Origin of the sequence: Clostridium sp. 29_15 (genome assembly GCF_001916075.1) — a bacterium.
Lineage (GTDB): Bacteria > Bacillota > Clostridia > Clostridiales > Clostridiaceae > Clostridium > Clostridium lentum.
Window position 1 is genome coordinate 1 of record NZ_MNRT01000029.1, and the last position, 43,373, is coordinate 43,373.

The following is a 43,373-nucleotide window of genomic DNA, read 5'->3' on the forward strand; positions in this document are numbered from 1 at the left end:
GAACGTTGCCAGGTAATGTGGCTCGATAGCTCAGTCGGTAGAGCAGAGGACTGAAAATCCTCGTGTCCCTGGTTCGATTCCTGGTCGAGCCACCAGGTAAAAGCACTAACATATGTTAGTGCTTTTTTTAACGCTTAGGAAAGCATAAAAAAATAAGATAAAATACATTTTTTATCAAAAAAAGAAAAAAAGTATGATATAATATTGAAAACTATATCATATTAGGTTGAAAAGGAGAAAAAGAATGGATAATAAAGTTTTAGTAACTATAGCAGGAAGAGAAATTACAGAAAAAGATTTAGAGGCAATAATTTCAAGATATCCTCAAGATAAAAGAGCATATTTTGATTCAGAAATGGGAAGAAATCAATTATTAGAACAATTAGTTTCTTTTGAATTAATGAATAAATTAGGAACTGAAATGGAATTGGATAAGACTGAAGAGTATAAATCAGCATTAGAACAAATGGAAAGAGATTTATTAACTCAAATGACAATCAATAAAGTATTATCAGATGTTACTGTAACAGATGCTGATGCAGAAACTTTCTACAATGAACATGAAGAAGAATTTAAAACACCAGAAATGGTTTCTGCAAAACACATATTAGTAGATTCAGAAGAAAAAGCAAAAGAAATAAAAGAAAAGATTTCAAATGGAGAAATATCATTTGAAGAAGCTGCTGGACAATTCTCAACTTGCCCATCAGGGCAACAAGGTGGAGATCTTGGAGAGTTTGGTAGAGGAATGATGGTTCCAGAATTTGAAGAAGCTGCATTTACTTTAGAATTAAACACTGTAAGCGAACCAGTTAAGACTCAATTTGGATATCACTTAGTAAAAACAGAATCTAAGAATGAAGCAACAGTAGCTAAATTTGAAGATGTTAAAGAACAAATAATTGGAAACTTAATGCAACAAGCTCAACAAAGCAAATACGCTCAATTAATGAAAGAATTAGAAGCTAAATACCAAGTTAAAAGAGCTTAGTTAATCATTGATAATTAAAGAAGGAGTGCTTAGCACTCCTTTTTATAGTAGTTCTTTATAGCTATATATGTATTTGTCAGCTTTTTCTTTTAATATATTTAAATCTTTTTCAGATGCTTTATCATAAACAGCAGTAACATTCATGCCAGCTAGCTTGGCCCCACCTACAGCAGCTACGATATCTTCGTATACCATACAGTTGACAGGATTAACATTAAGTTTTTCAGCAGCTAGTAGGTATATGTCTGGATTATCTTTACCTTTTTTTACTTCATCTGTAACGGTAATAGAGTCAAATAAGTCATAAATTCCATTGTTTTTTAATGTAGCTTCTAATAATGGCTTTGAATTACTTGTAGCTAAAGCTATTTTAATGCCAGCTTTTTTTAAGCTATGTAAATATTCCATAGCACCTTCTTTTAGAAAAACATTATTAGAATACTCATTATAGGCCATTTCATGCCATTCATCCATTATAGCTTCTACTGAATCATCAATAGAAAATGTGGTTTTAAAATATTGGGCTACTTGTTTAAAGCTTAAATGAGTTATGTTATCTTTTAAATTTTCAGGAACAGTATATCCTCTTTTTTTCAAGAATTCCATATCTATTCTTTCCCATACCCACATAGAATCCACAAGTGTACCATCTAAATCAAATATTGCAGCTTTTATTGTATCCATATTAAATCTCCTTTATAAAATGCAAAAAAAAAGATAGGTTTTAGCCTATCTTGGTCGGGGTGACAGGGATCGAACCTGCGACCTCATGGTCCCAAACCACGCGCGCTCCCATCTGCGCCACACCCCGTAGTACATTTATTATTATAGTCCACAAAATTATAAGTGTCAACATGTAATTTAAAAATTGTTGAAGAAAATTTAAAAATAGCGTAATATGTTGTTTAAAAAGAGACAATATATAATAATATATGAAGATTTGGAGGAGAAATACTATGGGAATTGAAAGTATTATAATATTATTTGGAAGTATAGGATTTGTTTTAATGGGTTTTTTTGCCTTATATGTCAGCACTAAAGAAAATAGAACAACAAAAGAGCAAAAACAGTACATAAAAGTTAATGGGCTTCTAAATATAGCAATAGGGGCTATAGGTACTATTATTGGAACAGTATCAATATTTTATAAGGATAGTAGCAGGATAGCAATCATTATTTTCATAATTGCAATTTTTATAACAACAATAATTCAATTATTTATAAGTAAAAAGTATAAGATTAAGTAAAATCAATGAAAATATATGAATAGTAAAAATGAAAAATGACAGAAAAGTGATATTAAGGATGCTTTTATAATAGCTTTAATCCTTAAATATTAAAAATTACCATTGAATGGGGTTACCATAAATGATATAATAGTAATGAATCACTAAGTAGAGGGGGAAGGTCATAAGACCAGTGAAATATGAAGAAAAAAGTATTATCGGCACTATTGACGGCAACATTAATATTTGGTATGGGAATGCCAACTTTTGCAACACCTAATGAAGAAGTGATAGAAAATCAAGCAAGATATGATGAATTGACAGATAAAATAGATGAAACAACAGCGCAAGTATACGCATTAAATGCAGAAATAGAATCCTTAATGGAAACTATAGAAAATAATAAGTCTGAAGTTGAAGAAATTAAAATAGAGATTGAAAATACTGAAAAGGAAATAGAAACAACTAAAGCAGAAATAGAAAAAAATGAAGAAGTTTTAGGAAAGAGAATTAGAGAGTTTCAAAAGTCTGGTGGACAAGTTAACTATTTAATTCTTTTATTTAGTGCAAAAAGCTTTAATGAATTAATCAGTAAAATTGACTCTACAACAAGAATAGTTAATATTGATAAAGAACTTATATCTGAGTTAGAAGAAAAGAAAGCAAATTTAAATGAAAAAGTAACTGCATTAGAAGAAAGAAAAGCAGAAGTAATTAGGCTTACAGAAGAAAACGAAGCAGCACTAGCTGAGTTAAATACTAAGAAGGCAGAGCAAGAAAATGCTATTGAGCAATTAAATGCAGAACAAGAAGAATTTGAAAAGAACTATTTAGCAGTATCAGAAAGAAAATTAGTAGCTTATCAACAATCTGTATTAGAAACATCTAATGATAAGAATGAATTACAATCTGCTATAGATCAATTAACAAGCATAAGAGATAATCAAATAAAAAGTGAAATTGTAAAACAAGAAATATCAGATTCTATATACTATGGAACAATTAAATTAGAAGAAATAATAGAAGCAGAAGAAGCAGCTAAGGTAGCAGCACAACAACAAATTTCATCTCCAAATAGAGGGGAAATTACATTAGGAACTGCATCATCAGCTTATGGAAGTTCTATAGTGAGCTATGCATATAATTTCATAGGAGCTGAATATGTATATGGCGCAGCAGGTCCAGATATATTTGATTGTTCAGGATTTACAAGCTATGTATATGCAAATGCAGCAGGATTAAACATAACAAGAACTACTTATACTCAAATGGAAGTTGGGTCACCTGTATCTTATGATGAATTACAACCAGGTGATTTAGTGTTCACTTATGGTGGAGACCATGTTGGTATCTATGTAGGTGGAGGACAATATATTCACGCACCACAACCAGGTGATAGAGTTAAGGTAGGTAATATAACATCATTCTATTGTGCAAGAAGAGTATTATAATTAGTATTATGGACTAGGAAAGAGCTTTCTAGTCTTTTTATATTTAATTAAGTTTTCTAAAAAGCAGTTTTTGTGTATACTATATAGATATAATATAAGAAAGAATTAAAAGATATAGACACAATTTTGGAGGAACTATAATTTATGGATATAAGTATAAATAAGGATGAGAGAATTGATGATTTAGATTTAAAAGGTCTTAAGATTATACAGAAAGAAAAAGCTTTTAGATTTGGTATAGATGCTGTATTATTATCGGATTTTGCCAATGTTAAATCAAAGCATAGGGTAATAGATTTATGTACTGGTACAGGTATAGTACCTTTCCTTCTTTATGGAAAATATAATCCCAAGGAAGTTTGGGGAATTGAAATTCAAGAAGAAATGGAAGAGATGGCAAGAAGAAGTTCAAAATTAAATGGAACAGAAGATATAGTTAAATTTAAATGTGCTGATTTAAAGGATAAAAACCTTGTAAAAGAGTTAGGAAGGTTTGATGTATTGACGGTAAATCCTCCATATAAGTTAAATAATTCAGGTATAGTAAATCCAAACGATAAGTTAGCAATTGCTAGACATGAAATTCTTTGTAATTTAGAAGATGTAATTGTTGCAGCTAGAAGGTTACTTAAAGATAATGGAAGAATGTTTATTGTACATAGACCAGAAAGATTGGCAGATATATTTAGCTTAATGAGAAAATATAATATTGAGCCAAAGAGAGTAAAAATGGTACAGCCTAATGTAAATAAGGAACCTAATATTGTATTAGTGGAAGGTCAGAGAGACGGAGGAGCATTTTTAAAATGGGAAAAGCCTTTATATGTTTATGATGAAGAAGGAAATTTCAGTAGAGAGATAGATGAAATATATGGAAGGGTGAAATAATATGAGTAAAGGTAAATTATATTTAGTACCAACACCAATAGGAAACCTAAAGGACATTACTTTAAGAGCTTTAGAGGTTTTAAAAAGTGTAGATGAAATTGCAGCAGAAGATACAAGGCAAAGTTTAAAGCTTTTAAATCACTTTGAAATTAAAAAGCCACTTTTTAGTTACCATCAGCATAATGAACAAGGAAAAAGTGAGCAAATAATAAATAAATTAGAAGATGGAATAAGTATAGCATTAGTTACTGATGCTGGTACTCCAGGAATATCAGATCCAGGGAGTGTAATAGTAAGTAAATGCATTGAAAACAATATAAATTTTGAGGTTCTTCCAGGAGCAACAGCAATTACAACAGCTCTTGTATATTCAGGACTAGACACAACAAAGTTCGTTTTTAGAGGCTTTATTCCAAGAGAAACTAAAGATAGAAAAATTCTCATTGAGGAAATTAAAGATAAAAAAGAAACATTAATATTTTATGAATCACCACATAGGTTATTGGATACATTAAGTTTTTTAAAGGAGTCTTTAGGTAATAGAAATATTGCTGTATGTAGAGAACTTACAAAGTTACATGAAGATATATTTAGAGGAGCTTTAGAAGATGCATATAATAACTTTTTAGAGAATAAACCAAGAGGAGAATTTGTATTAGTACTGGCAGGAAAAAGCGAAAGTGAAATAAAGGCGGAGCTGGAAGAAGAATTTAGTGCTTTTACAGTGGAGGAGCATCTTAAGGATTTAATAAATAAAGGGATGGATAAGAAAGAAGCAATCAAGACTGTTGCTAAAATGAGAAACATTCCTAAAAAAGAAGTATATAAGATTGCCATAGATTTATAAAATTAAAAAGCTAGTGAAATTCACTAGCTTTTTTATGTATAATTATTTGTTATCTGTCTTTAATTCGTTTAAGCAATTTTTGCAGATATTTTTACCTTTGTAGTTAACTACATCTCTAGCATCTCCACAGAATATACAAGCTGGTTCATATTTCTTTAATATAATTTGTTCTCCGTCTACGTATATTTCTAATGCGTCTTTTTCTGCTATATCTAAAGTTCTTCTTAATTCTATTGGAATAACGATTCTTCCTAGTTCATCTACTCTTCTAACAACTCCAGTTGATTTCATTTATAAATTCCTCCTAAAACAAGTTTCGACATTTTGTAGATTTATCTTACCAAATATGTAATATAAAGTCAATATAATTAATATAAAAAATATTAAATTATAGAAAATAATTGATATTTTTTACTTACTAATAAACTATACTACCATATATTTGAAAAGTCAAGTTTAATTTTCAAAATAAATAGTTAAATTTTTCGTGATTAAAATGACTTGTATACTGAAATAGTAAATGTGTTACATAAATGATTTAAAAATATTAAAAAATAGAATATAAAATAAGAAAATAATGTAAAAATAAATTTATTGCATCTGTATACATAAATTGTAAAAGTTTATTAGTAAAATATCAATAATAAATAAAAAAATCAATAATAAATTGGAAATAAAAAAGAATAATCAAAATATAGATATAAATATTAAAAAGAGTGAAAAAACTTATTAAATAGGTAAATAAACTTGTAATAAGTTTATATTTACTATATAATGAAGATAGTAATATAGAGAAAGATAGGTGAAGATGCGTGATGAAAAAGATGGATATGGATTATATACAGCAAGTAGCGGATCAAATAGAAGATAACATAATGATATCTTACGATGATTTACCTAAGTATGATCTTTTTTTATCTCAAGTTATTGATTTTTTGAATGATAAGTTTATAGATGATAAATATACTAATAACATAGTGCAGAACTATATAAAAAGTGAAGTAATAAGTAAGCCGGAAGATGGTAAAAAGAGGGGCTATACAAAGATACATTTAGTTCAGCTAGTATTATTAAGTTATATGAGACCAATACTTACTACTGAAGAGATTAAAAAGGTGTTTAGCTTAGCTTTCAATGAAATTAATGATAGGTCAGATGATATAATATCTTGGGAAACTGCTTATAAGATATTTTCAGAGACACAAAGTCAGAGTATAAAAGAAGGAATAGCAGAGGACATTGTAGATGAAGAAAATCTAAATAACATTATAAAAGGCCTTAATTTAAATGAAAAAGATGAAAATAGTATAAGGACTTTCGTAGTGGTTATTTCATTAATAGCTCAAGCTAGTGCTATAAAGAAACTAGTACAAAAGATAGTAAATGAGTACCATTCATAAAAGACTACATATATATTTATAGTAGTCTTTTTTTCTTAAAAAGGAGATACTAGAAAGAGATTATAAAAAATATAATGTTATTAATAGAATTAATTATTTTTAAGATTTAGGAAGGCAAAGGTTATGGCACAAAAAGTAGTGATAATGGAATCTGTAAGAGGCATAGTGGAATACGTGTTAAAAAGTGGTAGCCTAGATGATAGATTTATGTCCATAAGAAGGGCTATGGAAGGAACTATAGCTCATGGAAGACTTCAAAAAGATAATGAAAATATTTATGAAAATTATCAAAAGGAAGTAAAGCTTCAATGGGGATTCGTTAGAGATGATATTGAGCTTATAATTGAAGGACGCACTGATGGAATTATAAAGGAAAGAGATATTATTATAATAGAGGAAATAAAATCTACATATAAAAGCTTAATATATATAGAAGAAGATTATAATGAGCTACATTGGGCTCAAGGGAAATTTTATGGATACATATATTGCAAGGAAAATAATTTAGCGGAAATAAGAATACGTTTAAGCTATTATAATTTGAATACAGATGAAGTAAAGAGCTTTGAAAAGAAATTCAAACTTACAGAATTAGAAGCTTTTGTTTCAGAGTTAGTTGAGAGATATATGAAGGCTGCTTTTTTAAAAATAGCCTTAATAGAAGAAAGGAATGAAAGCATAGAGAAAATGGAATTTCCTTTTCCAACTTATCGAAAGGGTCAAAGGGAGCTAGCAGTAACTTGTTATAATACCATCAGGAATAACGGTATATTATTTGCTCAAGCACCTACAGGTATAGGTAAGACAATATCAACAATATTTCCAGCTATAAAGGGGCTAACAAACAATATGGGAGATAGGATAGTGTATTTGACTTCTAAGACTATTACTGGAGTAGTTGCAGAAGAAGCATATGCTATGCTCATAAAGAATGGATTAAAGATAAAGGTAGTAAGTATAACAGCAAAGGAAAAAGCTTGCTTAAATGATGAAGTAAAATGTAATGCTGATGATTGTAAGTTTGCAAGAGATTATTTTTCTAAAGTGGATGATGTTATTGAAGATATTATAAGCCATGAAAACATAATATCAAGAGAGGTAATAAGAAAATATAGTGAAAAATATCAAGTGTGTCCCTTTGAATTATCATTGGATCTTACAGAATGGTGCCATGCAATAATATGTGATTATAATTACGCTTTTGATAATAGAGTAAGGTTAAAAAGGATTTTTGAAGAAGATAATAAAAGTAATGTTATATTAGTTGATGAATGTCATAACTTAATTGATAGAGCTAGAGCAATGTATAGTGGAGAAATTCTTAAGAGTGATGTAGTGCAAATAAATAAGATTTTAAAGGGAAAGGTTCCAGCTCTTTATAAATCTTCAAATTTAATAAATAAGGAACTGATAGAGATACGAAGGGAACTTGAAGAAAACAGCCTAAGGGTAATATATAAAAATATTCAGTATAAAGAACTCATTAAGGCAATGCAGTTATTTATAAGTGTAGCAGATGAGTATTTGGTAAAAGGGAAAGGTACAGATGGATATGATGAAGTAATGGACTTTTATTTTAAATGTAGAAGTTTTGTTAATATAAATGAATTGTATTCAGATAAGTATAATACAATAATAGAGAAAGCCAAAAATGATTTGAAAGTTAAGATATTTTGTATTGATCCCTCTGATAATATTAAGAAGATAATAAGTTCTTCCTATGCAACAATATTATTTTCAGCTACTTTATGGCCTATGAAATATTATATAGATTTACTAGGTGGAGATGATAAAAGTTATAGATTAAGATTAGATTCACCTTTTAAAAAAGAAAACTTAAAAACATTTATTTCGCCCTTAAATATGAAGTATAGCATGAGGGAAAATAATATACCTAAATTATGTGAATTAATTTATAGATTTAATGAGGAAAGTCCCGGAAATAATATAGTTTTCTTGCCATCATTTGAGTATCTTAAGAAGGTAGCTGAAAGCTACGAAAAAATATATAGTAATAATGAAGATATATTAGTACAAAAAGAAAATATAAATGAAGTAGAAAAGGAAGAGTTTTTAGCAAACTTTAGAGAAAATTCTAAGGTGTTGGCATTTGCAGTTGTAGGTGGCATGTTTTCAGAAGGAGTAGACCTTCCAGGAAAAAGGCTGAGTGGAGCTGTTATAGTTGGCGTAGGATTTCCTAAAATATCTATAGAAAATGATATAATAGCAAGTTATTTTGATGAAAAAGGATTTGACTATGCATATACTTACCCAGGAATAAATAAAATTTTGCAATGTGCAGGAAGAGTTATTAGAACTGAAGAGGATAAAGGAAGTATCTTATTAGTAGATAATAGGTACCTAAGCAAAAAGTATAAAGATATGCTACCAACAGCTTGGCAAATTGAATCATGGTAAAATAATGAATTAAAGGATATAATAAATATTATTTATATTAAAGAGAAAAAAAGTAGTGGTGATGTAATGAAAAAAGAAGAAGTTAAAAAAAGGAGATCAGCCTTTGACTTTATAATATATTTTATTATTAAAGTAAATAATGATGATATTTTTGCTTTAGGAGCCCAGTTAGCTTATTATTTAGTTTTATCATTTTTTCCTTTTTTAATATTTGTTATGACTCTAATTGGATATATCAATTTAGATTCCATGAAAATAATAGAGGGATTAGCAAGAGTGCTTCCAAGTAATGTGGTGGAGCTTACTTCAAGTGTAATAATTGATGTTGTTGAAAAACAACATGGAGGTTTGTTAGGGGCATCTGCTACATTGACTATATGGTCTGCATCTTCAGCTTTTAGAGCAATTTTAAAAGGTGTTAATAAGGCATATAATATTAAAGAAAATAGATCATTTATAAAAAGGTGTATAATTGCTATAATATGCACTATAGCATTGGCATTTACAATTATGCTTACTTTAGCAACTTTAGTATTTGGAGATGTTTTAAGTAAATATATATTAAAATATATTCCATATAATGACTTTATTCATAAGTTGTGGGATTTATTGAGATATTCCATTGTTATAGTGGTAATGATAATTATTTTTGCGGCAATATATCGATATACACCTTCTAAGAGAACTGATTGGAGCGAAGCTATACCAGGAGCTGTTTTTGTAACATTAGGATGGATAGTGGTTTCATTAGCATTTTCATTTTATGTAAATAATTTTGCCAATTACTCACGGATATATGGAAGCTTGGCAACAATCTTTGTTTTAATGACGTGGTTATATATAAGCTCCATAATTATAATAATAGGTGGGGAAATAAACTCCGTCTTAGGTATAAGAAAAGACCAATTAGATAAGAAATTTTTATAAAAAACTTCTCATGAATTATGAGGAGTTTTTTATATATTTATATAAAGAGTTTTTACTAAATGAATAAAAGAGAAATTAATGGTTATACTGTTAGATAAAGTATTCAGGAGGTGTTATACATGAATAAAATTGTGTTATTAGGTAAGCTTATTAAGGACCCTGAACTAAAAACAATTGAAAATGGGGAAAAAAGCTTCACCAGATTTATAATTGCTGTGGATAGGAATTTTAAATCTGCCGATGGAACAAGGAAGGCTGATCTTATTCCAGTTACTATATGGGGAAGGAAAGCCGAAGTTATATGCAAATATATGACTAAAGGAAGCTACATAAGTTTAAGTGGAAGACTTCGTACAGGAAGCTATGAAGATAAGGAAGGAAATAAGAAATATATAGCAGAAGTTGTTGCGGAAGACTTCAAGTTCGTAGGAAGTAGGAGAGTAGATAAAGAAAGTTCTGATGCCATAAGCAATGAACAATAATATCTTATATACAGTTTACTGTAATATTTATGACATTAAAATAAAAGAATAAAAGAATAATTAAAGTCTCATAATTTTATAAAATAATATAGTGTACGTTTTCATAAAATGTATGCATATAATTATGAGGCTTTGTTTTTTACAAAAAAACTTTAAAATTCAGATTAATTTTCTAAATGACGTATTATCGACAACTTTTATTTTTAATAGAAATGATAATGGGATATTATTAAATAATAATATGGGTAAAAAAGTAAAAAATAAAGTATAATGTAGAAAATAAAAGAAAAATTTATTTCTTTACAGAACAATCTTTGACACATTTTAATACATTAATGTGTTATCTTTGATGTATGGAAGTTATGTTAAGGGGGGATATAACCTTGGTTGTAAAAGAATGTTTTGATATCACAGTGGAAAAAGAAAATTATAAGATGAATTACTTCTATAGAATGACTTTTGGAAGATTTAAAGGTAGACAAGTATATGGTATAGAAGTAGAAAGACAAGACATTATAAATGGAGGTTTGGTTAATATAGAAAGAAATAGTGTAAATAATATTTCTACCGATAAGGAAAAGGTTAAGAGATTATTTGATTTAGTATCAAAGAATAATGTTTCACCTATACATTTAATAGATGTCATAGGCGAATATGTTGATGAATACGTAAGTGATTTTAATTAAAGGATACAGCATAGGCGGAGGCAACTATGATCTTAGGAATTGGCACAGATATAATAGAAATAGAGAGAGTTAAAGTAGCAATTGAAAGAACACCTAGTTTTTTAAGTAAGGCATTTACTGAAAAAGAAATAGAACTTTTTAAATCAAAGGGAATGAGAGTAGAGACAATAGCAGGGAATTTTGCAGCTAAAGAAGCACTTAGCAAAGCTTTAGGAACAGGATTTAGAGGTTACAACCTTAAAGATTTTGAAATATTAAGGGATAACTTAGGAAAACCTATAGTTAATATTTCTAAAGAAGTTAGAGATAAAATTGGTGATAGAAAATTAAACATAAATGTTTCTATATCTCATAATAAAAGCAATGCCATAGCTTTTGCAATTGTGGAGGAATAAATATGTACATAATGTTTAAGGAAATAGTAAGATGACCTCTGGAGGAATGAGTGATAATAATATCACTGGTTGATCAAGGTCATAGCAATATGGATTCAGCTTTATTAGGTGCATATATTCATGGCTTAGCAGCAGAATGTTCTTCTAGAGATAGATATTTTATCATAGCAGGGAATTTAATAGAAAGTATTCCCTTTGTTATGGAAACTCTATAAGTTAAATTATGAATAAAAAACCAAGTTGCATAATAATAGTATAATGAAGCAGACAATTTGGGAGGAAATATGAAAAAGAAAATAATTATTATATTATTATTGGCAGTTCCTTTTATATCTATCTTATTTATCATTTTTTTCAGGGGTGTTTTAATGCCTTCAAATGAAGAAATAATTGAAGGATTAAAAAATATTAATGCATATGAAGCTAAAGTAAAATATGTTATGAAAAATGATAAAGGGGAAGAAATTGAGGAAACTAAACAATGGTATTCTGCAGATAAGGGGGTGAGGGTAGAATTTGGTGATGAGGTAACTAAGATATACAAGGATGAAAAAATATATGTCAAAGATACTATTAATGATAATGAATATGAATTAGAGCAAGATATGGATATAGTACATCCATTAGCTTTTATTAATAATATTTTAGCATATCCTATAAGGGAAGGAAGTATATCAGAGGGGCAAGAAGAGTGGGGAGATACCATATATATAAAAGCTGACGTGGAATTGTTTTTAAATAATATATATTTTAATAAAGCTACTATCTTTATTGATAAAAAGAATAGAGTACCAATAGGAATTGTAGTTTATGATAGAGAAGATAGATATGTATTAAAGATAATTTATGAACAGTTTGAAGAGGTACAAAAAATAGATGATTCTTTATTATGATATAGAATAAAAAGTAGTTAACTTTAAAGGTTAAGTTTGTCTAGATAAACAAATGAACTTTTGTCTCTTTATTATAAAAAAGCAATAAGTATTAAAAAGATATTTACAGAAGAAGTGGAAATATTAAATCGATTAATAAACATACATAAATAAAAAGAAAAAATAATTAAGATAAATAAAATTTAAATAAGCCAGGTTATAGTAATAGAAGTCGAATTATATATTGATAATACTTTCCATAGGAGAGTACATAAATCTTATTGTAATTTATTTAAAAATAATTAATTAGATAAAAGTTTTAGAAAAAGCATAATATTTTATAAAATATACAAAAAAAGGCGAAAAGTTAAAAATAATATTATTTTCTATTTACAGACTAGCACAAATTGAAATATAATTTTCTAAAGGATAAAATTATGTACTCTTAGGAGGACAAGTATGTCAGATAAATTTGAAAATCAAATCTTTAGAAAAATAAATGAGGATTTTGATAAAAAAAATAGGAAATATATTAAGGAAAATTTAATAAAATATGATGAGAAGAAATATGAAGGAGAGTTTCTTGAATTAATGAGGATAGGGTATGAAGAAATGTCAGATATTAATTTAGAACTTTCAAGGGCTATTGATTTCTCAAAGGGAAATGTACAATATAAATTTGACGATATTTGCGAATATGAGAAATGGCTTTGCGGAGTGTGAGAATTTAAATGGCGACTATAGTAGTAAAAAGAGGGGATATTTTTTATGCAGATTTAAGTCCAGTTATAGGCTCAGAGCAAGGTGGAATTAGGCCAGTTATTATAATACAAAATGATATAGGAAATAAATATAGTCCTACTGTTATTGTATCAGCAATAACTTCACAAATTAATAAGGCTAAACTTCCAACTCATGTGGAGATTTCTTCAGTTGAATATGGATTAAACAGAGATTCAGTAGTGTTATTAGAACAAATAAGGACTCTTGATAAAAAGAGACTGAAAGAAAAGATTGGACATATGACAGATATTGATATGAAAAAAGTGGACAAAGCATTGCTAATTAGCTTAAATTTAGATAAGTAGTAGTAAAAGATAATGAAAAGGCAGAGTTAAAATGACTCTGCTTTTGTTGTATAAATAATACATATAAACAGTAATTGTACATATAAAAATAGGTAGGATGAGATTAAAGTGATACACAATATAAATTAAATAATAATAAAAGTATACACTAATCAAAATAATAGTATATACAAAGAGTGATTCATATGATAGTATAAATTTAAAGAATAAAATGACGTATTAATACAAAGCTTAATTTATATGATCTGTATCATTTATTATGAATAATTAATAATTTATATATTAAGAATTAATTGAGGAGGATACACAATGGCAAAGAGTTTAGACGAATTAAAATCAATATCTACAGAAATTAGAAAAGACATAGTGAAGATGCTTACTGAATCAGCATCAGGGCATCCAGGAGGATCATTATCAGCTACTGATATTATGACTGTATTATTTTTTAAGGAAATGAATATAGATCCTAACAATGAAAAGGATCCAAATAGAGATAGATTTGTTTTATCAAAAGGCCATGCTGCCCCTGTACTTTATAGTACTTTAGCTAGAAGAGGATATTTCCCAGTTGAAGAATTATCAACTTTAAGAAAGTTTAAGTCAAGATTACAAGGTCACCCAAGTATTCAATATTTACCAGGAATTGATATGTCAACAGGATCATTAGGACAAGGAATTTCTGCTGCAGTAGGAATGGCTTTAGCTGGAAAGATAGATAAGAAGGATTATAGAGTTTATACAATATTAGGTGATGGAGAATTAGAGGAAGGTCAAGTATGGGAAGCTTCAATGTGTGCAGCACATTATAAGTTAAATAACTTAACAGCTTTCATTGATTTTAATGGATTACAAATTGATGGAGATATAACAAAAGTTATGAATCCTTGTCCAATAGATAAGAAGTTTGAAGCTTTTGGTTGGAATGTTTTAGTTATTGATGGTCATAATTATGAAGAAATTATAGATGCTATAGAAAAAGCAAAAGAGTGTAAAGATAAGCCTACGGCAGTAGTTTGTAAGACAATCAAAGGAAAAGGCGTATCATTTATGGAAAATCAAGCTGAATGGCACGGTATAGCACCTAGTAGAGAGCAATGTGAAGCAGCATTAAAGGAATTAGGAGGGGAAAATTAATGAGTAAAAAGATTGCAACAAGAGAAGCATATGGAAAAGCTTTAGCAGAATTAGCTAATACTAATGAAAATATAGTGGTTTTAGATGCAGATCTTTCAAAGTCTACAAAAACTTCAGAATTTAAGGCTATATGTCCAAAAAGATTCTTTAATATGGGAATTGCAGAAGCAAATATGATGTCAGTGGCAGCAGGGCTTTCTACTTGTGGAAAGATTCCTTTTGTAAGTACATTTGCTATGTTTGCAGCAGGAAGAGCATTTGAACAAATAAGAAATGCAATTTGCTATCCAAGATTAAATGTAAAAGTGTGTGCTACTCATGCAGGTATAACAGTTGGAGAAGATGGTGCATCACATCAAACAGTGGAAGATTTATCATTAATGAGAGCAATACCTAATATGGTAGTTATTTCACCATCAGATGCTGTTGAGACAAAAGCAGCAATAGAAGCAATAGCAGAGTATAATGGACCTTGCTATGTAAGATTAGGTAGAGCACCTGTTAATGTTATAAATGATGAAAATAATTATAAATTTGAAATTGGTAAAGGTGTACTTTTAAATGAAGGTACAGATTTAACAATAGTAGCTACAGGAATAATGGTGGATGTTGCTTTAGAAGCTAAGGAAATCTTAGCATCACAAGGAATTTCTGCAAGAGTTATTAATATCCATACTCTAAAACCGATTGATTCAGACATTTTAGTAAAGGCTGCTAAGGAAACAGGAGCAATTGTAACAGTTGAAGAACATAGCATAATTGGTGGGCTAGGTTCAGCAGTATCAGAAGTTTTAGGTGAAGTTTGTCCAGTGCCAGTAGTGAAGGTTGGTATTAATGATCAATTCGGTCAAAGTGGAAAACCAGATGAATTATTAGAGTACTATGGATTAACAGCTGCAAATGTTGTTGAAAAAGTTAAAAGAGCTATTGAATTAAGAAGATAGTTTAAAATCTTATTGATATAGATGGCAGATCAAAATGAAATATTTTTGATTTGTCATCTTTTTATAATTAAATATATAAATTTAAGATTAGTTTTATAAGTAAAACCATGATTTTAATTACAATTTCATAATTCGTATATCATGAACTAGTTTTTATAAAAGTTTATGATATAATTGTTCATTGGAATAATATTCAATGTAAATGGGATAAAAAGAGGTAAAAGAGGAAACATAATTATAGTAATTTAAATAATAGGAGTATATTATGAACAAATATAATTTAAGAGATTTTATATTAATCACTTTTGGTGTATTTCTTGTAGCAGTATCGGTAGTATACTTTTTTCAACCTAATAACATTGCTGCAGGAGGCTTAAGTGGTATAGCAATAATAATTAATAATTTCGTTCCAGAAATACCTATAGGACTATTGGTATTAATGATGGATTGTATTTTATATATAGTTGCTTTTTTGGTGATAGGAAGTAAATTTGGTGGAAAGAGCATTTATGCTAGTCTTACTTTGTCAGGATTTATGTGGCTTTTAGAAAAAGTATTTCCTTATGAAGCAACTAATGATCTTATGTTAGCAACTATCTTAGGAACAATAATTTCTGCATCAGGCTTAGCAATTGTATTTAACTGCAATGCATCTACAGGTGGGACTGATATTTTGGCAAAGATATTACATAAATTTTTACATTTTAATATAGGAAAATCACTGTTGATAGTGGATTTTATAGTTACATTAGCAGGAGCAATGACCTTTGGAGTACAAAAGGGATTATATGCAGTATTAGCAGTAATAATCAGTGGCTTTGCTATAGATAAAGCCATTGCTGGTTTTAATATTTGTAATGAAGTTACAATAATAAGCAAGGAAAGTAAAAAAATAAGTGAATTTATTTTAAATGATTTAGAAAGAGGTTGCACTTTTATTAATGGTATAGGAGGATTTACTGAAAAGCAAACTACTATACTTTACACTGTTATAGGTAGAAGTGAATTTATTAAGCTTAAGAGATATATTAGCCAAATAGATAAGAGTGCTTTTATAACTGTCAGTGAAGTAGCTGAAGTTATGGGAGAAGGCTTTAAAGAAATTAATGGAGAATAATTAAAGGTTAGGGTGGTACAAATGAAAAAAATAAGGGAGTATGCATTAACAACATTAGGAATAGTATTAACAGCAATTGGACTGGAATATTTCTTATTTCCAAATGATATAGCAGCTGGTGGGGTTTCAGGTATAGCTCTTGTAATTAATGGAATTACAGGTTGGAATATAAGTATAATGGTATTCATATTAAATATTATTTTATTTATTGTAGCTTTTGTGGTTTTAGGAAAAGGATTTGGTGGAAAAAGTCTGTATGCTACTGTGATACTTTCTGTAGTTATGGAAATAATTGAGAAAGTGTTTAACCCTGTAATGTTAACAGAAAACATGTTTTTAGCTAGCTTTTTTGGTTCAGCACTTTTAGCAATGGGATCAGCAATAGTATTTCATCAAGGTGCATCAACAGGAGGAACCAGTATATTGGCAGCTATAATAAGCAAATTCACACCTTTAGGTGTTGGAACAGCATTATTATTAAATGATTCAATTATATGTCTTTTAGCAATTAATGTTTTCGGTATAGATAAGGGACTATTTGGTTTCTTTAGTTTAATATTAATAGGACTTCTTATTGATAAGTTTATTGATGGGTTTAATACATGTAAGCAAGTGTTTATCATCACTAGCAAAGCTGATATGGTAGTTAACTTTATAAATAAAGATATAAATAGAGGGTGTACAGTGTTAAATGGAAAAGGCGGATATACTTATAGTGAAGTAAATATTGTTTATACTGTGCTTAGTAATAATCAATTTATTACATTAAAGAACTTTATTAAGGAAAATAATCCAGAAGCATTCATTACAGTAAATGACTCAAAAGAGGTGTTAGGATTAGGGTTTAATGATAATTACTAAAAAATTGGATAATGATAAATAATTAGGTACATTGTTGGTCAATAGGATTTTATGTGATATAATCAATTTAGAGTTTTTGAGAAAAGAATGATACGAGGTGTTTTAATGATAGAATTTAATAATGTATCCAAGATATATAACAACAATGTAAAAGCGTTATCAGATGTAAGTGTTAAAATAAATTCAGGAGATTTTGTATTTTTAGTTGGACCTTCAGGGTCAGGAAAGTCAACTTTTATAAAAATGCTATTAAAAGAAATTGAACCTACAATGGGAAATATAACTGTTGCAGATAGGAATTTATCAGAAATAAAAAGAAATCAAGTTCCATATTACAGAAGAAAGATAGGTATGGTGTTTCAAGATTTCAGACTTATACCAACATTAAATGTTTATGAAAATGTTGCTTTTGCCATGAGAGTTGTGGAAGCATCTCAAAAGGAAATAAGAAAGAGAGTACCAATGGTTTTATCTCTTGTTGGATTATCTCATAAATATAAAATGTTCCCTAATGAATTATCAGGGGGAGAGCAACAGAGAGTATCATTGGCTAGGGCTATAGTGAATAATCCATCTGTACTTATAGCTGATGAGCCTACTGGTAATCTAGATCCAGATACAGCAAAAGAAATTATGGAATTATTAGAAGATATAAATAAATCTGGTACAACAATAGTTATGGCTACTCACGCTAAGGATATAGTTGATAATATGAAGAAGAGAGTTATAGCTATAGAAAAAGGTTCTATAGTAAGAGATGATAGAAAGGGGATGTACGAAAATGAAAATTAATACAATAAATTATTTTATAGTAGATGCCCTGAAAAGTATAAAACGTAATATAACAGTTAGTTTTGCTGCAATGTTAACTGTATTAGTAACATTTTTTGTATTAGGTACATTTACTTTAGTTGGTTTAAATTTTAATAAGACTATAGAAGATGTAGCTGATAAGATAGAAATAAAAGTTTATTTACAAGATGATATAAAGCTTGTAAATCAAAGGGAAGTAGAAATTAAATTATCGGAGCAGGATGGAGTAAAAGCAGTAACTTATGAATCAAAAGATGAAGCCTTTACAAAACTTAAGAAGGATTTAGAAGGAAATAGTGGTATGCTTGAAGGATATAGCCTTGAAAATAATCCATTAGCAAGTTCATATATCGTTACTCTAGAAGATGCATCATATGCAAGTAATGTAACTAAAGCAGTAGAAGATATGACAGGTGTGGAATCTGTTACTAATCAACAAGAATTAATTGAAAAAATAAGCAGAGTAGTTGATTTTGTACAAATATTAGGAGTAATATTATTCTTTGTATTTATTGGAGTATCAATATTCTTAATAATGAATACAATCAAATTAGCTGTATATTCAAGAAGAAGAGAAGTAGGAATAATGAAGTTTGTTGGAGCAACAGATTGGTTTATAAGATGGCCATTTGTTATTGAAGGTATAATCATTGGAGCCATTGGTTCATTGCTTGCAACAGCAGTAATATACTTTATCTATAGAGGTGTATTTGGATTTATAGCAAGTAACCTTTTAATAGCTAACTTAGTTCCAGTATCATTTGTATTAACAACTTTATTAGGAGGATTCTTATTAGGTGGAATAGTAGTTGGAGCTATTGGAAGTATAGCTGCACTAAGAAAATTCTTAGTTGTATAAAAACTAAATATTGAAAAATAAATTAATAAGGAGCTGTATGATATTTATGGCTCCTTATTTTTATTAAAAAATAAAAAAATATAGATAAATAAAAAAGAAGCTTAACATTTATTTAAATTAATATTATTATTATATAAGATATAGATATAAAAAGCATAAAGCTATTGAACATACATTGAAAGGAAGTAGGACAATGGAAAATTTTAAGAGAGAGGAAAAAGAGAGTAGGAAAGATAAATTTAAATGGTTAAAGGTTGCTGCCATAGCTGTATTATTTGTAGGAACAGGAATTGGAATGTTTTATGGAGGTAATATTGCAGCAACTAAAGGATTTATTTTAACTGGAGTTCCTGAAAAAGCTGCTGGGGACTTAGGAAAGATAAGTGATGCAAATAAATATAGTGACTTATTTGAACTTAGAAGCCTGCTTATGGCAAAATATGATGGAGACATAGATGATACTGTACTTTTAGAAGGTGCTATGAAAGGAATGGCATCTGCTTTAGGTGATCCATATACTGTTTATATGAATTCAGATGAATATAAGAATTTTATAGAATCAAATAATAATTTTTATGGAATAGGAGCACAAATTGGTGTAAGAGATGAAAAGGTGGTAATAATATCACCAATTGAAGGTTCACCAGCTGATAGAGCGGGAATAAAGGCAGGAGATGTAATTTTACAAGTTGATGATTATGAAGTTACTGATGCCAATAGTGAAGAGGTAGTATCAAGAGTTAGAGGAGAAAAAGGTGTTTCAGTAAAGTTAATTATAAAAAGAGGAGAAGAGACTTTACAATTTGACATAGTAAGAGAAGAAATTCAAAGTGAATCAGTAAAAGGTGAAATATTAGAAGGTAATATTGGGTATATTCAAATTACTACTTTTAGTGATGAAGATGTAAGTGTTAAATTTACAGAAAAGCTCAATGAATTAAAAGAAAGTGGAATGGAAAGATTAATATTAGACCTTAGAGGAAATCCAGGAGGATATTTAGATAAATGTGTTGAGATAGCATCTAACTTTATTCCAAAAGGAGAGATGATTACTTATACCATAGATAAATATGATAATAAGCAAGTTTCTTTATCTCAAGGTGGAAATACAATTGGTATGCCATTAGTGGTATTGGTAAATAGTGGAAGTGCCAGTGCATCAGAAGTTGTTACAGGAGCATTAAAAGATAATAATGTAGCAACAGTTATAGGAACTACAACATTTGGAAAAGGTATAGTTCAACAGCTTATTCCTTTTGTACAAAGTGACGGAGATACTGGAGCTATTAAAGTAACAACATCAAAGTATTATTGTCCTAATGGAGAAAATATTCATGGTAAAGGTATTGAGCCAGATATTAATGTAGAATTAAGCGAAGAAGTGTTAAGTCAAGAGTATAGTAGGGACATTGATACACAATTACAAAAAGCATTAGAGGTAATAAGACAAAAATAGTAACTTAGGAGGCTACAAATGGAGCTGATAACATATAGTCTAAGAACTGTAGCAAAAGCAATAATTGAACCAACATATTTACTAATGCTTATAGTATTTGGAATAATATTTTATTTAAAAAATAAAAAGACTGCAATTATACAACAAATGACAATAGGAGAAGTAATTGATACTCCCCTAGAATTAACATTATCACAAATAGTGATAGGTATATTAGCAGGAACAATAGGAAGTGTTATATTAGCTATATTAGGTATTAGTTTTGGCAATAATTCAGGTATAGAATTTATTTTTATAACATCAATAGTACTATTGAGCATAAGGCCTAAGCTTGTATGCTTTGCTTATTCTGGAGCATTACTTGGAGCAGTGAGTATGATATTAAATATAATATTAAATAGCATTGGTATGAAGTCATATATCAATGTAAATATACTTTCATTAACTAGTTTTATAGCGGTTTTACATATTATGGAGGGCATCATTGTAATGGTAGATGGAAGTAGAGGTTCAATTCCAGTATTCAGTAATAGGGAAAACAAAATAGTTGGTGGATTTTCATTTAATAGATACTGGGCTATACCCATAGCTGTGATGATAATGATTAGTGGAGAGTCTTCAGGAACAGGAATAATTTCAGCACCAACATATAGTTGGTGGCCTATTATTAAAGATTTTAATTTAACAGCAATTTTAGCTACAGCATCTTTAATGTTTGCTCCTTTTTATGGTGTAATAGGTTATAGTTCTGTTACCTTTACTAAAAGAAAAAAGGAAAAAGTACTAGGAGCAGGGATAGGAATATTATTATATGGAATATCATTACTTATTGTTTCACAATTATGTAGTATTGGATTAGTTGGAGAAATAATAGCATTAGTTTATATGCCATTAGCACATGAGTTATTGATTAAATTTGAAAGAATGAAAGAAAAAAATGGAGAATACTTATATGTAAGTGGTGAGGATGGTATATCAATACTTGAAGTAGCACCTAATTCTGTGGCTTTTGAAGCAGGAATTAGAAGAGGTGATAAAATTTTAGCTGTAAATGGTGAAGCTGCAACTTCAGAGGTAGATATATTAAATGCTGTTAAAGAAGCTAAGTCTACTTTACCTATTAAAATAAAAAGTAGATACGGTAAGATAAATGATTATATATTACAATTAGGGAATAGAAGGTTGGGAGTATTATTAGTTCCTCGTATGATAAAAGATGAAAGTAGAATTGATATAAGCAGTGATGAATTTAAAAGAATATTAGAGCAATTAAAAATCAAAAAATAGTGATTGCATTTGCAATTGCTATTTTTTTATAGCTTAAATTTAGATGTTAATAAATTTTACAAAATGTTAATAATAAGTAGAATAGATATATAGTATTAATTATGACGGAGTTGATAAAAAAATGAATAAATTTAAGATACATTCAAAATTTAAACCAATGGGGGATCAACCTAAAGCCATTGATTCACTAACAGGTGGAATAGAAGAAGGACGAGAATTTCAAACACTATTAGGGGTTACTGGTTCAGGAAAAACCTATACCATGGCCAATATTATCGAAAGGGTTCAAAAACCAACTATAGTATTAGCACATAATAAAACTTTAGCAGCTCAATTATGTTCTGAATTTAAAGAATTCTTTCCAAACAATATAGTTGAATATTTTGTATCATATTATGACTACTATCAACCAGAAGCTTATGTGGCTTCCACTGATACATTTATAGAAAAAGATGCATCTATAAATGATGAGATAGATAAGCTTAGACATGCTGCTACATCAGCGTTATTAGAAAGAAGAGATGTAATTATTGTTGCATCAGTTTCTTGTATATATGGATTAGGTAATCCAGAAGAATATAAAAAGCTTACAATATCTTTAAGACCAGGAATGGAAAAAGATAGAGATGAAATTATAAGAAAGCTTATAGATATTCAATATGAAAGAAATGATATAGACTTTTCTAGAGGTACATTTAGAGTAAGAGGTGATTCTTTAGATATAGTTCCATCATCATCATCTAATAATGGAATAAGAATAGAATTCTTTGGTGATGAAATTGATAGAATAAGAGAATTTGATGTGTTAACAGGGAAGATAATTGGAGATAGAAAGCATGTATCAATAACTCCAGCATCTCACTTTGCTGCATCACAAGAAACAATAGATAAAGCAATTAATGTAATAGAATATGAATTAGAGGAAAGATTAAAAGAGCTTACATCACAAGATAAACTTGTGGAAGCTCAAAGGTTAAGACAAAGAACAAACTATGATATTGAAATGATTAAGGAAATGGGATATTGTAGTGGTATAGAAAATTATTCTAGAATTCTTGATGGAAGAGCGCCAGGAACGCCACCACAAACATTGTTAGATTATTTCCCAGATGATTACTTAATGTTTATTGATGAAAGCCACGTTACATTACCACAAGTTAGGGCAATGTATGCTGGAGATAAATCAAGAAAAGATAACTTAGTAGAGTATGGATTTAGACTTCCATCAGCTTATGATAATAGGCCATTACAGTTTAAAGAATTTGAGAATAAGATTAATCAAGTTATTTTTGTTTCTGCTACACCAGGCCAATATGAGGTAGATCATTCAACTAATATAGCAGAGCAAATAATACGTCCAACTGGACTTATAGATCCTGAAATAGAAATAAGACCTGTAAATGGTCAAATTGATGATTTATATGAAAGTATCTTAGAAACTACTAAGAGAGGATTTAGGACATTGGTTACTACATTAACTAAAAAGATGGCAGAAGATTTAACTAAGTATCTTACTGATATTGATGTGAAGACAACATATATGCATTCTGATATAGATACAATTGAGAGAATGGAAATAATTAGAGACCTAAGACTTGGTAAGTATGATGTGCTTGTGGGAATTAACCTTTTAAGAGAAGGGCTTGATATACCAGAAGTTGCTTTAGTGGCAATTTTAGATGCTGATAAAGAAGGATTCTTAAGATCAGAGACATCTATGATACAAACAATAGGTAGAGCAGCTAGAAATGCTGAGAGTAAGGTTGTTATGTATGCTGATAGCATAACTGGATCTATGGATAGAGCCATTAAGGAAACAGAAAGAAGAAGAAAGATTCAAATGGATTATAATAAGGAGCATGGAATAATACCTAAGACCATTAAAAAGGATGTAAGAGACGTTATTGGAAGTATAATGGTTACAGAAGAATCTGAAACTTATGAAGTTGATAGCACAGGATTATCTGAAAATGATAAGGCTAAATTAATAAAGGAATATACTGATGAAATGAAAGATGCTGCTAAGAATCTTCAATTTGAAAGAGCTGCAGAACTTAGAGATATGATTAAAAAACTTGAAGAATAGATAGTTGATTTTCTTAGGGTGTAAAACAATTTAAGATGTAGTTATGCTGAAATAAATATAATTGACAATAAAAAATAACAATTCTAAAATAGTAATAAAGAATGTCTGTTCGAGATTAAATGTAGAATAATATGATAAAAATAATAAAAAGAATTAATTTATATAAATTGAATGGCGATAAATAAGGGAAGAGGTGGACTTTATGAAAGATAAAATAGTAGTAAAAGGTGCAAGAGTACATAACTTAAAGAATGTTTCCTTGGAAATACCAAGAGATAAGCTAATAGTTTTTACAGGACTTTCTGGTTCAGGAAAATCATCCTTAGCATTTGATACTTTGTATGCAGAAGGACAAAGAAGATATGTTGAATCTTTATCATCATATGCAAGACAATTCTTAGGGCAAATGAATAAACCAGATGTTGATAATATAGAAGGATTATCACCAGCAATTTCAATAGATCAAAAAACCACAAGTAAAAATCCAAGATCTACTGTGGGTACAATAACAGAAGTATATGATTACTTAAGGTTATTATACGCTAGAGTAGGTATTCCACATTGTCCAAAGTGTGGTAAAGAAATTACTCAGCAATCTGTGGATCAAATTGTGGATAATGTCATGAAACTTGGGGAAAAAACTAAGGTTCAAGTTTTAGCTCCAGTGATTAGAGGAAAAAAAGGTATGCATGAAAAGGTCCTTGAAAATATAAGAAAGCAAGGATTTGTTAGAGTAAGGATAGATGGTGAAATCTATGAAATAGCTGAAGAAGAAATTAGCTTAGAAAAAAATATTAAGCATAATATAGAAGCAGTTGTAGATAGACTTGTTATTAAAGAAGGAATAGAAAGTAGATTAGCTGAATCTATCGAAACAGCTTTAAAAATGGCTGAAGGATTAGTAGTCATAAATGTAGTAGGACAGGAAGATATTCTATTTAGCGAACACTTTGCTTGTCCTGATTGTGGTGTAAGTATAGATGAATTAGCACCTAGGTTATTTTCATTTAATTCACCATGGGGAAAATGTGAGAAATGTGATGGACTTGGAACACTAATGGAATTTGATCCAGACTTAATTATTCCTGATAAAAGTTTAAGCATTATGGAAGGTGCTATAGCAACTTGGGGTGAAGGAAGATTAAAGGAAGATTCATGGACATTTGCCATATTAAAAGCATTAAGTGTAGAATATGACCTTGATTTAAATAAACCTATTAAGGAGTTTTCGAAAGAAGAATTAAATCTTTTATTGTATGGAACACAAGGTAAAACTTTGACTGTTAAATACAAAAAAGATGGTTCATTAAACACTTATAGATATGCTTATGATGGTGAAATAAATACATTAGATAGAAGATATAGAGAAACTAACTCCGATGTTATTAAAACTGAAATAGAACAATATATGAGTGATAGTTATTGTCCAAGATGTAAAGGAGCACGTCTTAAAAAGGAAGCATTAGCAGTAACTATTGGAGGCATAAACATTTATGATTTCACAAAGATGCCAATTAAAGATGAATTAGAGTTTGTAAATTCTTTAGAGTTTTCTGAAAAAGATAGAGTAATAAGTGACCAAATCATTAAGGAGATAAAGAATAGACTAGAATTCCTTGTTAATGTTGGGCTTGATTATCTTAATCTTTCAAGAAATTCAGGAACACTATCAGGAGGAGAGTCTCAAAGAATTAGGTTAGCAACACAAATTGGTTCAGCACTTATGGGGGTACTATATATACTAGATGAGCCAAGTATAGGTCTTCATCAAAGAGATAATGATAAGTTGATTCAAACTCTTAAAAATTTAAGGGATGTAGGAAATACAGTTATAGTAGTTGAACATGATGAAGATACTATGAGGGAGGCTGACTTTATAGTAGATATAGGTCCAAGAGCAGGTGAACATGGTGGACAGATAATAGCAGCAGGAACAGTGGAAGAGATAATGGCTTGTAAGGAGTCTATAACTGGACAATACTTAACAGGTGAAAAGAAGGTTGAACTACCAGCTGAAAGAAGGAGCGGCAATGGTAAGTTTATTAAGATAAAAGGTGCCAAAGAAAATAACCTTAAGAATGTTAATGTAGATATTCCACTAGGGACATTAACAATGGTTACTGGTGTATCTGGTTCTGGAAAGAGTACTTTAATTAATCAAATACTTTATAAAGGATTAAATAAGCTTGTTAATAAGAGCAAGAATCCAGTTGGAGCACATAGAGAAATATTAGGTTATGAAAATATAGATAAGATTATTGATATAGATCAAAGTCCAATTGGTAGAACCCCAAGATCAAATCCAGCAACATACACAGGAACATTTGATATTATCAGAGAATTATTTGCTCAAACAACAGAAGCTAAAATGAGAGGGTATAAGCCAGGTCGATTTAGTTTTAATGTAAAAGGTGGAAGATGTGAAGCTTGTTCAGGTGATGGAATAATTAAAATAGAAATGCAGTTTTTATCTGATGTTTATGTTCCATGTGAAGTATGTAAAGGCAAAAGATATAATAGGGAAACTTTAGAAGTTAAATATAAAGGGAAAAATATAGATGATATATTAAATATGACTGTAGAGGAAGCCTTAGAATTTTTTGAAAATATTCCACGAATTAAGAATAAAATTCAAACATTATATGATGTTGGTTTAGGATATATAAGATTAGGACAGCCATCAACACAATTATCAGGTGGGGAAGCTCAAAGAATAAAGCTTGCTTATGAATTATCTAAGAGAAGCACAGGAAAAACTTTATATATTTTAGATGAACCAACTACTGGACTTCATGTAGATGATGTAAATAGACTAGTACATATTGTTCAAAGGCTTGTAGATGGAGGAAATACTGTAGTAGTTATTGAGCATAATTTAGATATGATAAAATGTGCAGATTATATAATAGATTTAGGTCCAGAAGGTGGAGATAAGGGCGGCACTATAGTGGCTAAAGGAAAACCAGAGGAAATAGTAAAAGTGGAGGATTCATACACTGGAAAATATCTTAAAAAGTTATTAAGATAATAATAGGTGGGTTGTTATTTTTTCCAATAACTATTAATATTAGATTGAAGAACAGTAGATAGAGGTGAAGAAATGAGTATTAGCAAGATAATGGCCTTTGTATTTGGGATAGCCTTTATTGTATTTTTATATGGTATAATATATTATTCATTAAAAATAATGTACAAGGATGTAAAGACTGGTGGTAAGAAGAAAAGTAATCCAGCAGCAAGAAAATATGCAGTGGAAGTAGTTAATCCAGGGGCTAGTGAAGATTTGGAAGAGGGTTCTGTGATTTTAGTCAGAACAGAGTTAACAATAGGTAGAAGAGAAGATAATTTAATAGTTTTATCAGAGCCATTTGCATCTGGTTATCATGCTAAGTTATATGTTAAAAATAATAATCTTTATATTCAAGATTTAAATAGTACCAATGGTGTATATGTAAATGAAGAAAGAATAAAAGATAAAGTAAAATTAACAGCTGATGATGAAATAAAAATAGGAAGTGCTATTTTTAAGGTACTAAAACCAGGAAAGCAATAGAGGTGGTTAAAGGCATGAAAGGATTTAAGCAGGAAAAGAAATTATTAAGAATGATTTATTTACTATGCTTACTGCTTTTTATTTATCTAGGCTTTCAATCAAAGCCATTCGATACTCTTGCAATAGTTATGGGAGTAGTTCTATGTTTTTTAATAGGCTATTCCCACTTTGTCATTAGAAGGTATTATCCTGATGGTGATAAATTTATTTTAAATTTTGCAAGTATTTTAGCAGTAGTAAGTATAGCTATGCTTTATAGAATTGATAAGTCAACTTCTGTAAAGCAGTTAGTATGGGTTACTCTTGGAGTAATAGGTTATATATTAGTAGTAGCCATTATACCGGAAATGAGCAAGTTTGCTAAATATAAGAAAGTTTATATGATTGCAACCATAGTACTTATGCCTATGGCATTTTTATATGCAAAAATAACTGGAGCATCAGCTATTGGTGGGGCTTATAACTGGATAAGCATAGGTAAATTTATGATTCAACCTTCAGAGTTTGGGAAAATAACATTAGTATTATACTTGGCAGCAGCTTTTTCTGAATATGAGGATAATGGAAGTATTAAAGATGATGTAAAACAACTTATAGTACCAGCATTAGTAGCTGGGTTTTCCCTTATATTTTTAGTTGCACAAGCAGATTTAGGTTCAGCACTTATATTTTTTGGAATAATTATAAGTCTTCTTTATGTGGCAACTTCTAAAAAGCTATATGTAGCATTAAGTTTAGGTGGTGCTACAGTAGGAGCCATATTAGGGTATAATCTTTTTGCCCATGTAAGGGAAAGAGTTATGATTTGGAGAAATCCATGGGAATATGCTTCTGGTGCAGGATACCAATTAGTACAATCTTTATATGCTATTTCTTCAGGTGGACTTATAGGAAGTGGACTTGGGCAAGGATATGTAGAGTATATTCCTGTTAATGATTCAGATTTTATATATGCAGCAATATGTGAAGAGTTTGGTGTAATATTTGCAGTAGGATTAATGATAATATACTTTTTGTTGTTTTTTAGAGGGATTAGATCAGCATATGTTACTAATGATAAGTTTTCACAGTTAGCTGTTGTAGGTTTTAGTACTATGATAGCATGTCAAACATTAGTAATTATAGGTGGTATTTTTGGAGTAATTCCGTTAACTGGTATTACACTACCGATATTAAGTTATGGTGGTTCATCAGTGCTTACCATATTCTTTGCTTTAGGAATATTACAAAAGGTATCAGAGGAGGCGTAAGAATATGGATGAAAATAAATTAGCTAAAAGTGTACAACATGTAATGGTTGTGTTCTTATTTTTATTTATTGCATTAATATCATATATAGCATATTTTCAACTGTTTAGAGGACCTAAAATAGCTGAAGATTCAGGAAATGTAAGAATTATAGCAGCAAAAAATGAAGTTATTAGAGGGACTATTTATGATAGAAATGGTACAGCTTTAACTGAAACTACTAAGGTGAATGATTTGACTCAAGATAGAAAATATCTTTATGGTGAGTTATTAGTGCATCCATTGGGATATTATGATCAAATATATGGAATATCAGGTCTTGAGTCAGAATATGATAATGAATTAAGTAAAAGTAGCTTTATAGGAAATAGTTATAGAACATTTTTAAATAGTATGGATTTTACTGGTTTATTTAATGATATAAAAGATGATTTAATAAATGAAAAGAAATTAAATTTATCAGAAAACTTTAAAACTTTTGTAGATAAGATAAAAGTTAAAAATGAAAAGAATTTTTGTATAGTTACTACTTTAGATTTGGAATTACAAAAGGTAGCTAGTGATGCTTTAGGAGATAATAAAGGGTCAGTAGTAGCAATAAATCCTAAAACAGGTGAGATATTAGCTATGGTTTCAAAGCCGTCTTTTGATCCTAATAATCTAGAGGTAGCATTGCAGTCAGCTTATAGTGGAAGTGCTGATGATAGTCCTCTCATTAATAGAGCAATAGATGGATTATATCCACCAGGATCAGTATTTAAAACTGTTACTTTATCAAGTGCTTTGGAAAACATGTCAGGAGTAGCTAATAGGACATTTAATGATCAAGGAAAAATAACATTTGATGATGGAACTACTTTAAATAATTATGCATATCAATCACATGGAGCCATTGATTTAAGATATGCCTATAGAGTATCAAGTAATGTTGTTTTTGGAACATTAGCTATGGAATTAGGTAATAGTACTTTAAAACAAACAGCAGAAAACTATGGATTTAATTCAGTTATTAGTGGACCAGGATTAACTATAACAGCAAGTCAGTTCCCAAAACTAGAGAGTTACGCTCAAGGTGAAATAGCACAAAGTGGTATTGGCCAAGGGGGAGTTTTATCTACACCAATTCAAATGGCCTTAGTGGCAGCAACAGTTGCCAATGATGGAGTGATGATGCAACCTAGATTAGTAAATTCTATTTTAGATAGTGCAGGTAATACTGTTAAAACAATGGAAAATACTGAATTAAAACAAGTAATTTCAAGTGATATAGCTTCAACTATAAAAAGTTATATGAAATATTTAGTAGACAATAATCTTTATAGATGGCCAGCTTTTAAAGGAACAAATGCTGGTGGAAAAACAGGTACAGCAGATTATAAATTATCAGATGGAACAGATGCAGTTCCTCATGCATGGTTTATTTCAGCAGCACCAATGGATGACCCACAAATAGCAGTGGCTGTTATTGTGGAAAATGGTGAAAGTGGAGCAGTAATTTCAGCTGAAATAGCCAGTTATGTAGTAAGAAAAGCAGTACTTGGATATTAATACAGAAGAGGGAGCTCTTCTAAAAAAAGGAGCTTATAGCTCCTTTTTTTAATTAGAAAGTAGTGAAAGGGAGTGATGAAATGTTTGATTTTGAATATCATTTAAAAAACCTTCCTTCTAAGCCTGGAGTTTATTTAATGAAAAATTCTCTTGGAGAAGTCATTTATGTAGGAAAAGCTAAGATATTAAAAAATAGGGTAAAAAGTTATTTTCAAAACTCTAAGAATCATAGTGAAAAAGTTAGGGTAATGGTTAAGCATATTGCTGAGTTTGAATATATTGTTACAGATTCAGAAATGGAAGCATTAATCTTGGAATGTAACTTAATAAAAAAATATAGTCCACGCTATAACATATTACTAAAGGATGATAAGTTTTATCCATTTATTAAGATAACTATTAATGATGACTTTCCAAGGGTCTTTGTTACAAGAAACTATTCTAAAGATGGAAGCAAGTATTTTGGACCATATACTAATGGAACAGCAGTATATGAAACAATTAATTTAATAAATAAAATTTTTCCTTTAAGGACTTGTAAGCTTTTAATTAAAGAAGGTGGAGAAAAGGTAAGACCTTGTTTAAATTATCATATTAAGAAATGTTTTGGACCATGTGGTGGCTATATAAACAAGGCAGAGTATGGTAAAATGATAAAGGATGTTATAGATATTTTAAGTGGAAGAGATAATACTGTTTTAAAAGTGCTTCAAAGTGAAATGGAAGAGGCATCTTTGAACTTAGAATTTGAAAAAGCTGCAGATTTAAGAGATAAAATTATAGCTATAAAAGCTATAGTTGAAAAACAAAAGATATTTAAAACCATGGACGGCGATGAAGATTTTATAAATATCTACAGAGATGAAAAAGATAGCTGCATACAGATATTCTTCTCTAGAGATGGTAAGATTATTGGAAGAGAACATTTTATTTTTGAAAATACAGCGGAAGACTCCATTGAAGAAATATTAGAGGAATTTACAACCTCTTTTTATGGAGGTACTGCAAAGGTTCCAAGAACCATATATGTTCCAGAATTAAGTAATATTGAGTTAGTTGAAGAATATTTAACTATTAAAAGAGGAGCTAAGGTTTGGATTAAGGTTCCACAAAAGGGTCAAAAAAGAGAAATGCTTGAGATGGTAAAAAATAATGCTCAAATAACCTTAGAAAAATTTAAAGATAAGTACTTAATGGACAAGGAAATCAATAAGATAGCATTAGAAGAACTTCAGGAATTATTAGATTTAGAGATTTGGCCTTCAAGAATTGAAGCCTATGATATTTCCAATATACAAGGTGTTGATTCAGTAGGTTCAATGATTGTCTTTGAAGAAGGACGTTCTAAGAATAGTGATTATAGAAGGTTTAGAATAAAAACTGTTAAAGGTGCCAATGATTATGATAGTATGAGAGAAATACTAACAAGAAGATTTTCTCATGGATTAGAAGAAGTAAAGGCGATACAAGAATCTAAGCTACAATTTTCAGCAGGTAAGTTTTCTAATTTTCCTGATATTATAATGATGGATGGTGGAAAAGGGCAGATAAATATAGCATTAGAAGTACTAAGGGATTTAAATATAAGTATTCCTGTTTGTGGACTTGTTAAAGATGATAAACATGCCACTAGGGGGATTATTTATAATAATGAAGAACTTATTATTAATAGAAGCTCTAATTTAATGCAGCTTATAAGAAGAATTCAAGATGAAGTACACAGGTTTGCTATAACATATCATAGAAGTTTAAGAGATAAAAGGACTCTTCATTCTATACTTGATGATATACCTAATGTAGGAGAAAAAAGAAGAAGGGCCTTACTAATGAAGTTTGGTAGTGTAGATAACATAAAAAGTGCAACTTTAGATCAATTATTAGAGACTCCAAGCATAAATAATAAAGCAGCAGAGAGTATTTATAAATATTTTAATGGAAATGAAAGCAAATAGCTTAAAATCCTTGTTAAATGGGATAATTTAATTTATACTATTTAAATATAATTAATTAAGAAATAAGGAGCTAACCATGAATAAATATAATAAATTAGGAAATTTGTTTAGCCAATTATATAAAGAAGAATATATAAAGATAGATGAGCCATTAAAAAAGTATGTTAATTTCAAAGTTGGTGGACCAGCTGATATTTTATTAATTCCTGAAACAAAGTCGCAAGTAATTGAAAGCGTTAAGATATGCAGGGAAAATAATATTCCTGTATATGTTATAGGAAATGGTTCTAACTTGCTTGTTAAAGATGGAGGAATCAGAGGAGTAGTAATTTTATTAACATCATTAACTGGAATGGAAGTAGTAGAAGAAAAAATAGAAGTTGAAGCAGGAGTTATGCTTAAAGCAGTTTCAGATAAAGCAATGGAGCATTCTTTAACAGGATTTGAATTTGCTTGTGGTATTCCAGGAACTATTGGAGGAGCAGTGTTTATGAATGCTGGTGCTTATAATGGTTCTATGAGTGATGTAGTTGAAAGTATAGAGGTTATTAGTGAAAATGGAGAAATAAAGACTTTATCTAAAGAAGAATTAGATTTTGGTTATAGATCTTCTGCTGTAATGAAAAAGGGATATATAGTTTTAAGTGCTACTTTAGACTTAAAACATGGTGAAGTAAAGACTATTAGGGAAATGATTACAGATTTAACTGAAAAGAGAGAATCTAAGCAACCGCTTGAGTACCCATCAGCAGGAAGCACATTTAAGAGACCAGAAGGTTATTTTGCAGGAAAGTTAATTCAGGATGCTGGATTAAAAGGGTATGAAATGAATGGGGCAGCAGTTTCTAGCAAGCACTCAGGTTTTGTTATTAATAAAGGTGGAGCAAGAGCAAAGGATATATTAAATTTAATTAAACATATTCAAGATGAAGTCAAAAAGCAATTTGGTGTAGATCTTCATACAGAAGTAAGAATTGTTGGAGAAGATGAAAATTAATTTATAATTTATAATTAAGGGGATGTATTACTGCATCTCCTTTTTTGTCGTGATATAATTAAATTAATGATGGAGTTAAGTATAATATAGTATTATTTTAGGAGGAAAAGATACATGAGATTTATAATTGTAACAGGACTATCTGGAGCAGGAAAATCAGAGGCAACAAATACATTAGAGGATATGGGGTATTTTTGTGTAGATAATTTACCACCAAAACTTATAAAGAAATTTGCAGAAGTATGTAAGCAAAGCCAGGGATCAATTGATAAAGTTGCCTTAGTTATGGATATTAGAGGTGGTATTTTCTTTGATGATTTATTTGAGAGTTTAAGTGAATTATCTAGGGAACAATTCCAATATGAAATATTATTCTTAGATACTTCAGATGAAGTACTGGTTAAGAGGTTTAAGGAAAAGAGAAGAAGCCATCCATTAGCACCAGGTGGAAGAGTGATTACAGGAATTGAACTTGAAAGACAAAAGCTTAGAGAAGTAAAGGATAAAGCTGATGTAATTATAGATACATCCAAGTATGCTATAAAGGATTTAAGAGAAGAAATGGCTAGAAAATTTGGTGATAAAGAAATGCCAGAAAAACAAATGGCTATTACTATATTAAGCTTTGGCTTTAAATATGGAATTCCTGTAGATTCAGATTTGGTGTTTGATGTAAGATTTATTCCAAATCCTTTCTATATTCCAGAACTTAAGCCGTTTTCAGGTAATGATGAACCTGTAAAGAACTATGTTATGGATCAGATAGAAACACAAACATTTTTAGAAAAAGCAAATGATATGTTTGAATTTTTAATTCCTAATTACCAAAAGGAAGGTAAGAGACAGTTGATAATTTCCATTGGATGTACAGGAGGAAGACATAGATCAGTGGCAATAGCCAATTCAATTTATGAAACACTACATTCTAATAATCACGATGTTTATGTAGAGCATAGAGATATTAAGGAAGATGTACATAAGGGAGATAAAAAACTATGATGATAAAAGAGAATAATGAGGTTAAGGTTGTGGTTATAGGTGGAGGGACTGGACTTTCCACCATGTTAAGAGGATTAAAAAAATATACAAGCCATATAACTGCTATTGTGACTGTAGGTGATGATGGTGGAGGGTCAGGCAAGATAAGAGAAGACTTAGGAATGCTTCCACCGGGAGATATAAGAAACTGCATTTTAGCATTGGCTGATACAGAACCTTTAATGGAGGATCTGTTACAATATAGATTTACTGAAGGTAGTTTAAAGGGGCAATGCTTTGGGAATCTTTTTTTAGCGGCGATGGCGGGTATAAGTGAAAATTTTGAAGATGCAGTACAAAAAATGAGTTCAGTTTTAGCTGTTAAAGGGAAGGTACTACCAGTAACTTTAGATGATATGAAACTTGTTGCTGAATTGGAAAATGGTGAAATAATAGAAGGTGAATCAAAAATACCTAGTGAAGTTATTGTAAGAAAAACAAGCATTAAGAAATTAGCTATTAAGCCTATTGATGCAAAGCCATTGGAAGAAGCAATAAAATCAATAAATGGTGCAGATGTTATTATTATGGGTCCAGGAAGTCTTTATACAAGTATAATACCTAATCTTCTTGTAAAAGGTATATCAGAAGCAATCTGTAAAAGTGATGCTAAGAAAGTATATATTTCAAATGTAATGACTCAGCCAGGAGAAACTGATGGATTTAAAGTTTCTAACCATTTAAAAGTACTAATGGATTATGGAGTATCAGGAAATATTGATTATGTTATTGCTAATAATGGAATAATTCCTTCAGATATTAAAGAAAAGTATGCTAGAGAAAATGCTGAACTAGTAGTTTTAGACTATGAAAATATAAATAACTTAAATGTAAAAATTATTGAAGCAGACCTTATTAAGATTACTAAGAGATATGTTAAACATAATGCAGACAAATTAGCAGAACTTATTATGAAGAATATGTAAAAGAAATGAATATAATTTTTAAAAAGTATTAGTTGTTGGAAAGAATAAAGATTGGCTTTAGAGGAGAGTTCAGATATTTTATGGTGGTTAATTAGCACTTAAAAATTAAATGAACTTTCCAGTTTATTAGTGTGATACATACGGAACAGTTTATGATATAATACATAATGTATTTTAAATTAGTTAGGAGAAGGAATATATGTCGTTTTCAGCAAAGGTTAAGGGAGAAATATGTAGATATACGGATATATCCATAGAAGAGGCATTGGCAGAGATTTCTGCAATAATGAAAGGCAGTGGAACAATTGGATTTAGTGGAAGAGGACTTAGCTTTAAGATAACCACAGAAAATCCAGCATCAGCAAGACATATATTTACTATATTAAAAGAATATTTTGATATACATTCTAAGCTGATGGTTAAAAAGAGCAATTCACTTAAGAAGAATAATATATATATGGTATTAATAGATGAAGAAATGGGTGTAAGGGATTTATTAAAGAAGACAGGGATTTTTCAAGAAATTGATGGAGTATTAACTTTAGATTATAAGATAGATCCTGAAATGATAAAAACTGATGAATATAAAAGAGCTTATATAAGAGGAGCATTCATTGGTGGTGGAAGTATCAGTAATCCTGAAAAGACATATCATTTAGAGTTTGTAATTCATAGTGAAGAATACGCTAAAGATTTATGTAAATTAATAAATTCTTTTGGATTAAATTCAAAAGTTATACAAAGGAAAAACAGTTATATTATTTATATAAAAGAAGGAGAACAAATAGTAGACCTTTTAAATATAATAGGAGCTCATACTTCTTTGCTAGAGTTAGAAAACATAAGAATAATGAAGGAAATGAGAAATAATGTTAATAGGCTTGTTAATTGTGAAACTGCCAATTTAAGCAAGACAGTAAATGCAGCAGTAAGACAAGTTGAAAGTATTAAGCTTATTCAAGAAAAGATTGGTCTTAAGAGATTACCTAAGAATCTGCAGGAAGTAGCAGAATTAAGATTGAGCTACCCTGATGAATCACTTAAAGAATTAGGTGAAATGTTAAATCCACCAGTAGGTAAATCAGGAATAAATCATAGACTAAGAAAAATTGAAAAAATTGCCGAGGAAATAAGAAGTGGAAATTATTAAAATAACTAAAAAGGGGTGATATTTTGTCAAAGGAATTTTGCCATCTTCATTTGCATACTGAATATAGTTTGCTAGATAGTTCAGCTAAAATTAAAAAGCTTATAGCAAGGGCTAAAGAACTTGGTATGAAAAGCATAGCTATAACTGACCATGGTGTCATGTATGGGTGTGTAGCTTTTTATAAGGAAGCAGTGGCAAATGGAATAAAGCCAATACTAGGATGTGAAGTTTATGTTGCAGCTAAATCCATGAATATAAAGGTTGCAGATAAAGAAAATTCTACAAATCACTTAGTATTGTTGGTGAAAAATGAAATTGGTTATGAAAACTTAATGAAGATAGTGTCGGCAGCATCAATTGATGGTTTTTATTATAAGCCGAGGGTTGACCATGAATATTTAAAAAGCCATAGTGAAGGTATAATTGCCTTAAGTGCATGTCTTGGAGGAGAGGTACAAAGAGCTATAATGGCAGATGACTATGAAAAAGCCAAGAAAGTAGCTTTAGAATATAAAGATATTTTTAAAGATGGTTTCTATTTAGAAATACAAGATCATGGCATGGAAGAGCAGCGTAAGGTTATAGATTGGAATATGAAGTTATCTAAGGAAACTGGTATACCACTTATAGCAACTAATGATGTTCATTATTTAACTCAAGAAGACTCAAAGGCCCATGACATATTGATGTGTATTCAAACAGGAAAGACCATTGAAGATACCAATAGGAGAAGGTATCCTTCAGATCAGTTTTATTTAAAGTCAGCTGATGAAATGTGGGATTTATTTTCTTATGTACCAGAAGCATTGGAAAATAGTATTAAGATTGCAGAGGAATGTAATTTTGATTATGAATTCCATGTATCAAAGTTACCAAATTTTCCTGTACCAGATAATAAGGATCATTTTGAATACTTACAGGAAGTCTGTTATGGTGGTCTTATTGAGAGGTATGATGTCTTTGAAGGCTTTAGGAATATGCCTGTAGATGTTAAATCCATTAAGGATTTTGCAAACACTAATGAAGAAGCATTAGGATATGTGGAAAGACTTGAATATGAGCTTGGTGTTATTAATGAAATGGGGTATGTTGATTACTTTTTAATAACTTGGGATTTTATTCATTTCTCCAACGAACATGGTATTCCAACTGGACCTGGGCGTGGATCTGCGGCAGGTTCAATTGTAGCTTATACTTTAGGAATAACAAAGATAGACCCTATAAAGTATAGTTTAATCTTCGAGCGTGAATTAAGATGCGCTCATTAAATTGGGTGAATTGCTGGAAAGCTAAACTAATAATAATTAGCATGCTAATCAGCAGCCAAGTCTAGGAATAGCTAAATGTACTAGAAAGGTTCAGAGACTAGAGAAGTGAGTAGCTAAGCAATAATCTTCTCCACGAGTGCCCAACATACCAAATAAAATATGATAAGTATGGAAAATATATCAAATGGAATAAATGAAGAAACTGCGTATATTTTAGGATTAATACTTTCAGATGGGTGTTTGAGTTATGATATACATTCGAAAAGATATAGAATAACAATATCTATGAATGATTATGATATATTAGAATATTTACGAAGTACCTACACACCTTTAAAGAAACTATATGTATATAAGAATAAAAAAGGAAAAAGTGAGACATATACATTTATAACCACTGATGAATACGACATTAAATTTTTAAGAATTGTTGGAGTGGGAGAAAGAAAAAGCAAATATATAAGACTTCCTAAAATTAATGATAGATATATGAGAGATATGATAAGAGGTATATTTGATGGAGATGGAAGTGTGTATATAAATAAAACTAAAGGAATTTATAAATCGGAAATAAAAGTATATGAATATGTAAATGCTTCATTCACAACAGGTTCTAAAAAGTTTGCAGAAGATTTACTAAATATACTTTCAGAGAATTATATTAATGCTCATATAGTAAAAGATTCAAGAAAGAAGAAAGAGTGTTGGTACGTAAAGATATATTCTAAATTAGATATAGAGAAGTTTTATAGATATTTATACCTAGATACATATATTTATCTAGATAGAAAACGAAGTTTATTTGGTATGATGATATAGTCCAAACTGAGATAGAAAAGACTATCTGATGAAAATGAGGGAAACCTCCAGAGCACGGAATAAAGAGTCCGTGGTTAATAATAATTTGTTCTTAAATCCAGAAAGAGTTAGTATGCCAGATTAAAAGACTAGTTTATATGAATTATTTATATAATAATTCAAAAATATATTTAGATAGGAAATATGATAAATATAATATTTTAAAAAATATGAAATAAGCTAGTTTATAGTCGTGCATGTTAGAAATAGCATGCTTAAAGAGCCTCGAATTGCTGGAAAGTCCTTAGAGCCTTTTAAACCAAAGCAGAAGGATGAAATAAGCTTAAATGTAATGGTGGTTTAACCATAAAAATTAAAAGGATTGGATAACCAGCAGCCAAGTCTTGAAGAGAGAAAGGTCCAACGACTAGTGCAAAGGCACGTAGCATTTATTTTAGTTATATTTGCGAAGTGGGGCATCCCAAACCGTAAAGGGCGGTGGGAGAAGATATAGTCTATACCCACTGAAAAATCAGTGTTAAAGTATCTTGAAAAAGAGGGTAGTAATAGATAGATTCGGATTTTTGTTACGAAAGAAGACAAGAAGTAATTGATTATGTTGTTGATAAATATGGTGTTAACAATGTATCACAAATAATTACTTTTGGTACTATGGCAGCAAGAATTTGTATAAGAGATGTAGGTAGAGCTATGAATTATTCTTATGCAGAGGTTGATAGAGTTGCCAAGATGATTCCTACAATGCTAGGGATAACCATAGAAAAGGCTTTAGATATGAATCCAGAGCTTAAGGCAGCATATGATACTGATGATAGGGTGAAAACTCTTATTGATGTAAGTAAGACGTTAGAAGGCTTACCGAGACATTCATCTACTCATGCGGCAGGTGTTGTTATTGCATCAAAGCCATTGGTGGAATATGTACCATTACAAAAAAATGAAGATAACATAGTAGCTCAATTTGATATGACAACATTGGAAGAATTAGGGTTACTTAAGATGGATTTCCTTGGTCTTAGAACATTAACAGTTATGAGTGATGCTGTTAAAATGATTAAAGCAAACCGAGAAATAGAAATAGATTTAGACAAGATAAACTTTGAAGATAAAGAAGTTTATAAGATGATTGGTGAAGGAAAAACAGCAGGGGTATTCCAATTAGAATCACCAGGTATGACTTCATTCATGAAGGAACTTAAGCCAGACTGTTTAGAAGATATCATAGCTGGTATCTCTTTATATAGACCAGGTCCTATGGCTGAAATTCCAAGATATATTGAAGGTAAGAGAAATAAAGACAGTGTACATTATGAAACGCCTGAATTGGAAGATATTTTAGACGTAACGTATGGTGTAATGGTGTATCAAGGTGCGAAACGTTCTACAAATATAAAAATTATAGAAATATAATATAAAATTGTAGGGATATATAAATATCTAACTTATCATTTGAAATGAAAGGTGAAAGTCCTTTTAAGAACTGTTAAGGGCAGTTCTTCCCTAAGCTACGACATGCATTAATAGATTAACATATTATATGTATGAAGCTCGTTAAAGTCGGTGAAAATTGGACCTGAAAAGTGGTTAAAGAAGTAATCGGGGGTCTATAAAATTAATATGGCTACGAATAGAAATTCTCGTTTGATGAATCGACAACCATTAATATGCTAAAAAGAAAGCATACATTTAAGTGTAAATTATATATTCTTGGTTATGTAATTTATGGTTATTAATATAATCGTCTTTAGCTAACCCTTATAAAGCGAAAAGATACTTAACGGTTCTAGAGAAAGCCTAAGTTAATATGTAAAGATAGAATGATAGGAACGTTTGAACTCATTCCATAGATGCTAAGATAGTTAGTTATCGACGCTATGAATAAATAGGAAATGATTTATGAAGAATGAGGGCAGCAGCCTGTAGTAGCTGAGAAGTAAAGTAATTTTTACGGAGCCAAGGGGCATAGTTAATTCAGAATGTATGTTCTCTAGTGTGTTGGAAATAATATACTAGAGGTGGTTAAAAATGAGATACGATATTGAAATGAAAAATAAAGCAATAGAATATTATTTAGTTGGTTATTCAGCAAATCAAGTATCTAAGATAGTAGGTGTGAATGAAGCTACTATTAGAAAATGGATTAAAGAAAAAAATATTGAAGTTAGAAATGGTGGAAGTTATAACAAGAAATATGATGAAGAGTTTGTTAAATATATTTGGGAATTATATGAAAGTGGACTGAATACAACAGAAATAACTAATAAATTAGGTTTAAAAAGAGGTATAGTATCATATTTGTTAAGAGAAAATAGTTATAAGATGAATCATAGGGGTCCAAAGTCTATGATAGGAAGAGAAGATTATTTTGATCGTATTGATTCTTTTGATAAAGCATATTATTTAGGTTGGATAATGGCAGATGGAAATGTAAGTATAACTAATGGTCAATATTCCCTTAAAATACATATTGCTATTAAAGACAAAGAATTAATTGATAATTTTTTAAGTGCAATTCAATCAAAAAACAAGACTAAAGTAAGGAATGGAAAAAATACTAGCTATTATGTTAGTTTAACTTCTAGGCATATGTGTGAAAGTCTAATGAATTATGGAATTATACCACATAAAACAGGATTAGAAGTATTTCCAAAAGATATTACAAAAGAATACTATAGGGATTTTATACGTGGTGTATTTGATGGTGATGGAATTACTGATATTAGTAAGAAACGATCAGGATTTGTTGGTAGTTATAATTTAGTAAATAGTATTCTAAGTATACTTAATTATAAAGAGATACGTATTTTTAAAACTAAGAGTGAAAATATTTTTTATTTTTTAGGCGGTAAGAAATTTTCTAAGTTTTTATTTCAATATATGTATGAAGATAGAGAACTTTATTTAACAAGAAAATTCGAAAGAATGAAATACATTTGTGAGAATTAATGGAGCGCCGTATGCGGTGAAAGTCGCACGTACGGTGTGAAGTGGGGGAAAACAAAGCCTGACCGTTAAGACGAAGGTGGAGTTACCTATCACTATAGCAGGTAATGGAAATAGTTAGAAAGCTTGGAGGGTATTCCTTAGGAAGAAGTGATATGGTTAGAAGAGCCATGTCTAAGAAAAAACATAGTGTAATGGAACAAGAACGTAAAAACTTTATTTATGGAATTGTAGATGAAGAAGGAAATGTTGAAGTTCCAGGTTGCTTAAGAAATGGGATAAGTGAAAAAGCGGCAAACGACATCTTTGATTCAATGATGGATTTTGCTTCATATGCTTTTAATAAAAGTCATGCAGCAGCTTATGCAGTAGTTGGTTATCAAACTGCATATTTAATGCATTATTATCCTGTTGAAACAATTGCAGCTATGTTAAATTCCATGATGGGAAGTTCAGAAAAGGTTGCACATTACATTAACTTTGCTGAAAGCCAAGGAATTCAAGTTCTTCCACCAAACATAAACGAGAGTTATTCTAAGTTTACTGTAAAAGGTGATAAAATAAGATTTGGGCTTGCAGCTATAAAAAATGTAGGTATTAATGTGGTTGATAGTATAGTTGAAGCTAGAAATTCAAAAGGTAAATTTGAATCAATAACAGACTTTATCAATAAAATAGATTTATCAGCCATCAATAAAAGAGCTGTAGAAAGCTTAATTAAAGCTGGAGCATTAGATGATTTTAAAATATTTAGATCAAAGCTTTTAGCTGTACATGAAAAGTTGATGGATAGTATGGCAAGTGAAAGAAAGAGAAATATAGATGGTCAAATAAGCTTATTTGGATTAACGGAAGATGAAGATTTTAAAGCACCAGAAGTTATGTATCCAAATATAAAAGAGTTTGCTAAAAATAATTTATTAGCAATGGAAAAAGAAATGACAGGTCTATATTTATCAGGACATCCTCTTGATGAATATGCTAAAAGTTTAAAGGTGATGACATCTACAACCATACAAAAGATTTATGATTGTAAAGAAGCACATAATGAAGGTATTGACCATGAAGAATATTCAATACATGATGAAGATAAAGTGGTTGTTGGTGGAATAATTACAGAAGTTACTCAAAAGGTTACGAGAAATAATCAAATAATGGCTTTTATTAAAATTGAAGATTTAAGTGCTACTATAGAAGTTATAGTTTTCCCTAAAACTTTAGATAGAGTAAGAAATTTAATTACTGCTGATGCCTTTGTTATTATTAAGGGAAGAGTGAGTATGAAAGAAGATGAAGCTGTGAAGATTATCTGTGAAACTATGGAACCTCTAGAAAAAGTAGATTCATCTAAAGTTTATGTGAGAGTTGATAATTTAGATATGGCCAGAGCCACTAAGCCAAAGCTTATGGAAATTTGTAATGAATATGCAGGAAATACACCTTTGTATGTATTTACAGCAAATGATAGAAAAAATTATAGAATGCCAAGAAATATGTGGGTAAATTTATCTAGTGATATATTTGTAGAATTAGAAAAAGTATTTGGTGAAGGTAATGTTAAAATAGTAGAATAAAAATGACCTGGCTTAGTTAAAGTCAGGTTATTTTTTAAAGTACAGGAAAGTATAAAATTTTCGATGGCTGAAAGTTATATGTTATCTAGCATTCAGCCTTTAAATATGTTAAATTTATTAATTATAAAT

36 protein-coding genes, 2 tRNA genes and 4 pseudogenes are annotated in these 43,373 nt (G+C 29.8%); 39 read left to right on the plus strand and 3 right to left on the minus strand.

All coding sequences use genetic code 11. From position 1 onward, the window contains the following. Positions 1 to 19: 19 nt before the first annotated feature. Together BHW04_RS06000 and BHW04_RS06005 are read left to right on the plus strand one after the other, a co-directional pair. Positions 20 to 95, plus strand: a tRNA-Phe gene (locus BHW04_RS06000). 149 nt (positions 96 to 244) lie between these two features. Then, positions 245 to 991, plus strand: coding sequence for a peptidylprolyl isomerase (locus BHW04_RS06005; protein ID WP_022212122.1), 747 nt, complete (start codon positions 245 to 247; stop codon positions 989 to 991). Positions 992 to 1,033: 42 nt separating this feature from the next. Here BHW04_RS06005 and BHW04_RS06010 read toward each other — a convergent pair whose 3' ends face one another. Further along, complete coding sequence (locus BHW04_RS06010; protein ID WP_022212121.1) at positions 1,034 to 1,675, minus strand: HAD family hydrolase; 642 nt, start codon at positions 1,673 to 1,675, stop codon at positions 1,034 to 1,036. A 51-nt stretch (positions 1,676 to 1,726) separates the two neighbouring features. Next, positions 1,727 to 1,802 (minus strand) — tRNA-Pro (locus BHW04_RS06015). Positions 1,803 to 1,947: 145 nt separating this feature from the next. On the opposite strand from BHW04_RS06015, the gene BHW04_RS06020 reads away from it, so the two are divergent. The 4 genes from BHW04_RS06020 to rsmI all read left to right on the plus strand — a co-directional run bounded on the left by BHW04_RS06020 (position 1,948) and on the right by rsmI (position 5,403). Continuing rightward, complete coding sequence (locus BHW04_RS06020; RefSeq protein ID WP_022212120.1) at positions 1,948 to 2,238, plus strand: hypothetical protein; 291 nt, start codon at positions 1,948 to 1,950, stop codon at positions 2,236 to 2,238. A gap of 179 nt (positions 2,239 to 2,417) precedes the next feature. Further along, the gene (locus BHW04_RS06025; protein ID WP_302699188.1) at positions 2,418 to 3,668 is read left to right on the plus strand and encodes a C40 family peptidase; all 1,251 of its coding nucleotides are present in this window, start codon (positions 2,418 to 2,420) and stop codon (positions 3,666 to 3,668) included. A 144-nt stretch (positions 3,669 to 3,812) separates the two neighbouring features. Further along, on the plus strand, positions 3,813 to 4,556 hold the full coding sequence (locus tag BHW04_RS06030) for a tRNA1(Val) (adenine(37)-N6)-methyltransferase (protein ID WP_022212118.1): 744 nt from the start codon (positions 3,813 to 3,815) through the stop codon (positions 4,554 to 4,556). 1 nt (position 4,557) lies between these two features. Continuing rightward, the gene (gene rsmI, locus BHW04_RS06035; protein ID WP_302699189.1) at positions 4,558 to 5,403 is read left to right on the plus strand and encodes a 16S rRNA (cytidine(1402)-2'-O)-methyltransferase; all 846 of its coding nucleotides are present in this window, start codon (positions 4,558 to 4,560) and stop codon (positions 5,401 to 5,403) included. 42 nt (positions 5,404 to 5,445) lie between these two features. Here the strand turns inward: rsmI and BHW04_RS06040 are convergent, their stop codons facing one another. Further along, the gene (locus BHW04_RS06040) at positions 5,446 to 5,694 is read right to left on the minus strand and encodes an AbrB/MazE/SpoVT family DNA-binding domain-containing protein (protein WP_022166495.1); all 249 of its coding nucleotides are present in this window, start codon (positions 5,692 to 5,694) and stop codon (positions 5,446 to 5,448) included. Between the two features lie 524 nt (positions 5,695 to 6,218). On the opposite strand from BHW04_RS06040, the gene BHW04_RS06045 reads away from it, so the two are divergent. From BHW04_RS06045 to BHW04_RS06205, 33 genes and pseudogenes are all read left to right on the plus strand, one after another. Continuing rightward, positions 6,219 to 6,803 carry a DUF1836 domain-containing protein gene (locus BHW04_RS06045; RefSeq protein WP_302632416.1) on the plus strand — a complete coding sequence of 195 codons (585 nt, stop codon included), beginning with the start codon at positions 6,219 to 6,221 and terminating at the stop codon, positions 6,801 to 6,803. Positions 6,804 to 6,926: 123 nt separating this feature from the next. Next, positions 6,927 to 9,221: an ATP-dependent DNA helicase gene (locus tag BHW04_RS06050; RefSeq protein WP_302699190.1), complete on the plus strand. Its 2,295-nt coding sequence runs from the start codon at positions 6,927 to 6,929 to the stop codon at positions 9,219 to 9,221. Positions 9,222 to 9,287: 66 nt separating this feature from the next. Next, positions 9,288 to 10,148, plus strand: coding sequence for a YihY/virulence factor BrkB family protein (locus tag BHW04_RS06055; RefSeq protein WP_022212114.1), 861 nt, complete (start codon positions 9,288 to 9,290; stop codon positions 10,146 to 10,148). 119 nt (positions 10,149 to 10,267) lie between these two features. Further along, on the plus strand, positions 10,268 to 10,630 hold the full coding sequence (locus BHW04_RS06060; RefSeq protein WP_302699191.1) for a single-stranded DNA-binding protein: 363 nt from the start codon (positions 10,268 to 10,270) through the stop codon (positions 10,628 to 10,630). A gap of 383 nt (positions 10,631 to 11,013) precedes the next feature. After that, a complete protein-coding gene (locus BHW04_RS06065; protein ID WP_302699192.1) occupies positions 11,014 to 11,316 on the plus strand; it encodes a DUF6514 family protein in 303 nt (100 codons plus the stop codon). Positions 11,317 to 11,342: 26 nt separating this feature from the next. Beyond that, the gene (acpS, locus tag BHW04_RS06070) at positions 11,343 to 11,711 is read left to right on the plus strand and encodes a holo-ACP synthase (RefSeq protein ID WP_302699193.1); all 369 of its coding nucleotides are present in this window, start codon (positions 11,343 to 11,345) and stop codon (positions 11,709 to 11,711) included. 50 nt (positions 11,712 to 11,761) lie between these two features. Beyond that, the gene (locus BHW04_RS06075) at positions 11,762 to 11,926 is read left to right on the plus strand and encodes a hypothetical protein (RefSeq protein ID WP_302699194.1); all 165 of its coding nucleotides are present in this window, start codon (positions 11,762 to 11,764) and stop codon (positions 11,924 to 11,926) included. A 69-nt stretch (positions 11,927 to 11,995) separates the two neighbouring features. Beyond that, positions 11,996 to 12,604: a germination lipoprotein GerS-related protein gene (locus tag BHW04_RS06080; RefSeq protein ID WP_302699195.1), complete on the plus strand. Its 609-nt coding sequence runs from the start codon at positions 11,996 to 11,998 to the stop codon at positions 12,602 to 12,604. Positions 12,605 to 13,042: 438 nt separating this feature from the next. Then, positions 13,043 to 13,306 (plus strand): hypothetical protein, encoded by a 264-nt coding sequence (locus tag BHW04_RS06085; protein ID WP_302699196.1) that lies wholly within the window; start codon positions 13,043 to 13,045, stop codon positions 13,304 to 13,306. An 8-nt stretch (positions 13,307 to 13,314) separates the two neighbouring features. After that, the gene (locus BHW04_RS06090) at positions 13,315 to 13,671 is read left to right on the plus strand and encodes a type II toxin-antitoxin system PemK/MazF family toxin (RefSeq protein ID WP_022212108.1); all 357 of its coding nucleotides are present in this window, start codon (positions 13,315 to 13,317) and stop codon (positions 13,669 to 13,671) included. A gap of 309 nt (positions 13,672 to 13,980) precedes the next feature. Continuing rightward, on the plus strand, positions 13,981 to 14,805 hold the full coding sequence (locus tag BHW04_RS06095; RefSeq protein ID WP_022212107.1) for a transketolase: 825 nt from the start codon (positions 13,981 to 13,983) through the stop codon (positions 14,803 to 14,805). Beyond that, positions 14,805 to 15,749 (plus strand): transketolase family protein, encoded by a 945-nt coding sequence (locus BHW04_RS06100; protein ID WP_302699197.1) that lies wholly within the window; start codon positions 14,805 to 14,807, stop codon positions 15,747 to 15,749. The genes BHW04_RS06095 and BHW04_RS06100 overlap by 1 nt, the downstream gene beginning before the upstream one ends. A 265-nt stretch (positions 15,750 to 16,014) precedes the next feature. Then, positions 16,015 to 16,866: a YitT family protein gene (locus BHW04_RS06105; RefSeq protein WP_022212105.1), complete on the plus strand. Its 852-nt coding sequence runs from the start codon at positions 16,015 to 16,017 to the stop codon at positions 16,864 to 16,866. A gap of 21 nt (positions 16,867 to 16,887) precedes the next feature. Beyond that, positions 16,888 to 17,727: a YitT family protein gene (locus BHW04_RS06110; RefSeq protein WP_022212104.1), complete on the plus strand. Its 840-nt coding sequence runs from the start codon at positions 16,888 to 16,890 to the stop codon at positions 17,725 to 17,727. Positions 17,728 to 17,832: 105 nt separating this feature from the next. Further along, positions 17,833 to 18,519, plus strand: a complete 687-nt coding sequence (ftsE, locus tag BHW04_RS06115) for a cell division ATP-binding protein FtsE (protein WP_022212103.1) — start codon at positions 17,833 to 17,835, stop codon at positions 18,517 to 18,519. Continuing rightward, complete coding sequence (gene ftsX / locus BHW04_RS06120) at positions 18,509 to 19,399, plus strand: permease-like cell division protein FtsX (RefSeq protein WP_302699198.1); 891 nt, start codon at positions 18,509 to 18,511, stop codon at positions 19,397 to 19,399. The genes ftsE and ftsX overlap by 11 nt, the downstream gene beginning before the upstream one ends. A 193-nt stretch (positions 19,400 to 19,592) precedes the next feature. Further along, complete coding sequence (locus tag BHW04_RS06125) at positions 19,593 to 20,855, plus strand: S41 family peptidase (RefSeq protein ID WP_302699199.1); 1,263 nt, start codon at positions 19,593 to 19,595, stop codon at positions 20,853 to 20,855. Positions 20,856 to 20,873: 18 nt separating this feature from the next. Then, positions 20,874 to 22,142: a PDZ domain-containing protein gene (locus tag BHW04_RS06130; RefSeq protein ID WP_022212100.1), complete on the plus strand. Its 1,269-nt coding sequence runs from the start codon at positions 20,874 to 20,876 to the stop codon at positions 22,140 to 22,142. A 121-nt stretch (positions 22,143 to 22,263) separates the two neighbouring features. Beyond that, positions 22,264 to 24,228: an excinuclease ABC subunit UvrB gene (gene uvrB, locus BHW04_RS06135; protein ID WP_302699200.1), complete on the plus strand. Its 1,965-nt coding sequence runs from the start codon at positions 22,264 to 22,266 to the stop codon at positions 24,226 to 24,228. A gap of 202 nt (positions 24,229 to 24,430) precedes the next feature. Continuing rightward, complete coding sequence (uvrA, locus tag BHW04_RS06140; protein ID WP_302699201.1) at positions 24,431 to 27,256, plus strand: excinuclease ABC subunit UvrA; 2,826 nt, start codon at positions 24,431 to 24,433, stop codon at positions 27,254 to 27,256. 72 nt (positions 27,257 to 27,328) lie between these two features. Then, positions 27,329 to 27,781, plus strand: coding sequence for an FHA domain-containing protein (locus BHW04_RS06145; protein ID WP_302654499.1), 453 nt, complete (start codon positions 27,329 to 27,331; stop codon positions 27,779 to 27,781). A gap of 14 nt (positions 27,782 to 27,795) precedes the next feature. Then, the gene (locus BHW04_RS06150) at positions 27,796 to 29,031 is read left to right on the plus strand and encodes an FtsW/RodA/SpoVE family cell cycle protein (protein ID WP_302699202.1); all 1,236 of its coding nucleotides are present in this window, start codon (positions 27,796 to 27,798) and stop codon (positions 29,029 to 29,031) included. Positions 29,032 to 29,035: 4 nt separating this feature from the next. Continuing rightward, entirely contained in the window at positions 29,036 to 30,577 is a 1,542-nt protein-coding gene (locus BHW04_RS06155; protein ID WP_302699203.1) for a peptidoglycan D,D-transpeptidase FtsI family protein, read from the plus strand. An 80-nt stretch (positions 30,578 to 30,657) separates the two neighbouring features. Continuing rightward, positions 30,658 to 32,529, plus strand: a complete 1,872-nt coding sequence (gene uvrC / locus BHW04_RS06160) for an excinuclease ABC subunit UvrC (RefSeq protein ID WP_302699204.1) — start codon at positions 30,658 to 30,660, stop codon at positions 32,527 to 32,529. A gap of 76 nt (positions 32,530 to 32,605) precedes the next feature. Continuing rightward, a complete protein-coding gene (gene murB, locus BHW04_RS06165; protein ID WP_302699205.1) occupies positions 32,606 to 33,526 on the plus strand; it encodes a UDP-N-acetylmuramate dehydrogenase in 921 nt (306 codons plus the stop codon). A gap of 114 nt (positions 33,527 to 33,640) precedes the next feature. Next, positions 33,641 to 34,525 carry an RNase adapter RapZ gene (gene rapZ / locus BHW04_RS06170; protein ID WP_302699206.1) on the plus strand — a complete coding sequence of 295 codons (885 nt, stop codon included), beginning with the start codon at positions 33,641 to 33,643 and terminating at the stop codon, positions 34,523 to 34,525. A gap of 23 nt (positions 34,526 to 34,548) precedes the next feature. Then, positions 34,549 to 35,478, plus strand: a pseudogene (locus BHW04_RS06175) (gluconeogenesis factor YvcK family protein); the annotation flags it as partial. Between the two features lie 211 nt (positions 35,479 to 35,689). Beyond that, entirely contained in the window at positions 35,690 to 36,640 is a 951-nt protein-coding gene (whiA, locus tag BHW04_RS06180; protein ID WP_302632389.1) for a DNA-binding protein WhiA, read from the plus strand. 20 nt (positions 36,641 to 36,660) lie between these two features. Continuing rightward, positions 36,661 to 37,893: pseudogene (dnaE, locus tag BHW04_RS06185) on the plus strand (DNA polymerase III subunit alpha); the annotation flags it as partial. A gap of 183 nt (positions 37,894 to 38,076) precedes the next feature. Continuing rightward, positions 38,077 to 38,727: an LAGLIDADG family homing endonuclease gene (locus BHW04_RS06190; RefSeq protein WP_302699207.1), complete on the plus strand. Its 651-nt coding sequence runs from the start codon at positions 38,077 to 38,079 to the stop codon at positions 38,725 to 38,727. A gap of 549 nt (positions 38,728 to 39,276) precedes the next feature. Beyond that, a pseudogene (locus tag BHW04_RS06195) lies at positions 39,277 to 40,095 on the plus strand (DNA polymerase III subunit alpha); the annotation flags it as partial. A 657-nt stretch (positions 40,096 to 40,752) separates the two neighbouring features. Continuing rightward, positions 40,753 to 41,673, plus strand: a complete 921-nt coding sequence (locus BHW04_RS06200; RefSeq protein WP_302699208.1) for a terminase gpP N-terminus-related DNA-binding protein — start codon at positions 40,753 to 40,755, stop codon at positions 41,671 to 41,673. Between the two features lie 98 nt (positions 41,674 to 41,771). Continuing rightward, positions 41,772 to 43,244 (plus strand): annotated as a pseudogene (locus BHW04_RS06205) (helix-hairpin-helix domain-containing protein); the annotation flags it as partial. Positions 43,245 to 43,373: the final 129 nt, after the last annotated feature.

Excerpts from the sequence above, each read along its gene's own strand:
- BHW04_RS06155 (WP_302699203.1), top strand. The coding sequence starts at position 29,036 with ATGGATGAAAATAAATTAGCTAAAAGTGTACAACATGTAATGGTTGTG.
- BHW04_RS06190 (WP_302699207.1), top strand. The coding sequence starts at position 38,077 with ATGGAAAATATATCAAATGGAATAAATGAAGAAACTGCGTATATTTTA.
- BHW04_RS06080 (WP_302699195.1), top strand. The coding sequence starts at position 11,996 with ATGAAAAAGAAAATAATTATTATATTATTATTGGCAGTTCCTTTTATA.
- BHW04_RS06010 (WP_022212121.1), bottom strand. The coding sequence starts at position 1,675 with ATGGATACAATAAAAGCTGCAATATTTGATTTAGATGGTACACTTGTG.
- uvrB (WP_302699200.1), top strand. The coding sequence starts at position 22,264 with ATGAATAAATTTAAGATACATTCAAAATTTAAACCAATGGGGGATCAA.
- BHW04_RS06095 (WP_022212107.1), top strand. The coding sequence starts at position 13,981 with ATGGCAAAGAGTTTAGACGAATTAAAATCAATATCTACAGAAATTAGA.
- whiA (WP_302632389.1), top strand. The coding sequence starts at position 35,690 with ATGTCGTTTTCAGCAAAGGTTAAGGGAGAAATATGTAGATATACGGAT.
- BHW04_RS06105 (WP_022212105.1), top strand. The coding sequence starts at position 16,015 with ATGAACAAATATAATTTAAGAGATTTTATATTAATCACTTTTGGTGTA.
- ftsX (WP_302699198.1), top strand. The coding sequence starts at position 18,509 with ATGAAAATTAATACAATAAATTATTTTATAGTAGATGCCCTGAAAAGT.
- rsmI (WP_302699189.1), top strand. The coding sequence starts at position 4,558 with ATGAGTAAAGGTAAATTATATTTAGTACCAACACCAATAGGAAACCTA.
- uvrC (WP_302699204.1), top strand. The coding sequence starts at position 30,658 with ATGTTTGATTTTGAATATCATTTAAAAAACCTTCCTTCTAAGCCTGGA.
- BHW04_RS06045 (WP_302632416.1), top strand. The coding sequence starts at position 6,219 with ATGAAAAAGATGGATATGGATTATATACAGCAAGTAGCGGATCAAATA.
- BHW04_RS06145 (WP_302654499.1), top strand. The coding sequence starts at position 27,329 with ATGAGTATTAGCAAGATAATGGCCTTTGTATTTGGGATAGCCTTTATT.
- BHW04_RS06125 (WP_302699199.1), top strand. The coding sequence starts at position 19,593 with ATGGAAAATTTTAAGAGAGAGGAAAAAGAGAGTAGGAAAGATAAATTT.
- ftsE (WP_022212103.1), top strand. The coding sequence starts at position 17,833 with ATGATAGAATTTAATAATGTATCCAAGATATATAACAACAATGTAAAA.
- BHW04_RS06200 (WP_302699208.1), top strand. The coding sequence starts at position 40,753 with ATGAGATACGATATTGAAATGAAAAATAAAGCAATAGAATATTATTTA.
- BHW04_RS06005 (WP_022212122.1), top strand. The coding sequence starts at position 245 with ATGGATAATAAAGTTTTAGTAACTATAGCAGGAAGAGAAATTACAGAA.
- BHW04_RS06030 (WP_022212118.1), top strand. The coding sequence starts at position 3,813 with ATGGATATAAGTATAAATAAGGATGAGAGAATTGATGATTTAGATTTA.
- BHW04_RS06060 (WP_302699191.1), top strand. The coding sequence starts at position 10,268 with ATGAATAAAATTGTGTTATTAGGTAAGCTTATTAAGGACCCTGAACTA.
- BHW04_RS06055 (WP_022212114.1), top strand. The coding sequence starts at position 9,288 with ATGAAAAAAGAAGAAGTTAAAAAAAGGAGATCAGCCTTTGACTTTATA.
- murB (WP_302699205.1), top strand. The coding sequence starts at position 32,606 with ATGAATAAATATAATAAATTAGGAAATTTGTTTAGCCAATTATATAAA.
- BHW04_RS06020 (WP_022212120.1), top strand. The coding sequence starts at position 1,948 with ATGGGAATTGAAAGTATTATAATATTATTTGGAAGTATAGGATTTGTT.
- BHW04_RS06025 (WP_302699188.1), top strand. The coding sequence starts at position 2,418 with ATGAAGAAAAAAGTATTATCGGCACTATTGACGGCAACATTAATATTT.
- BHW04_RS06100 (WP_302699197.1), top strand. The coding sequence starts at position 14,805 with ATGAGTAAAAAGATTGCAACAAGAGAAGCATATGGAAAAGCTTTAGCA.
- BHW04_RS06130 (WP_022212100.1), top strand. The coding sequence starts at position 20,874 with ATGGAGCTGATAACATATAGTCTAAGAACTGTAGCAAAAGCAATAATT.
- acpS (WP_302699193.1), top strand. The coding sequence starts at position 11,343 with ATGATCTTAGGAATTGGCACAGATATAATAGAAATAGAGAGAGTTAAA.
- rapZ (WP_302699206.1), top strand. The coding sequence starts at position 33,641 with ATGAGATTTATAATTGTAACAGGACTATCTGGAGCAGGAAAATCAGAG.
- BHW04_RS06050 (WP_302699190.1), top strand. The coding sequence starts at position 6,927 with ATGGCACAAAAAGTAGTGATAATGGAATCTGTAAGAGGCATAGTGGAA.
- BHW04_RS06040 (WP_022166495.1), bottom strand. The coding sequence starts at position 5,694 with ATGAAATCAACTGGAGTTGTTAGAAGAGTAGATGAACTAGGAAGAATC.
- uvrA (WP_302699201.1), top strand. The coding sequence starts at position 24,431 with ATGAAAGATAAAATAGTAGTAAAAGGTGCAAGAGTACATAACTTAAAG.
- BHW04_RS06085 (WP_302699196.1), top strand. The coding sequence starts at position 13,043 with ATGTCAGATAAATTTGAAAATCAAATCTTTAGAAAAATAAATGAGGAT.
- BHW04_RS06110 (WP_022212104.1), top strand. The coding sequence starts at position 16,888 with ATGAAAAAAATAAGGGAGTATGCATTAACAACATTAGGAATAGTATTA.
- BHW04_RS06150 (WP_302699202.1), top strand. The coding sequence starts at position 27,796 with ATGAAAGGATTTAAGCAGGAAAAGAAATTATTAAGAATGATTTATTTA.
- BHW04_RS06090 (WP_022212108.1), top strand. The coding sequence starts at position 13,315 with ATGGCGACTATAGTAGTAAAAAGAGGGGATATTTTTTATGCAGATTTA.